Consider the following 57671-nt stretch of genomic DNA (forward strand, 5'->3'; position numbering starts at 1 on the left):
CCCATCTCTGGCCTGCGGGGACGGCAAAGACCAAAACAGGGTGGAGAAAACCCCCGCCTTAACCCCCCACTAAGGTGGGGGGGGCGCCCCCCCGCTTCGGCCCCGCCCCCCCCATCCGTATTTTCAGACTCCGTCGACGAGACTCTTGGGCCTCATGTCCGTCCAGTTGGTCTCGATGTGGTCCAGGCACTCCTGGCGCCCGGCCGGACCGTGCGCGACCGTCCAGCCGGCCGGGACGTCCGCGAACTCGGGCCACAGGCTGTACTGGCCCTCGTCGTTGACCAGGACGGAGTAGACGCCGTCGGGGTTCTCGAACGGGTTGCTCATGTCGGGGGTCCTTGTCTCTCTGGTCTGATCTGAACTCGTGGGTAAGTGCGCGTCGGTCAGAGCTTGTTCGAAGCGGTCGCCCGTCGTACGACCGCTTCCAGCGCCCGGAACCAGGTGCGGGCCAGGTCCCGCACCTGGTCCTCGGTGAGGAGTTCGGCCGCGTACGCCCAGTGGGCGCCGAGCTCCGGTCCTTCGGGGCGGTCCTCGGTGAGGGCGTTGAGGGTCAGGGCGTGGGACATCGGCATGCCCGGGTCGGCGTCGAGGTCGGCGGCGTCGTCCTCGGTGGCATAGGACCAGTCGGCGGCCGCCGGGTGGTCGAAGCGGCCCATGTAGTTGAACTCGATCTGCGGCTCACCGAGTTGGGCGAGCAGCGGGCCGGTCCCGGGGTTGAGGTGGCGCAGCAGGCCGTGGCCGATCCCGGCCGTGGGCAGCGCGGTGAGGTGGTCGCGGATCCGGGCCAGGGCCGCGTCCAGCGCGGGGCCGCCCGCGAAGGCGCCCGCCGGGTCGGCGTCGCCCGGGTCGAGCCGTACCGGGACGACGCTGGTGAACCAGCCGACCGTACGGGACAGGTCGGCGTCGCCCGCGAGGGCCTCCTCACGGCCGTGGCCCTCCACGTCCACCAGGACAGGCCCGCCCGGCCGGTGCGCGCCCAGGGTCCGGGCCCGCCAGTCGCCGACGGCGAGGACGAACGCGGTGAGCAGGACGTCGTTGACGGTGGCGCCGAACGCGGCCGGGACCCGGCTCAGCAGCGGGCCGGTGAGGTCGGCGGGCAGGGTCAGGGAGAGATAGCGGGTGGTGGCGACCGTGTCCCGGGCGGGGTCGAGCGGGCGGGCCAGGGGGAGGTCGGCGCCCTCGGCGAGGGCGGAGGTCCACCACGGCAGTTCGTCTTCGGCGGCGGGGTCGGTGGCGCGGGTCCCGAGGAGACGGGACCAGCGGGCGAACGACAGCTCCACGGGGGCCAGTTCGGTCGTACGCCCGTCTCTGACCGCTACCCAGGCGGTGACCAGGTCGGGCAGCAGGACGCGCCAGGAGACACCGTCGATCACCAGGTGGTGGACGAGGATCAGGAGCCGGCCGGGGTGTCCGGGTCCGGCGTCGAACCAGACCGCCCGCACCATCGCGCCGCTGTCGGGGTCGAGTCCCGTCCGCGCCGTCTCGGCGTGGCGGGAGATGGCGGCGCGCAGTCCGGCCTCGTCCGCGCCGCGTACGTCGGCCCGGGTGAGCCAGGCGCTGACGTCGGTCTCCTGTGCCGGGGGAACCCGCAGGGTCCGCTCCGGGTCGCGGACGAGACGGGCGCGGAGCATGTCGTGCCGGTCGGCGAGCGCCTTGAGCACGGCCAGCAGACCGGGCTCGGTCAGGTCGGCCGGGGTGCGGAGCAGGGCCGCCTGGTGGTAGGCGGCGATGGGGCCACCGCGGTCCAGCAGGGCGTGCATGATCGGGGTGAGCGGGACGGTGCCGGTGCCGTCGTCGTGGACGGCGTGCCGTTCGTCGGTGCCGAGCGGGACGGCGACGGTGGCGAGTGCGGCCACGGTGCGGTGCTGGAAGACCTGGCGGGGGGTGACCCGCAGGCCGCCGGAGCGGGCCCGGGCGACCAGTTGCATCGCGATGATGCTGTCGCCGCCGAAGGAGAAGAAGTCGTCGTCCGTGCCGAGCGTCTCGGCGGGCAGGCCGAGGGCGTCCGCGAACAGGTCACGCAGGGTGCGCTCGGTGTCGTTCTCCGGGGCCCGGCCGCCGCCCGTCGCGGTGAAGTCCGGGGCGGGCAGGGCGGCCCGGTCGAGCTTGCCGTTGGACATCAGCGGCAGCCGGTCCAGGACGACCACGGCGGCCGGGACCATGTACTCGGGCAGTACGGCGGCGGCGTGGGCGCGCAGCGTGGCCCCGTCCCCCGTGCCGCCGTCGCGGACGACCGCGTACGCGATGAGCTGCCGTACGCCGGGGCGGTGTTCGCGGGCCACGACGACCGTCTGCGCGACGGCCGGGTGGGTGTCCAACGCGGCTTCGATCTCGGCGAGTTCGACCCGGTAGCCGCGGATCTTGACCTGATCGTCGGTGCGGCCCGCGAACTCCAGCTGCCCGTCCTCGGTCCAGCGGGCCAGGTCGCCGGTGCGGTACATACGGGCGCCGGGCGCGACGGCGTACGGGTCGGCGACGAAGCGTTCGGCGGTGAGTTCGGGTCGGCCGAGGTAGCCGCGGGCCAGGCCGGGGCCGGACAGGTACAGCTCGCCGGTGACGCCGGGCGGTACCGGGCGCAGGGCGGTGTCCAGCACGTAGGCGCGGGAGCGGTGGACCGGGCGGCCGACGACCGGGCTCGCGCTGTCGCGGACGCGGCCGACGAGCGCGTCGACGGTGACCTCGGTGGGGCCGTACAGGTTGAACGCCTCGGTGTCCGGCAGCGCGGCGAGGCGCGCCCACAGCGCGTCGGGTACGGCCTCGCCGCCGAAGCCGACCACCGCGAGCGGGCATTCGCCCTCGGGGGTGATCAGCCCGCTGTCCGCCATCTGTGCGAGCAGGGACGGGGTGACCTCGATGAAGTCGGTGGACCGGTCACGGATGAAGGTGGCGAGGAGTTCGGGGTCGCGGCGGGTCTCGTCGTCGGCGATGTGCAGGGCGTGCCCGTCCAGCAGCCACAGCTGTGGCTGCCAGGAGGCGTCGAAGGAGAACGACCAGGCGTGGCCGACGCGCAGGTGCCGGCGTCCGGTGCGGCGCCGGGCGACCTCGTGCAGGTCGTGGCGGTGGCTGTGGAAGAGGTTGGCGATACCGCGCTGGGTGACGACGACGCCCTTGGGGCGGCCGGTGGAGCCGGAGGTGTAGATGACGTACGCCGGGTGGTCCGGGCCGGGGGCGGTGGGTTCCGCCTCCGGCAGTCCGTCGGCCGGGGTGTCGAGGCGCAGGACGGGCACGTCGGTGGCGGGCAGTGCGGTGGCGGTCTCCGCCGTGGCGAGGACCAGGACCGGACGGGCGTCGTCGAGCATGGCGGTCAGCCGGGACGCGGGCAGGTCGGTGTCGAGGGGCAGATAGGCGGCGCCCGCCTTCATCACGGCGAGGACGGCGGCGATGTGGTCGGCGGTGCGGGGCAGCGCGAGAGCCACGATCCGCTCGGGTCCGGCGCCGCGTCCGGCGAGGTTCCGGGCCAACTGGTCCGTGTGCGCGTCGAGTTCGGCGAACGTCCAGGTCGTACGGCCGTCGGTGACGGCGACCGCGTCGGGGCTCGCGGCTGCCTGGGCGGCGAACAACGCGGGTACGGTGCCGAGGCGTTCGGTCTCGGACAAGGGCAGCGCGGTGTCGTTCCAGGTCTCCAGGACGGTGTGCAGGTCGGCGGGGCCGAGCAGGTCGAGGTGCCCGACGGGGCGGTCGGGGTCGGCCGCCATGCCGGTGAGGAGGGCGGTCAGGGCGTCCGTGATCCGCCGTACGACAGCCGGTTCGAACAGGTCGGGGCGGAACTCGGCGGTCAGTCGGAGCCGTTCGGCGGGCTCGACCGCCCAGGCGAACGGGTAGTGGGTGGAGTCCTCGTGGTCGAGGACGGTGACGCGCGGCCCTTCGCCCTCTTCCTCGGCGGCGGCCACCGGATACGACTCGAACACCACCAGCGTGTCGAAGAGTTCGCCGAGTCCGGCGGCGCGTTGGATGTCGGCGAGGCCGAGGTGCTGGTGGGCGATGAGCCGGGACTGCTCCTCCTGGAGCCGCTCCAACAGCGCGGCCGTGCTCTCTTCGGGACGGACGCGCACCCGTACCGGCACGGTGTTGATGAACAGGCCGATCATGGACTCGGCTCCGGGCAGCTCGGGAGAGCGCCCGGCGACGGTGGCGCCGAACACCACGTCGTCCCGGCCGGTGAGCCGGCCGAGGAGCACGCCCCAGGCGGCCTGGACGAGGGTGTTGAGGGTGACGCCCCGGTGCCGGGCGAACGCCGCCAGCTCCGCCGTACGGCCGGAGTCCAGTTCCACGGTGTGGGTGTGCGGGACGGCGGCGACGCGGTCGGGGTCGGCGGGTGCGAGCCGGGTGGGCTCGGCGAGGCCGCCGAGGGCCTCGGCCCACGCGGCGGCCGAGGCGGCCGGGTCCTGGGCGGCCAGCAGCCGCAGGTGCTCGCGGTACGGGGCGGGTGCGTCCGGGGTGCGGCCCTCGTAGCGCGCCCACAGTTCGGCGGCGAGCAGGGGCAGTGACCAGCCGTCCAGCAGGAGGTGCTGGTGCGAGAGCACGAGCCGGTGCCGGTCCGGGCCGAGGCGGGCCAGCAACAGCCGTAGCAGCGGCGGGTGTTCGGGGTCGAAACGGCGCCGCTCCTGTGCGAGCAACCGGGTCCAGTCCTGCGGTTCGCCGGTGAGGTCGAGCTGCCGCCAGGGCAGTACGCCGGTGCGCGGTACGACGGCGACGGGCCGTCCGGAGGACAGGTGCCAAAAGCCGCTGCGCAGGTTCTCGTGCGCGTCGAGCACGGCCTGCCCGGCGGCGCGCAGCCGGTCGGCGTCGAGGGGGCCGTCGAGGTCGTACGAGACCTGGACGGTGTAGACGTCCGGTCCCTCGTCGCCGGAGTCGAGAGCGGCGTGGAAGAGCAGGCCGGCCTGGAGCGGGGAGACCGGCAGCACCTCGGTCCCGGCGGGCAGGGCGGCGAGTTCGGCGCGCTCGTCGTCGGTGAGGTCGAGCAGGGTGATGTCGTCCCGGTGCTGGGCGGTGGCCGTGGTGGTCACCGCGGCGAGCCCGGCGGCCGACTTGTGGCGGAACACGTCGCGTGGGCTGAACGCCAGCCCGGCGGCACGGGCCCGGGCAACCAGCTGCATGGCGACGATGCTGTCGCCTCCGAGGGAGAAGAAGTCGTCCTCGGCACCGACACGTTCGAGGCCGAGGACCTCGGCGACGAGGCCGCAGAGGGTCTCCTCCAGCGGGGTGCGCGGCCGGGTGTCGCCCACCTCGGCGGCGAAGTCGGGCGCGGGCAGGGCCCGGCGGTCCAGCTTGCCGTTGGGGGTGAGCGGGAGGGCGTCGAGGGCGACGACGGCGGCGGGGACCATGTGGTCGGGCAGCAACCGGGCAGCGTGGGACCGGAGTTCGGAGGAGTCCGCTCCCGAGCCCGACGGGACGACGTACGCGACGAGCCGTTCGTCCCGCAGGACGACGGTGGCGTGCGTGATGCCCGGGTGGGCGGCGAGCACGGACTCGACCTCGCCGAGCTCGATCCGGAAACCGCGCAACTTGATCTGGTCGTCGGCGCGCCCGAGGTACTCCAGTTCGCCGTCCCGGGTCCAGCGGGCGAGGTCGCCGGTGCGGTACATGCGGGCGCCGGGCGCGTCGGCGTACGGGTCGGCGACGAACCGCTCGGCGGTCAGGGCGAAGCGGCCGAGGTAGCCGCGCGCCAACTGAACGCCCGCCAGATACAGTTCGCCGACCACGCCCGGCGGAACCGGGCGGAGCGCGGCGTCCAGGACGTAGGTGCGGGTGTTCCACACCGGGCGGCCGATCGGCACGGTGGCCGGGTCGGCGGGCACCTCGTGGGCGGTGACGTCGACGGACGCCTCCGTGGGGCCGTACAGGTTGTGCAGTCGGCTGTCCGGGAGGACCTGGTGGAAACGGGCGGCCAGCGGGGCGGGCAACGCCTCACCACTGCACATCACTTGGCGCAGACCGCGGCATCGGGCGGCAGCGGGCTCGTCGAGGAAGGCCCGCAGCATCGACGGCACGAAGTGGGCCGTGGTGATGTGCTGACGCTCGATCATCTCGGCCAGGTAGGCCGGGTCCTGGTGGCCCTCGGGGCGGGCCACGACCAGGGTGGCGCCGGTGATCAGCGGCCAGAAGAACTCCCACACCGACACGTCGAAGCTGGACGGAGTCTTCTGCAGGACACGGTCGTCGGCCGTCAGTCCGTAGGCGTCCTGCATCCACAGCAGCCGATTGGTGATGCCCTGGTGGGGGACCGTGACGCCCTTGGGGCGGCCGGTGGAGCCGGAGGTGTAGATGACGTATGCGGGGTGGCGGGGGTCGTGGGTGGTGGGCAGGGGCGCGTGCGCCGGGCGCTCGGGGGCGCCGTCGGCGTCCACCGTGAGGGTCGCCACCTCGGTGTCGGGGAGCGTGACGCCCTCGGCGGTGACCAGACAGACCGGGCCGGCGTCGGTGAGCGTGTACGCGAGCCGGTCGGCCGGGTAGCCGGTGTCGAGGGGCACGTAGGCGGCGCCCGCGCGGTGGACGGCGAGCAGCGCCACCACGAGGGCGAGGGAGCGCGGCAGGGCGACGGCCACGACGGCCTCGGCTCGTGCCCCGTGCGCGGCGAGGGTGTGGGCGAGCCGCTCCACCCGGAGGTCGAGTTCGGCGTAGGTGAGGGCGGTGTCCTCGAAGACGAGCGCCGTGGCCTCGGGGGTGCGGGCGGCCTGGGCTCGGAACAGTTCGGGCAGTGTGAGGGCGGGGACGGTCCGTGCGGTGTCGTTCCAGTCGGTGAGGACGAGGGCGCGTTCGTCGTCGCGCAGGACGTCGAGCGTGGCGACGCGTCGGCCGGGGTCGGCGGCGATCTGCTCCAGCAGCGACTCCAGTCGCCGGGCGAGGAGTTCGGCGGTGGTGGCGTCGAAGAGGTCGGCGCTGTACTCGATCCAGCCTTGGATGCCGGAGCCGTCGCCCTGCTCGACGAAGTCGAAGCTGAGGTCGAACTTGGCGCTGTCCTGGCCCACGGTCTCCCGGCGGGTGGTCAGTCCGGGCAGGACGGGTCCGTCACTCCGGTCCGCGAGGTGCACGACCATCACTTGGAACAACGGGTGCCGGGCGAGGGAGCGTTCGGGGTTGAGCGCCTCCACCAGCCGTTCGAAGGGCAGGTCCTGGTGCTCGTAGGCGGTCAGGTCGGTCTCGCGGACGCGGGCGAGCAGGTCGGCGAAGGTGGGGTCGTCGGACAGATCGGTGCGCAGGACGAGGGAGTTGACGAAGAAGCCGACCAGGTCGTCGAGGGCCTCGTCGCCACGGCCGGACACCGGGGCGCCGAGGGGGATGTCGTCGCCGGCGCCGAGTCGGTGCAGCAGTGCGGCCACGGACGCCTGGGCGAGCATGAACATGCTGACGCCGTGGTCGCGGGCGAGGGCGCGCAGGGCACCTTCCAGGTGCGGCGGGACGGTGAAGCCGACGGTGCCGCCGCGCCCGCTGGACTCGGCGGGGCGCGGGCGGTCGGCGGGCAGGTTCAGCTCCGCCGGAAGCCCGTCGAGGGCGCCGGTCCAGTGAGCCAGCAGGTCGGCGCCGGTCGCGTCCAGGAGGTCGTGCTGCCAGAGCGTGTAGTCGGCGTAACTCGCGGGCACTGGCGCCCAGTCGGGAGCTCGGCCCGCGAGCCGGGCCGCGTAGGCGGTGCCGAGGTCGGCGAGCAGCGGGCGGTCGGACCACTCGTCGGTGGCGATGTGGTGCAGGACGAGCAGCAGGACGTGTTCGTCCTGGCCCGTGTCGAACAGGACGGCACGCAGCGGGAGTTCGTGTGCGAGGTCGAAGGGGTGGGCGGCGTGCGCGGCGAGGTCCTCGTGGGGTGCGGTGGAGAGCCGGACGCGGGCCTGATCCGGGTCCAGGACGTGCTGGTGGGGCACCCCGTCCACCGCCGGGAACACGGTCCGCAGCGGTGTGTGCCGGGCGACGACGTCGTTCAGGGCGGCTTCGAGGGCGTCGCGGTCCAGGGCGCCGGTGAGCCGCCAGACGGCCGGAATGTTGTACGCCGGGTTGGGGCCCTCCACCTGGTGCAGCAGCCACAGCCGCCGTTGGGCGAAGGACAGGGGCAGCCGCTCGGGGCGCGGGCGTGCGGCGTCGAGCGCGGGGCGGACGACGGCGCGGCCCGCGTCGAGGCGGGCGGCGAGCCGGGCGGGTGTCGGTGCGTCGAAGACCGTGCGCAGCGACACCCCTCCCCCGGCGTCTCCGAGAACCGCGCGGATGCGGCTGACCAGCCGCATGGCGACGAGTGAGTGGCCGCCGAGCGCGAAGAAGTCGTCGTCGGGGCCGACGCGTTCGACGCCCAGGACGGTTGCGAACTGCGCGCAGAGCAGTTCCTCGCGTGGGGTGCGTGGCGCGCGTCCGCCGGTGATCGTGGCGGTCGTGGGGTCGGGGGCGGGCAGGGCGGCGGTGTCGAGCTTGCCGTTCACGGTGCGGGGCAGCGCGTCGACGGCGACGAAGGCCGCGGGCACCATGGGGGCCGGGAGCGCGGCGGCGGTGTGGGCGCGCAGCGCGGCGGGGTCCGGGCTCCGCTCGCTCGCGCGGTCCGGGACGACGTAGGCGACCAGGCGGGGTGGGCCGGGCCGGTCCTCCCGTACGACGGCGGCGGCGGAGACGGCGGGGTGCCCGGTCAGTGCGGCCTCGATCTCGCCGAGTTCGAGGCGGAAGCCGCGCAGCTTGACCTGGTCGTCGGCGCGGCCGAGGAAGACGAGCGTGCCGTCGGCCCGGCGGCGCACCAGGTCCCCGGTGCGGTACATGCGCTCACCGGGCGCCCCGAACGGGTCGGCCACGAAGCGTTCGGCGGTCAGGCCGGGGCGGCCCAGGTAGCCGCGGGCCAGGCCCTCGCCCGCGAGGTACAGCTCGCCCGGCACGCCGACCGGCGCGGGCCGCAGGCGGTCGTCGAGGACGTGGGCGCGGATGTTGTCGAGCGGGGCGGCCCAGTCGCTGCCGACGTGGTGCCATCCGTAGGCGTCGACCGCGCATTCGGTGGGGCCGTACAGGTCGTGCACGGCCGTGCCGGGCAGGGCGGTCAGGCGCTGCCAGAGGGCGGGCGGGGTGGCCTCGCCGCCGACGGCGATGACGGCCGGGACCGGGGCGCCGGGGACGAGGAAGCCGTGGTGGAGCAGTTCGCGCAGGTAGGTGGGGGTGAGGTCGACGAAGTCGATCGCGGACCCGGCGAGGCGGCGCAGCAGGGCGGCCGGGTCCAGCATGGTCGGCTCGTCGACGATGTGCAGTTCGTGGCCGGCGAGGAGCCACAGCAGTGGCTCCCAGGAGCCGTCGAAGCTGAACGAGGCCGCGTGGACGGCGCGCAGCACGTCCCGTCCGGTGTCCCGGACGGCGGGTTCGATCAGGTCGCGCAGGTGGGAGGCGTAGAGGTTGCTCAGACCGCGGTGGGTGCCGATGACGCCCTTGGGGCGGCCGGTGGAGCCGGAGGTGTAGATGGTGTAGGCCGCCTGCCGCGGGTGCGGCGACGTGTCGGCCGGGGTTCGTTCGGCCGCCGGCCACGGGGCGTCGAGCAGCAGGCGCGGTACGGCCGGTACGTCGGGGAGGCGTCCGGTGAGGGCGGTGGTGGTGAGCAGACAGACGGGGGCCGCGTCCGTGAGCATGAACCGCAGCCGGTCGGTGGGGTGTTCGGGGTCGATGGGGAGATAGGCGGCCCCGGCGGCGAGCACGCCGAGGAGGGCGGGCACCATCTCGTGGCGGGGCAGCGCGAGGCCGACGACCGTGCCGGGTCCGGCGCCGTGCGAGCGGAGGCGCGCCGTCAACTCGTCCACGCGGGCTTGGAGTTCGGCGAACGAGGTGCGGTTCGGGACGTCGTCGGGGCCGGTGACCAGCGCCGTGCGATCGGGGTGGCGGCGGGCCGCCTCGGCGAGGATCTCGGGGACGGAGCGGGTCTCGACCGGGTGCGCGGTGTCGTTCCAGGCACCGGTGGCGTTCGCGTACTCGTCCGCGGTCAGGATGTCGAGGTCGGCGAGCGGGGCGTCCGGGGTGCGGGCGGCGCGGTCGAGGAGCAGCACGAGCCGCTCGGCGAGCTGGGCGGCGGTCTCCGGGTCGGCGAGATCGGTGGCGTACTCCAGGAGGAGCGTGATCCGCCCGGAGGCGTCGGACTCGTCGACGAAGGTGAAGTCGAGGTCGAACTTGGCCGTGCCGGTGTCCATGTCGTACCAGTCGGCGGGCAGTCCGAGCAGGGTGTCCGGGTCGCCGTCGGGGCGGTGGTGGTAGCCGAGCATGACCTGGAAGAGGGGGTTGCGGCCGGCCGCGCGGGGCGGGTTGAGGGCCTCGACCACCCGGTCGAAGGGGATGTCCTGGTGCTCGAACGCGGCGAGCGACGACTCCCGTACCCGGCCAAGGAGCTGTCGGAACGTCAGGTCACCGCTCGGGCTGGACAGGTCGGTACGCAGGACGAGGGTGTTGACGAAGAAGCCGACCAGGTCGTCGAGCCCGCTGTCGGTGCGGCCCGCGATGGGGGCGCCGAGCGGGATGTCGTCGCCCGCGCCCAGCCGGTGCAGGAGCGCGGCGGTGGCGGCCTGGAGCAGCATGAACATGCTGGTGCCGGTGGCGGCGGACAGGTCGCGCAGGGCACGGCCGGTCTCCGCGGGCACGGCACGGCGTACGGTGCCACCGCGCCCGGTGGGTTCCGTGGGACGCGACCGGTCCAGGGGCAGGGTCAGCTCCTCGGGCGATCCGCCCAACGCTTCGGTCCAGTAGGCGAGTTGACGGTCGCCGAGCTGGTCGAGGAGGCGTTCCTGCCAGAGGGTGTAGTCGGCGTACTGAACCGGCAGCGGCGCCCAGTCGGGCACTCGTCCCTCGCGGCGGGCCGCGTAGGCGGCGTCGAGGTCGGCGAGGAAGGGGCGGTCGGACCACTCGTCGGTGGTGATGTGGTGCAGGACGACGGCGACCACATGCTCGTCCTGGCCGAGCCGGAACACCTCGCAGCGCAGCGGGAGTGCGGTGGTGAGGTCGAAGGGGCGGCGTTGGGCGGACTCGATCAGCGTGGGCAGTTCCTCCTCCGCGCAGTCGACGACCGTGCAGACGGGGATCGCCTCGTCGGCCGGGACGATCCGCTGGTACGGCTCGCCCTCGTGCGTCGGGAACACGGTCCGCAGCGCCTCGTGCCGGCCGGCCACGTCCCACAGGGCGGCGGCCAGGGCGTCGGTGTCGAGGCCGCCGCGCAGCCGGAGGACCAGCGGGAAGTTGTAGGCGACCCCGCTGCCGGTGATCTGCTCGACCAGCAACAGCCGTCGCTGGGCGGCCGACAGCGGGATGCGGGCAGGCCGGTCGGTGATGGGGGTGACCGCGGGGCGGGCCGGGCTCGCTTGGTCGGCGCGGCCCGCGAGCAGAGCCGGGGTGGGTGCCTCGAAGAGGTCGCGGATGGCGAGTTCGGCGCCCAGTTCGGTGCGGGCGCGGCTGACCAGCCGGGTGGCGAGCAGCGAATGCCCGCCCAGCTCGAAGAAGTTGTCCTCCGCACCGACTTCGGGCAGCCCCAGCACCTCCGCGAACAGGCGGCACAGCACCTCCTCCTGCGGGGTGCGCGGTCCGCGTCCGCCGCCGAGGGCGACGGCGGGCTCGGCGTCGGGCAGGGCGCGCACGTCGAGCTTGCCGTTGGCGTTCATGGGCAGGCCGTCGACGGTGACGAAGGCGGCCGGGACCATGTAGTCGGGCAGTTCGCGGCCCAGATCCTCGCGCAGCCGCCGCACCAGGGCGCTCGCCTCTCGGGCGGCGGTGGGGTCGTTGGCGTAGGGGTGGGTGCCGCCGCCGGGGCGGAACAGGCCGCTGGTGAGGGACGGTTCGGCGGACGTCAGGAACACGGCGTCGTATGTTCCGGCCTCCCCCGACCAGGTCGTCAGCACCGTGTATCCGGCCGCCGCACCGAGGGTGTGCAGGTCCTCGGGGCCGACGCCCGTGTCGGTCGTACGGCCGTCGGGGACTGCGGTGACCCGCAGGGCCTCGGGTCGTTCGGTGCGCAGGAGTTCGCCGATGCCGTCGGTCGAGGTCCAGTCGACGCCCCGTGTGCCGTCCAGCCGGACGCCCGGCTCATGGGCGTACAGGACGACGTCGTAGCGATGGCGGGTCAGCTCGTTGTGGTGGTGTCCGCGCTTGGTGCGCAGGTCGGCCCCGTAGCCGAGGGTGGTGAAGTAGTCGGGGTCGACGAGGAGTTCCTTCTCCAGGCGCAGGCCGCGATCGACGGCCCGCTCCAGGTCGGCGTCGGCGGTGCCGCGGGCGCGCTGGATCTCCGTGTGGAAGGTGCGGGCCAGGCGCAGGTTGCGGACGTCGCCGACGAACAGGGCGCCGCCGGGCGCGAGCAGGTCCATGGCGCCGCGCAGGACGGTGGTGAGGTGGTCGACGCTCGGGAAGTACTGGATGACGGAGTTGATGACGATCGTGTCGAAGTAGCCGGTGGGCAGACCGCTCAGGTCCTCGGCGGGACGGCAGCGCAGTTCGACCTTGGCGGCCAGTGCGGGGTCGCGTCGTACCTCCTCGCCGATCTTGCGGATGACGGGGGCGGCGAAGTCGGTGGCCCAGTACGCCTCCGCGTCCGGGGCTAGCCGCGCCAGCAACAGGCCCGAGCCGACGCCGATCTCGAGGATGCGGCGCGGCTTGAGCGCGCCGATGCGGGCGAGGGTGGCCTCGCGCCACTCGTGCATCTCCTCGAAGGGGATGGGCTGCCCGTCGTAGGAGCTGTCCCAGCCGTCGTACTGCTCGGTGAAGACGGCGGTGCCGATCTCCTCGTACTCGTCGGAGTAGATCTCCTGCCACTCCCCCACCTGCGCGGCCTCTGCGGCGGTGCGCTCCGCCGAGTCGGCGCCGGAGGGCACGACATAGCCGACGAGGCGTTCGTCGCGGACGACCACGGCGGCTTGGGCGACGAGCGGGTGGCGGCTGAGGGCGGTCTCGATCTCGCCGGGTTCGATGCGGTAGCCGCGGATCTTGACCTGGTCGTCGGTGCGGCCGAGGAAGTCGAGGTTGCCGTCGGGGTTGCGTCGTACCAGGTCGCCGGTGCGGTACATGCGTTCGCCGGGCTCACCGAACGGATCGGCGACGAAGCGTTCGGCGGTCAGTGCGGGCCGGTCCAAGTAGCCGCGGGCCAGGCCGATTCCGGCGATGTACAACTCGCCGGGAACCCCGTCGGGCACCGGGCGCAGCCAGGCGTCCAGGATGTGGGCGCGGGTGCCCCGGATGGGGCGGCCGACGGTCGGGGTGTGGCTGTCGAGGGTGCCGCCGCCGAGGGTGTTGATGGTGTACTCGGTCGGCCCGTACAGGTTGTAGCCGTACGTCCCCTCGGTGTCGCGCAGGGCCGCCCACACCGTCTCCGGGACGGCCTCGCCGCCGAGCAGCACCAGCGGCGGGACGTGCCCCTCCAGCAGGCCCTGCTCGATCAGCAGGCGGGCGTAGGTGGGCGTGACGTTGACGACGTCGACACGGTGCCGCTCGCAGTAGGCGACCAGCGCCTCCGCGTCACGCCTCAACTCCTCGTCGCAGACGTGCACTTCGTGCCCCTCGACCAGCCACAGCAGCTCCTCCCACGACATGTCGAAGGCGAAGGACACGGTGTGCGCGATGCGCAGCCGTCGCCCGCCGGCCGAGGCGATGGCCGGGGCGAAGATCTCCTTCTGGTGGTTGAGCTGCATGTTCGTCAGGCCCCGGTAGGGGGTCACGACGCCCTTGGGGCGGCCGGTGGAGCCGGAGGTGTAGATGACGTAGGCGGGGTGTTCGAGGCTGAAGCGGACTTGGACCGGGGAGTCGGACCGCGCGGCCAACTCCCGCTCGGTTTCCGGGTCGTCGAGCAGGACGCGTGACGTCTCGCCGTCCAGCGTGGCGGATACGGCCGTGGTGGTGAGCAGCAGGAGCGGGCGGGCGTCGGCCAGCATCAGGGACAGGCGGTCGGCCGGGTGGTCCAGCTCCAGCGGCAGATAGGCGGCGCCGGTGCGCAGGACCGCGAAGAGGGCGACGACCATGTCGAGGGAGCGCGGCAGTCCGAGGGCGACGACCCGCTCGGGGCCCGCGCCGCGGTCGATCAGCAGCCGGGCCATCCGGTTGACGGCCGCGTCGAGTTCGGCGTACGTCAGGGTGCGCTCGCCGAAGACGAGGGCCCGCTCGTCCGGGGTGCGCCCCGCCTGCGCGGCCAGCAGGTCGGCGATGGTGTCCTCGGGGTCGGGGACGCGGCTCGCCGCCGACTCCGCGCGCATTGCCTCGTGTTCGGCGGGCAGCAGCGGGTCGAGGGAGCCGACGGGCGCCGTGAGGTCGGCGGTGAGCCGGTCGAGAAGCAGCGCGAACCGGTCGAGGAGGGCGCGTGCCCGGTCGGTCGGGACGAGATCGGGGCGGTGGGTGAGGGTGACGGCGATCCGGCGGCCCGGGGTGACGACGAGGTTGGCCGGGTAGTGGGTGGCGTCGACGTTGGCGACGGCCGTGGCGCCGTGCCGGGTGCGCAGGTCCGCCAGCCGCTCCTCGGTGTCGTTGTTGCGCAGTACGAACAGCGTGTCGAAGAGCTTGCGATGTCCGGTCTCGGCCTGGAGCACGCCCAGGCTGAGGTGCTCGTACGGCATGAGGTCGAGGCGTTCGCCCTGGATGCGGCGGAGCAGGCCGAGGACCGGCTCGGCGGGGTCGAGGGCGATCCGAGTGGGGACGGTGTTGAGGAAGAGGCCGATGATGTTCCCGACGTCCGGGACCTCACTGGGCCGGCCGGCGACGGTGCTGCCGAACACGACGTCGGCGCGGCCGGTGGCGGAGGCGAGGGTGAGTCCCCACGCGGCGTTGAGGAGCGTGTTCAGGGTCAGGCCGTGGGCTCGGCCCGTCCGGCGGAGCCGGTCGCCGAGTTCGGCGGACAGGCGTACGTCCAGTTGGTCGGGGATGACCGGTTCGAGGCCGTCGGCGGCGGCCGGGGCCAGCAGGGTGGGTTCGTCGAGACCGGCCAGGGCGGTGCGCCAGGCGGCCGTGGCGGCGGTGTCGTCCTGCTGTTCCAGCCAGGTCAGGTAGTCGCGGTAGCGACCGGGGGCGGGCAGCGCGGTCGCGTCGCCGGCCGCCTCGTAGAGCGCGAACAGCTCGTCCAGGAAGAGCCAGGCCGACCAGCCGTCCCAGAGGATCAGATGGCGGCCGATGACGAGCCGGTCGCCGCGCTCCGCGCCGAGGCGCAGCAGGAGCAGCCGGAACAGCGGGGGCGTCGAGAGGTCGAACCGGCGGTTTCGCTCGGCATCCGTCAACTCCCCGAGGCGTGCGTCCTGTTCGGCGGCGGGGAGGTGGGAGAGGTCGACCTCCTCGAGCGGGATGTCCGGTTCCTCGACGATGAACTGCACGGGCTGATCGAGGCCGTCGCTCGTGAAGCCCGCGCGCAGGCCCGGGTTGCGGGCGAGGAGCGTACGTACGGCGGCGCGCAGCCGGGCGGTGTCGAGCCGCGTGGTGAAGTCGAAGGTCTCGTGGACGGTGTAGACGTCGAGGGCGCCCTCGTCGTACGCCGAGTGGAAGAACAGGCCCTCCTGGAGGGGAGCCAGCGGCCACACGTCGGCGATCGCCGCCGGGGCGGCGAGCGCGCGGACGCGGGCGTGTTCGGCGTCGGTGAGGGTGAAGGGGGCGGCGTTGTCCGTGTCGACGGTGTCCGTGTCGGCGGCGGGGGTGACCGTCGTGGTGCCGGCCGCCGCCGCCAGGGCGGCGGGTGTGCGGTGGGTGAACACGTCGCGCGGGCTCAGGGCCAGTCCGGCCGCGCGGGCCCGGCCCGCGACGCCGATGGAGCTGATGCTGTCGCCGCCGAGCCGGAAGAAGTCGTCGTCGGGGCCCGCGTCCTCGATGCCCAGCACGGCCGCGAAGATCTCGGTGAGCTGTCGCTCCAGCGGGCCCGCGGGCTCCCGGCGGGCGGCGCGCTCGGCCTCGGGGGCGGGCAGCGCGGCCTGATCGAGCTTGCCGCTGGGGGTGAGCGGAAGGTCGGCGAGGACGACGTACGCCTCGGGGACCAGGGGCGCGGGCAGCGCGTCCGCGAGGGCGGCGCGCAGTTCGGCGGGGTCGACGACGGCTCCGGCCACCGGGACCGCGTAGGCGACGAGGCGCTGGTCGCGCACGACGACCGCGCCGCGCGCGACGGCCGGGTGACGGGTCAACGCGGCCTCGATCTCGCCGAGTTCGACACGGTTGCCGCGCAGCTTGACCTGCCGGTCGGTGCGGCCGAGGTAGTCGATCGTGCCGTCGGGGCGGCGGCGCACCAGGTCGCCGGTGCGGTACATACGGGCGCCTGGCTCGGTGGCGTGCGGGTCGGCGACGAACCGGTCGGCGGTGAGCGCGGGGCGTCGGTGGTAGCCGCGGGCCAGCTGGACGCCGGTCAGGTAGAGCTCGCCGGGCACCCCGTCGGGGACGGGGCGCAGGCAGGAGTCCAGCACGCGCAGGCCGGTGTTCCACACGGGCCTTCCGATGGGCACGGTGGTGTCGGACGCGCCGTCGTAGGCGTGGTGCGTGACGTCGACGGCCGCCTCGGTCGGGCCGTAGAGGTTGTGCAGCGGGACGCCGGTCAGCTCGTGCCAGCGGTGGGCGGCGGCCCCGGACAGGGCCTCGCCGCTGCTGAACACGCGACGCAGGCTGCTCGCCCACGCGGGGTCGGCGGTGACCTCCTCGGAGGCGAGGAACGCCTCCAGCATCGACGGCACGAAGTGCATCGTGGTGACGCCCTCGGCCCGGATCAGTCGGGTCAGGTAGGCGGGGTCACGGTGCCCGTCCGGCGCGGCGAGGACGACGGTGGCACCCTCGCACAGCGCCCAGAAGAACTCCCACACGCTCACGTCGAAGCCGGCCGGCGTCTTCTGCAGCACGCGATCGTCGGCCGTCAGGCCGTACGCGCCCTGCATCCAGGCCAGCCGGTTGGCGATGGCGCGGTGGGTGACGACGACGCCCTTGGGGCGGCCGGTGGAGCCGGAGGTGTGGATGAGGTAGGCGGGGTCGTCGGGGCGGGCGGGATCCGGGACCCCGCCGAACAGGGCCTCTCCGCCCTCCGTGTCCACCCGCAGCACATCCAGGCCCTCGACCGACGGCAGCCGGCCCGCGTCCCGCTCCGTCGTGACGACCGTGGTCGCCCCCGAGTCGGTCAACAGGTACGCGAGCCGTTCGGCCGGGTAGTCCAGGTCGAGGGGCAGATAGGCGGCCCCCGACTTCAGGACACCCAGCAGCGCCACCATCAGCTCCGCCGAACGGGGGACGGCGACGGCGACGAACCGTTCCCGGCCCGCGCCCCCGGCCCGCAGCCGCGCGGCCAACTCCTCTGCGCTTGCGTCGAGTTCGGCATAGGTGAGGGTGGTACGCCCCGCGCCCCCACCCGCCGTGCCGTCGAAGACGACGGCGATGGCGCCCGGGGTGCGCGCGGCCTGCGCGGCGAACGCGGCGGCGAGCGTGGTGGCCGGAACCGGCCGGGACTCCCCCGCCGGGTGGGCGCCGGCCAACTCGTCCGGGGTGAGCAGTTCGAGGTCGGCGACCCGGGCGGCGGGGTTGTCGGCCATGGCGTGCAGGACGAGGGTGAGCCGGTCGGCGAGGGACTGCACGACGTCGGCGTCGAGACGCCGCGCATGGTGCTTCAGACGCAGGTCGAGACGGCGGCCGGGCTTGACGATGAGGGCCAGGGGGTAGTGCACGGCGTCGTGGAAGGCGTGCCCGGCGACGGCGATCGTGCCGGTGGGGTCGGTGAGGCCCGGTGCGGCCCCGCCGCCGGGGTAGTTCTCGAACACCACGAGGGTGTCGAAGAGTTCGCCGCCGCCCGTGTGTCCGGCGGCCCGCTGGATGTCGGCGAGGCCGAGGTGCTGGTGGTCGAGCAGCGCACTCTGCTCCTCCTGGAGCCGGTCGAGCAGCCCGCCGAGGGTGTCGCCGGGCGCCCAGCGCAGCCGGGTGGGCAGGGTGTTGATGAACAGGCCGACCATCGACTCGATACCGTCGACGGCGGCGTCACGTCCGGCCACGGTGGTGCCGAACAGGACGTCCTGACGGCCCGTCATGCGTCCGAGGAGCAGTCCCCAGGCACCCTGGACGAGGGTGCCGAGGGTCACTCCGCGTTCCCGGGCGCGGGCGGCGAGCCGGGCGGTGAGCCGCTCGGGCAACTCGACGCGGATCTGGGCGGGTTCGACCGGTCGTCCGGCGGGCGCGGGGGCCTCGACCAGCCGGGTGGGCTCCTCGACCCCGGCGAGCGCGGCGCGCCAGGCGGCTCGGGCGGCCTCGCGGTCGGCGCCGGCGATCCGGCGGAGGTAGCCGCGGTAGGGAGCGACTTCGGGCAGGGGTGTCGGGTCCTCGCCGTAGAGAGCGAGGAGTTCGCGGTGCAGGATCGGCAGGGACCAGCCGTCCGCGACGATGTGATGGAACGTCAGGACCAGTCGGCTGCGCTCCTCCCCGAACCGGATGAGAGCGCAGCGGACCAGCGGGGGCCGGGCGAGGTCGAAACGGTGAGCGCGCTCGTCGGCGGCGACGGCCTCGGCGAGGGCGCGCCGGACCGCGCCGTCGTCCTGAGCGGCCAGGTCGACCTGGCGCCAGGGCAGTTCGAGGCCGGACGCGACGAGCTGGACGGGACGGCCGTCGGGCGTCTGCCGGAAGCAGGCGCGCAGCGGGGCGTGCCGGTCGAGGAGCCGCTGCGCCGCGGTACGCAGCAGGGTGCCGTCGACCGGTCCGGACAGCTCGATGACCTGCTGCACGACATACGTGTCGTGTTCGGCGCCGTCCACCAGGGCGTGGAAGAAGAAGCCCTCCTGGAGCGGGCCGAGCGGGAGCGTCTCCTCGACGGTGACGGGGGAATCCCCCTGGAGAAGGGCGAGTTCCTCCTCGCTCAACGCCTGCCACGGGGTGTCCTCGGTGGCATGGTCCACCGCCCCGGTGCGGGCGACGGCAGCGAGTTCCGCGACCGTGCGATGGCGGAAGACGTCGCGCGGGGTCAGTTCCAGGCCCGCCCGGCGGGCGAGGACGAGGAGCTGGACGGCGACGATGCTGTCGCCGCCGAGCGCGAAGAAGTCGTCGTCGACGCTCACCGAGGGCACCTTGAGCGCCCGTGCGTACAGGTCGCACAGCAGCCGCTCGCGGGCCGTCCCGGGCGGCCGCCCGGCACTGAGCCGGGTGCGGTCCGGCACGGGCAGCGCGGCGGCGTCGAGCTTGCCGCTGGGGGTGACGGGCAACCGGTCCAGCGGGACGAAGGCGGCCGGGACCATGTAGTCGGGCAGGTACTCGGCGGTGTGCGTCCGCAGCGTCGTCAGCAGGGCGGTGACGTTGCGGAAGGGCGCCGGACGGTTGGTGAGCGGGCGCCCCCCTCCGGGGCGGTAGAGGACGACGGCGAGGCTGTCCCCGGCTGGGGCGAACACGGCGTCCAGGCTGCCGTCCTCGGCCTCCCCGTTCCAGGTGAGGGTGGCCTCGTAGCCGTGCCGTGCGGCGGTCTCGTACAGGGTTTCGGGATCCACGCCGTACGGGCCGGTGGCGGGCCTGCTGCTGTCGTCGAGGGCGCCGAGCGCGGCCAGATCGTCGGCGAGGCGGGCGTTGGGGATGCCGGTGAGGCGCAACCGGTGCGGGCGCTCGGTGAGCAGTTCGTCGAGGGCGTGGACCGAACCGTGAGCGGGCCAGGGCGACTCGGGTGCCTCCTCGGGCACACCGGGCCTCGGCCGCAGAACCACGTCGTACCGGTACCGGGTGAGTTCGTTGTGGTGCGTGCCGCGCTTGATCCGGATGTCCGCGGTGAGACCGTCGAGTGCGGCGAAGTAGTCGGGGTCGACGAGGAGTTCACCCTCCCAGGCGACGGCCCGGTCCACGGCGGCGCGCAGGGCCTCCTTGTCGCCGTCCGCGTCCTCCCGTGGCCGTCCGCGCTCGACCGCCGCGCTCAGGGTGCGCAGGAGCCTCAGGTTGCGTACGTCGCCGACGAAGAGGGCACCGCCGGGCGCGAGCAGCGCGGCGGCATCACGGAGCACGCCGGTGAGGTAGTCGCCACCGGGGAAGTACTGGACGACGGAGTTGACGACGATCGTGTCGAAGTGGCCCGCGGGCAGTCCGGCGAGGTCATGGGCGGGCCGGGCCAACAGGGTGACGCGGTCGGCGAGTTCGGGTACGGCGGACACCTGGGCGTCCAGGGCGCGTACGGCCTCCTCGGACAGGTCGGTGCCCCAGTAGGCTTCGCAGTCCGGGGCGAGCCGCGACAGCAGCAGACCGCTGCCGACGCCGATCTCCAGGACGCGCCGGGGCCGCAGCGCGCGGATGCGGTCGAGGGTGGCCTCCCGCCACTCGCGCATGTCGGCGAGGGGGATGGGCAGCCCGTCGTACATGCTGTTCCAGCCCGCGAAGTTCTCCTCGAAGCCCTCCGAACCCGCCGCGGAGTAGAGCAGTTCGTGCAGGTCCTTCCAGTCGGCGACGCCGGCTTCCGGGCCCGTGGGCGCGTCCAGCGAGGGCACGACGTAGGCGGCGAGGCGGCGTTCGCCGGGGCGGTCCTCGCGGACGACGACGGCGGCCTGGTCGACGGCCGGGTGGGAGCGCAGGACGGACTCGATCTCGCCGGGTTCGATGCGGAAGCCGCGGATCTTGACCTGGCTGTCCGCGCGGCCGTGGAACTCCAGTCGTCCGTCGGCCTTCCAGCGCACGAGGTCGCCGGTGCGGTAGAGGCGTTCGCCGGGTGCGCCGAACGGGTCGGCGACGAAGCGTTCGGCGGTCAGGGCGGGGCGGCCGAGGTAGCCGCGGGCGAGTCCGGCGCCGCCGAGGTAGAGCTCTCCCGTGACCCCGGCGGGGACCGGCCGCAGCCGTGTGTCGAGGACGTAGGCGCGGGTGCCGGGGTCGGGCACCCCGATGGGCACGAGGGTGCTGGGCGGGGTGTCCGGATCGCACAGGCCCAGCGTGGAGTTGGTGGTGGCCTCGGTCGGGCCGTAGGCGTTGAACATCATCCGGCCGCGCGCGTACCGTCCGACCAGCTCGGGCGAGACCCGCTCGGTCCCGGCCAGCAGGGTTGCCTCCGGCGGGAGTTGTACGTCTTCGGGCAGGGCGGCGAGCAGCGCGGGCGGCAGGATCATGAAGGTGATGCCATGCTCGTTCGCGTAGTCGGCGAGCGGCGCGCCCGGCACCCGGCGGTCGGCGGGCACGACGACCAGGCGGCCCCCGGACAGCAGGCCGAGGCACAGGTCCCAGAACGCCACGTCGAAGCTGGGCGAGGCGAACTGCAGGACGCGGCTGTGCGGGCCGATCCCGAAGCGCTCCCGCTGGGTGGCGACCAGCTTGGCGACGCCCGCGTGGGAGAGCACCGTGCCCTTGGGGCGGCCGGTGGAGCCGGAGGTGTAGATCACGTAGGCCGTGTGCGCGACCGTCAACCCGTCGGCGGCCGACGGGTCGTGAGCCGGGTACGCGGCCAGCTCGGCCACCGTGTCCGGGGCGTCGAGGACGAGCGGATCGATGTCCGGCGGGAGATCGGGCGCGATCTCGGCGGTGGTGACGAGGCAGACCGGCCGGGCGTCGGCGAGCATGTAGGCGATGCGGTCGGCCGGGTAGTCGGTGTCGACGGGCAGATAGGCCGCGCCCGCCTTCAGGACGGCGACCTCCGCGACGATCATGTCGGCCGAACGCGGTACGGCGAGGGCGACGACCTGCTCCGGACCGGCGCCCCGGGCCACCAGGGCGTGCGCCAACCGGGCCGCGCGGGCGTCGAGTTCGGCGTAGGTGAGGCGGACGTCCTCGTGGACGAGGGCCACCTCGTGCGGGCGCGCCGCGACCTGGTCGGCGAACATCCGCGGCCAGGTGCGCGCGGGGACGTCGTGCGCGGTGTCGTTCCAGTCGTGCAGGATCCGGTGCCGCTCCTCGTCGCCGAGGAGTTCCAGGTCGGCGACCGGGGTGGCCGGGCGGGCGAGGGCGTCGGCGAGGAGCGTGCGGTAGTGGCCGAGGATCCGGTCGACGGTGGCGGGCTCGAAGAGGTCGCTCCGGTAGTCCGCCCACACCTCCCCGTCGGCCGGGGCCAGGGCCAGGTCCAGCGCACCGCCCTCGTCCCAGGGTGCGGTGCCGAAGCCCGTGGCGCACAACAGGCCGCCGCCACGGAAGGGTTCGGGGGCGAGCAGTCGTAGCAGCTCGGCGGTCGGCAGGTGATGGGCCACGGCCTCCGCGCGCGCGGCCGCGACCCGCTCGCGCAGCTCGGCGAACGCGGTGCCGCCGTCGACCGCGACGCGCAGCGGAAGTCCCTCGTGGGCCACCGTCACCTCGGTCGCCGGCGTGCCGCCGTAGCGGTGCAGCAGCGCCACGAAGGCGGCGAGCCGGGTCACCTCGTCGGCCGTCACGTCGAGCACGGCCGCGCGCCGTGCTCGGGACACCGGCCCCTCAGGGTGGGACGGTTGGGGGAAGTCCAGTGGGAGCGAGGTCTCCGGCACCGGGGACGCGAACCGCCGCCGCCAGAAGTCGTCCGCCACCGATGCCCGTGCTGAAGAACGCATGTTGCCCGACACAGCTTCCCGTGCCTCCCCATTGCGGTGTGGAACGGCTCAGCGGAGCCGCGACCGCTCGCATAGTAAGGTAAGGATTGCCTTACTTAATAGTCCCCTTCTGGATCCGTCGGGCCAAGTCACAGCAGCTGAGGTTATGCTCGCCTAACCTGCTGACGGGACGGTCCGCCGGTCCGCCAACAGGGCTTTCCGGAGAGGGAAATGACCCGAAGGCGCCCCGGCCACAACCCGGGCGACGACATGGAGACCGGCAAGTGGCTTCAGGGCAAGTAGCTCCAGGGCGAACGGCTCCAGGGCAAGTGGCTCCAGGCAGAAGGCTTCGCTCCACGGTGCTGGTGACACTGCTCGTCGCCCTCCTCGTCCTGCTGTCCCTGCTGTCCGTGGCACTGGGCGCGCTCAGCGTCCCGCTCGACCAGGTCGTACGCTCGGTCCTCGGTCATCCGCCGAGTCGCCTCGTCGACAACGTCATCTGGTCGGTGCGCGTGCCCCGCACCCTGCTCGGCCTGACGACGGGCGCCGCTCTCGGCATGTCCGGCGCGCTCATGCAGGCCCTCACCCGCAACCCCCTCGCGGACCCGGGGATCCTCGGGGTCAGCGCCGGAGCCTCCTTCGCGATCGTGGTGGCGGTGGCGGTGTTCGGGGTCGGATCGCTCTACGGTTACGTGTGGTTCGCGTTCGCCGGGGCGCTCGTCGCGAGCGTCGTGGTCTTCTTCCTCGGACGGCTGGGCCGTTCCGGCGCCACCCCGGTCAAACTGGCGCTCGCCGGAGTCGCCGTCACCTCACTGCTGTCGTCGCTCACCAGCGCCGTGGTCCTGACCGACCAGGACGCGCTGGACCGCTACCGCTTCTGGTCGGCCGGCACGCTGGCCGACAAGGACTCCGGCGACCTGCTGCGCATCCTGCCCTTCCTCGCCGTCGGCGCCGTCCTCGCTCTGTCCTGCGCGCCCGCCCTCAACAGCATGGCCCTCGGCGACGACGTGGCCGCCTCCCTGGGCCGACGACTCGGTCCGGTACGCCTCCAGGGAGTCACCGCGGTCGTGCTGCTGACCGGCGCGTCGGTCGCCGTCATCGGTCCCGTGGTCTTCCTCGGCCTGGTCGTCCCCCACATCGCCCGGGTCCTCGCCCAGTACGCCGGGATCGGCCCCGACCACCGCTGGCTGCTGCCGCTGTCCGCCGCGCTCGCGCCCGTACTGCTGCTGTCCGCCGACATCCTGGGCCGGATGGTGGCCCGCCCCACGGAGATCCAGGCCGGAGTCCTCGTCGCCTTCCTCGGCGGCCCGTTCTTCATCGCCCTGGTCCGCCGCCGGAAACTCGCGGAGGTGTGAGCGTGCCCGCACGGTCGTCCCCGGTCACCCCGGTCGCCCCAGCCACCGCGACACCTCCCGCCGCCCTGCGTGACCGGCCGTTCCGGCTGACCGTCCCCCCGGTGTCCGGCGTACTGCGCCCGCGCCTGGCGCTGACCGGGGCGGCCGTCGCCCTGGGCGCGTTCCTGCTGTTCTGCTGGGGCCTGACCATCGGCGACTATCCCGTGGCCTTCACCGACGTCATCAGGGCGCTCGGGGGCGCGGGCGACCCCGGCACGGTCACCGTCGTACAGGATCTGCGGCTGCCACGCGCCCTGACGGGACTGCTGGTCGGCATCGCGTTCGGGGTCTCCGGGGCCGTGTTCCAGACGATGACCCGCAACCCGCTGGCCAGCCCCGACATGATCGGGCTGACCGAGGGCGCAGGAACGGCCGTCGTGGCCGCCGTGGTCCTCGGCTGGACCGGCGGCCTCGGCCTGTCGACGCTGGGACTGCTCGGCGCCCTGGCGACCGCGCTGCTCGTGTACGCGCTGGCGTGGAAGGGCGGGGCCACCGGATATCGCATCATCCTCGTCGGCATCGGCGTGTCCTGGATCTGCACCAGCGCCACCGACTTCCTCGTGGCGCGGGGCAACCGGTTCGAGGCGCAGGAGGCCATCGGCTGGCTGGTCGGCAACCTCAACGGCCGCACCTGGGACCAGGTGGACTCGCTGGCCCTCGCCATGGCCGTACTCCTGCCGATCACCCTGGGCATGGGCCGCTGGATGCGCACGCTCATGCTCGGCGACGACGTGGCCGCCGGACTCGGCACGCCCGTCCAGCCCGTCCGGCTGGCGCTGCTGCTGACCGGGGTGGGACTGGTCGCCTTCGGTACGGCGGCGGCCGGTCCGGTGGCCTTCGTCGCCCTGGCATGTCCGCAGATCGCCCAGCGGCTGGCGGGCACCTCGTCGCCGCCCCCGCTCGTCTCCGGTCTCACCGGCGCGTTCGTCGTCCTCGGCTCCGATCTCCTCGCACGCGAGGCGATTGACGGGACGGAACTGCCGGTCGGGATCGTCACCGGCGCCCTCGGCGCGCCGGTCCTGCTGTGGCTGCTCATCCGCGCCAACCGCGCGGGCTCTGGAGGCTGATCGCATGTCGACCACCGACCCGCGTACCCCGCGGAAGGCCCCCTCGGAGGCCGGCACCGGCCTACCGCGCCCGCCCGGCCTCGGCACATCCGGGCCGGACGGATCTGGCGTCCCTCACCCACTCGCCCCGGGGCCGGAGTTGCGGGCCAGGAACCTGCATCTCGCCTACGACGGGCGGGCGGTGGTGGAGGACCTCGACCTCACCGTGCCGACCGGCCGGATCACCGCCATCGTCGGGGCCAACGCCTGTGGCAAGTCGACCCTGTTGCGCGCGCTCGCCCGGCTGCTGGCCCCACGCCAGGGCGTCGTCGAACTGGACGGCGCCGCCCTGCGCTCCCTGCCCACCCGCGAACTCGCGCGCAAACTCGGCATTCTGCCGCAGACGCCGGTGGCGCCGGAGGGGCTGACGGTCGTCGACCTGGTGGGCAGGGGCCGTTCACCGCACCAGACCTGGTGGCGGCAGTGGTCCGCGGCGGACGAGGAGGCCGTGACCGCGGCCCTCGCGGCGACCGGTCTGACCGACCTCGCCGACCGCCCCGTCGACGAACTCTCCGGCGGGCAGCGGCAACGCGCATGGATCGCGATGGCCGTCGCCCAGGGCACCCCCGTCCTGCTCCTGGACGAACCGACGACCTATCTCGACCTCGCCCACCAGATCGACGTACTGGACCTCATCACGGACCTCAACCAGCGCGAGGGGCGCACGGTGGTGATGGTGCTGCACGACCTCAACCAGGCCTGCCGGTACGCCGATCACGTCATCGCCATGAAGGCGGGCCGCATCGTCGCCGAGGGCGCGCCCGCCGAGGTGGTCACCGAGACCACCGTCGAGGACGTCTTCGACCTGCGCTGCCGGATCACCCCCGACCCGGTCAGCGGCACACCCCTGGTCATTCCGCTGGGCCGACACCACCACGACGAGGGCACCCGGACCGAGGGCGCGGTCTCGGCGGCGGTCGTCGACTGACCACGCGGTGACGACGCCCCCGCCGTCGGCGGCGGGGGCCCTACGGTCCCGCTACTCAGGGACGGGACGTCAAGTACCCGCCCATGGTGCGGAAGTAGTCGGCGGCCGCGTACTCGGTCCCGTCGTCGGTGCGCACCCGCCGCACCAGGAGCCCCCGGCAGCGCCCCGTGTACGCCTCGGCGCCCGCCACCACGACCACCCCGTCTCCCTCACGGATGAAGATCCGGCCCGGCGTACCGCCGTAGCACCCCTCCGACACGGCGGCGGAGACGATCCTCAGCCGCTGACCGCGATGGAAGGCGTACGCGTTCGGGTACGGATCCGACTGGGCCCTGACCAGCCGCTCCAGCCGCTCCGCGGGCCAACTCCAGTCGATGCGGCTGTCCTCCGCCGACCGCTTGTGGAAGAAGCTGGCGCGGGCACGGTCCTGCGGCACCCACTGGCCGGCGTCCCGGCCCGCGGCGATCAGGTCGAGCGACTCACGCACGATGGGCGCGATGAGGTCGACGGTCCGGTGGAACAGATCGGTCGCCGTGTCGGTGGGCCCGACCGGCACCGACCGCTGCACCAGGATGTCCCCCGCGTCGAGTTCGGCGTTCATGCGGTGCGCGGTCACGCCGACACGTTCCTCGCCGTTGACGAGCGCCCAGATGATCGGCGAGAACCCCGCGTACGACGGCAGCAGCGAGTCATGGACGTTCAGGGTGCCGTGCGGCGGGAGGTCGAAGAGCTCCGGGGGCAGCCAGGTCCGCCAGTTGTTGGCCACGATGATGTCCGGCCGGGCCTGGCGCACGGCGGCGAGGAGTTCGGAGTCGTCGGGGCGGTTGCGCAGCAGGACGGGGACGTCGTTCTTCTCGGCGAGTTCGGCGACGTTGTCGTCCCAGATCTTCTCGTAGGCGTGCTCGCTCTTCGGATGGGTGACGACGAGAACCACCTCGTGATCGGAGTCCAGCAGCGCCTGAAGCGTGCGGTGACCCCAGGTCTGGTAGCCGAGCATGACGACCCGCATGACGGTCCTTCCCTTCAACGACTCCATTGCAAGGTAAGCCTTACCTTATCTAGCATGAGGCTGCCTGAGGGAGGCGATGCCACGGTGAAGTCACCGCTCTTGGATTCCGAAGTCGTCCACGACGTCCTCGGAATCGGTTTCGGTCCGTCAAATCTCGCTCTGTCCATAGCGGTTGAGGAGCACAACGAGAGCCTTCCGGCAGACCGTCGCCTCAACGCGCTGTTCCTGGAACGCCAGTCACGCTTCGGCTGGCACCGGGGCATGCTGATCGACGACGCCACGATGCAGGTGTCCTTCCTCAAGGACCTCGTCACCCTGCGCAACCCGACGAGCGACTACAGCTTCCTGTGCTTCCTGCGAGAGCGGGGCAGGCTGATCGACTTCCTGAACCAGAAGACCCTCTTCCCCCTGCGGATGGAGTTCCACGAGTACTTCGAGTGGGCCGCGGAGCGGGTCTCCCACCTGGTCTCGTACGGCAGTGAGGTCGTCGCCGTCGACCCGGTGCGCGACGACGACGGCCAGGTGGTGTTCTTCGACGTCACCTGCCGCGACACCGCGCGTCCCGGGCCGACCGTGACGCGCCGGGCCCGCAACATCAGCGTGGCCATGGGGCTGGAACCGCATGTGCCGCCGGGTCTTGACCTGGCCGAACGCGTCTGGCACAACAGCGAGTTGATCCCCCGCGCCGTCCGGCTGGCCGACACGGGTGCTCCGGTACGGCGGGCCGTCGTGCTCGGCGCCGGCCAGAGCGCCGCCGAGGCGGTGGACTACTTGCACCGCACCTTCCCGGACGCCGAGGTGTGCTCGGTCTTCGCGAAGTACGGCTACACGCCCGCCGACGACAGCCCGTTCGCCAACCGGATCTTCGACCCGGAGGCGGTCGACGTCTACTTCTCGGCGCCCTCCGAGGTCAAACAGTCGTTGCTCGACTACCACCGCTCCACCAACTACTCGGTGGTCGACATGGAGTTGATCGAGTCCCTGTATGCCACCGCGTACCAGGAGAAGGTGGCCGGGCGGGAGCGACTGCGCTTCCTCAACGTCTCGCGCGTCCGGGCCGTCGACCCCGCTACCGACGGCGGCCTCGACATCGCCGTCGAGTTCCTGCCCACCGGCGAACGGCAGGTGCTGCCCGCCGACGTGCTCGTGCTCGCCACCGGCTACCGGCCGCGCGACCTCGCGCCCCTGCTCGGCGAGGCGGCCAAGCTCTGCCTCAGGGACGACGGGGACGAGATCCGCGTGGGCCGGGACCACCGGGTCGAGACGGCGCCGGAGGTGACCGCCGGCCTCTACCTCCAGGGCGGGACCGAGCACACCCACGGGCTGACCAGCACCCTGCTGTCGACCGTCGCGGTCCGGGCGGACGAGATCCACCGCTCCGTGCTGGCCGGGCGGACCACGGGCTGACCCCACCGGAACTCTCCGGTCCCGGACGGCACAGTCCGTCCCGGACCGGAGGTTCACATCCGAGCCGTCAGGCGCCCGCCTCAGTACGGCCCATGGGTCCAGCGTCCGCCCGTCATCGTGGCGTGCACGGGCATCGTGCGCAGTGTGCCCGTGTCGGCGTCCAGCGGGTCCACGTCCACGACCACCAGGTCGGCCGGGTCCCCGACCCTGATGAGCCGGCGCCCGCGGGCCGCCGCGACGAGCGCGTCCGGGACGGACAGCCGCTGCTCCGGGTGCCACGGGGGGCGCTCGTCATCGGTACGGCTGACGGCCGACGCGATGGCGAGCCAGGGGTCGAGCGGCGAGACGGGGGCGTCCGAACCGAACTCCAGACGGGCCCCGGCGGCCAGCAGATCGGCGAAGGCGAAGGCCCGCTCGGTGCGCCCGGCCCAGTGCCGGTCCGCCACATCACGGTCGTCCGTCGCGTGCCGGGGCTGCACTCCCGCCGTGACACCCAACCGCGCGAATCTCGGGAGGTCTTCGGGGCTCAGCAGCTGCGCGTGCTCGATCCGGCCGCGGCAGCGCACCGCCTCGAAGGCGTCCAGGGCCACGGTGTTGGCACGGTCGCCGATGGCATGCACCGCCGGTTCGATTCCGTGCGCGGCGGCCCGCCGCATGAGCCGCACCAGCTCCCCCGGTGACGTCTCCTCGATCCCGTGGGAACCGTCCGTGCCCGCCAGCCCCGGATAGGGATCGCGGCACAGGGCGGTACGGGTGTTCAGCGAGCCGTCGGTGAAGAGCTTCAGCGGACCCACCCGCACCAGGCCTCCACCCACGCCGAGTTCGGCTCCCGTGCGCAGTCCGCGTTCCACCGCCGCGTCCAGGCGGCTCGGATAGACGGCGGCCGCCACCCGCACGGCGGGCGGGGACTCGGCCGAGCGCCGCTCCCAGTCCTCGACCGTGTCGCCGTACTGGAAGTCGATGACACCGGTGACCCCGCGCGCGGCGGCGGCCTCGCAGGCGTCCGCGATCCAGCCGTCGACCACGTCGGCCGGCGCCGCGGGGAGGGCGGACAGGACCTCGTGGCACTCGTGTTCCCTGACCAGACCGCTGGGATGGTCGCCCCGGCCGACGAGCGCGAGGCAGGCGGAGTTCAGCCATGCGGCGTGCAGATCGGCGCTGACCAGGGCGACCGGCCGGTCGGGCAGGGCCGCGTCGAGCAGCCGCTTGTGCGGGGCGTCGGGCCACAACCCGTCCCGGAACCCGTAGCCGAAGAGCACCGTGCCGTCGGACGCCCCGCCGCCGCGTGCCCGCACGATGTCGGCCACCGCCCGCGCGGAGGCGGTCCCGGACAGGTCGAGCCGGTGACGGGCGCTCGCCCACTCGGCCATGTGGACGTGGGCGTCCCACAACCCCGGCAGCAGCACCCGCCCCTCCAGATCGAGGACACGCTCACCGCCGGCCGGCCTCGCCCGCCCGCCGGGGCCCTCCTCGACGACGACATGGGTGACTCTGCCGCCCGCCACCCGCAGGCGGACGAGCGGTCCACCCGCGCCGAGCCGCACCCGGTCGAGCGTCAGCGCGGTCGCCGGGGACAGGTCTCCTCCCGGGAGCCTGCGCCGGGTGCTTACGAAGTCCGCCATAAAGCCTCCATCTGCGACGACACGCGATATCGACCGGACCGCGTCGGACGCGACCCCCAACCGAACACCCTCCAAGTAAACTTAGCCTTACCTTACCTTCCTGATCCTCCCCCCGTACCTCTCCGATCCTCCCCCGTCCCGCGTGCTCGGCGGCTGACGTGACCGGTAGGCTTCAACTGCCCGACCGTTGCCAGGAGCAGCAACCCCTCTAGGCCCTGTCGTCACATTCCCGTCCGCCCCGCGCTCGTGGCATCCGCCCCGCCCTGGAGAGCACATGCCCGCTGGTGAACAGATGCCAGGCCGTCTCGACCGTGGTCGAACCCACCGGCTCACGGGCCGTGCGACGGGTTGTCCATGCTGAGGGATCCCCTCGATCGGATCGGCCGCTACCGTCTGGACCGGCGCCTCGGCGCGGGTGGCTTCGGCGTGGTCTGGCTGGCCCACGACGAGGTGCTCGAGGCCGTCGTCGCCCTGAAGGTACTGTCCGACAACTGGGCCGACCACCTCGACGTCCGCGAACGTTTCCTCTCCGAGGCCCGGCTGCTGCGCAAGGCCGACTCGAACCGGGTCGTCCAGGTCTACGACATCGGTGAACTGCCCGACGGCAGGCCCTACTTCGTCATGGAGTACGCCGACGGAGGCACCCTCGACGACCGGATCGAGGCCGGGCCGCTGCCCATCGCCGAGGCACTGCGCCTGACGGCCCTCGCGGCACGGGCCGCGGCCGCGCTGCACGAGGCCGGGATCGTGCACCGCGACATCAAGCCGTCCAACGTACTGCTGCGCACCTCCTCCGGCGGCGCCGACCGCGTCCTGCTCGCCGACCTCGGGCTCGCCAAGAGCCTGGCGCAGGCCTCCGGGCTGACGATGGCGGCCGGTTCCGCGGGCTACACCCCGCCCGAGCAGGCCCAGCCCGGTTCGGGCATCGACGCGCGGGCCGATGTGTACAGCCTCGGCGCCTTGGGCTACCACCTGGTCACGGGGTCGGTCCCCGGGCCGCCCGGCAAGGTCGTACGACCCGAACGGCTGCGTACGGATCTGGCCCCGGGCGTGCAGCGGGCGCTGCTGCGCGCCATGGAACCCGACCGCGACCGGCGCTGGCCCACGGCGCTGAGCCTGGCCGTGGAGTTGGAACGGCTGGCCGAACAGGTGTCGATGGGGGCGGTCCGTGTGCCCCGGCGCCGTCGGCGGACCGCGCTGGTGGCCGTGGCCGCCGCGGTCGCGATCGGCGCGGCCGGTGTGACCACCGCGCTCGTGACCCGACGGTCCGACGCCCCGTCCGTGACGGTCGAGGACGCCTCCGGACAGGTCTCGGTCGAGGTTCCGGGCGGATGGGGCCGCCAACTGCGCGACTCCGGATGGGATCCGCGGACCGTGGGCCTGTCGGACACGCACGAACCGGGTCTCGCCGTCGCGGACGACCTGGCGAAGTGGCAGAACCTGCGCTCGGGTGTGGACGGGGTGTTCGTCGGCCTGAGCGAACACGGCGACGTACGCGGCAGGGTCGGGGCGATCGCCCACACCGCCTGCCACTACGAGGGCAGCCGCACCTATACGGGCACGCGCTGGCACGGGCTGATCCGCACCTGGAGCGCCTGTCCTGGCAGCCATGGCTCCCTCACGGAGGCGGGGCTCACCTCGGCGGGCGGGAGCCGGCAGCCGCAGCTGTACGTCCAGATACGCCAGGCCGCCGGCAGCGCCGCGACGACCGACCGGGTACTCGGCTCCATACGGGCCGGAGACTGACGCCGGGAAACCGACGAGCCGGAGGCCGACCAGCGGGAACCGGACGAGCGGCGCCGAGGCCCGGATCACGGTCCCCGTTCCGGGATCCGCGGAAATCGCGCGTCCGGTCCGCGAACCTTTTCGCGTGCCCGAGCATCGGACACTGGTGACGGAGCACAGAGCGCCGTTCGCACGCCGAGTCAGGGCGCGTGCGGTGAATTCCAAGGAGTGTTGACATGGCGACCTTCCGGCCCGGCGACGCGGTTCCCGTCCGCCGCCCGTCCTCCCCCACCCACCGGGCAGCGCTGGTCGCGGGTGTCGCGCTGCTCGGCCTGCTCACGGCCTGCGGCACCGACCACGGCGCCGCCAGTCCTCCGCAGAAGCTCTCCGGCACGGCCGAGCCGGCCTCCGGCGACAAGACCACCGACACCACCGGTACGGGCGCCGCCCCGACCGGTTCCCCCACACCCTCGGCAGCGGCCTCGAACTCGTCGTCGACCTCGAACTCCTCCTCGACCGGGAGCGGCTCGTCCGGCGGTACCCGATGCCACACCTCGGAGCTGCGCGCGACGGTCGGCGCCAACGATCCGGGCGCCGGTCAGGAGAACTTCCCCGTCGTCCTCACCAACATCTCCCACCGCACCTGCACCGTGCGCGGCTTCCCCGGGGCGGCGTTCGTCGACGCGTCGGGCAAGCAGCTCGGGCCCGACCCGAGGCGCTCCGCCGATACACCGACGACGGTGACGCTGGCGCCGGGGCGGAGCGCGTGGGCCGGGCTGACGTTCTCCAATCCGGGCATCAGCGGGGCGAAGACGGCGACGCCCGCCTCGCTGATCGTCACACCGCCCGACGAGCGGGACCCGCTCAAGGTGGCGTGGAAGGGGGGCGAGGTGCCCGTGTCGGGAAACGCCTCTTCCGTGTCCCTGACCGTCGTCCGCGCCGGCAACGGCGCCTGACCCCAGCCGGCGTCACCCGGCCCCGCCCCGCCGTCCGCCCCGCGGATCGGCGGGGTTTGTCACGGAACAGCAACACGTGCCGATCCCGGCGACCTTTCCCGACGATCCACGCATCACACCGTTTGACGCACCCCGCAGAGCGGCGCGTCACAGGAACGGAAGCTCCCGCCCGCGGGCGGGAGCCGGATCGAGAACATCGGGGGTTCATCATGACCGGCATCTCACGCAGGCGTCTGCTGACCGCGACGGCTTCGGCGGGCGCGCTGGGCGGCCTGGGCGCGCTCACCGCCTGCTCGGCGAACGACTGGTCCGTGGGCAGCAGCGCCAAGGGGGACACGAGCGGCAAGCCCCCCAAGCCGAAGCTGATCGGCGACGGCTCCACCGCCGACACCGGGGCCCAGCCCAAGCAGCCGAAGGCCGAACGGCTGAAGCCGGGCGAGCGCCCGCCGCAGTTCGTGGTCTTCTCCTGGGACGGCGCGGGCGAGCTCAGCAACAAGCTGTTCTCCCGCTTCCGCAAGGTCGCCGCCGACCACGGCGCCTCGATGACGTTCTTCCTCAGCGGCATCTACACACTGCCCGAGTCGAAGAAGCACCTCTACAGCCCGCCGCAGCACCCCGTGGGCGCCTCCGCGATCGGCTACCTCTCCGACCGGCACATCCACTCCACGATCCAGCAGATCCGGTCCGCCTGGCTGGAGGGCCACGAGATCGGCACCCACTTCAACGGCCACTTCTGCGGCGCGGACGGGGTGCGCCGCTGGTCCCCCGCCGAGTGGCGCAGCGAGATCGCGCAGGCGAAGAAGTTCGTCACCGAGTGGAAGACCAACACCGGCTTCACCGACCTCGAACCGTTCCCCTTCGACTACGAGAAGGAACTGATCGGCGGCCGAGCCCCGTGTCTGGAGGGCCAGTCCAACCTGCTGCCGACCGCCGCCGCCCTCGGCTGGAAGTACGACGCCAGCAGCCCCGGCGGCCTGCAGATGTGGCCCGGCAAGGTCCAGGGCGGCAGGATCTGGGACTTCCCGCTGCAGTCCATACCCTTCCCCGGCCACTCCTTCCAGGTCCTGTCGATGGACTACAACCTGATGGCCAACCAGTCCCACGCCAACCCGCTCGGGGACAAGTCCATGTACGACGCCTGGCGCGCCCAGGCCCGCGACAGCTATCTCGCCGGCTTCCGCCGCGCCTACGAGAGCAACCGCGCCCCCTTCTTCATCGGCAACCACTTCGAACGCTGGAACGGGGGGATATACATGGACGCGGTCGAGCAGACCATCAAGCAGATCGCCGGGCACGACGACGTGCGCATGGTCTCCTTCCGCCAGCTCGTCCAGTGGCTGGAGGCCCAGGACCCGGCCGTACTGCGCAAGCTGCGCACCCTCAACCCGGGACAGTCGCCCCTCGGCGGCTGGTCGGAGTTCCTGGGCACGGCGGCCTCGCAGTCGGCCACGGCGAGTTCCTGACGACTCCGACGCCGACCACCCCTACGCACACGACCGCGGCCAGGCGCGCGTGGCCCGGCCGCGGTCGGTGTGACGTCCAGAACGGGTCAGCGAGGGCCGCCCTGGCCGCCGCCGTGTCCGTAGCCGCCGTACCCCCCGTAACCGCCGTACCCATAACCGTCGTAGCCGTCGTAGCCGCCGTAGCCATCTCCGTAGCCGTACCCGGGATCGCCGTACTGTCCGCTCGAAGGCGCGCAGTAGTAGTACGGGGAGCAGCTGTCGGCGGGTGACGAGGGCGCGGGCGTCGAGGGCGCGGCCGAGGGCCGGGGCGACGACTTGGGCACGGTCGCCGACGGTGACTTCGACGGCTCGGGAGAGGCCTGACCCGACGATGTCGTCGTCTGCCCGGCGGAGTCCCAGTTGACCGCCTCCATCTGGAGCGAGGGCGACGAGGTGTCCATCGTCCAGTGCTGGTCGGACTCCTCCCCCCGGACCTTGAGGACCACGGACGCCTCGCCCTTGGTGGAGGCGGGGGTGAGGACCAGGTCCTGGTTCCAGCGGGGCACCACCATGCCCTGGAGGGTGAAGTCGTAGCGCACGTTCTTGGTGCCCGGTTGCGACGCGCCGGTGCAGGGCGCGAGTTGGACCGAGTAGCCGAGGTGCGAGTCGAGGCAGAGGTCGGGGGCGGCGAGGTCGCGCAGCAGTCCGTCGTCCTCGTACGACCATTCCTGGCTCGCCGTCGAGGAGCACGGCGTGAGCGCGGTCTCCACGCCCTTCGCCGGTTTCTTGCCCACGATGCCGATGCACAGCCCGGTCTCGGTGTTGCGCAGCCGGCCGCGCACGCCGCCCTTCGACGTGTCGCCGGTGCCTATCCAGGACGGGTTCGATCCGGGCGCCTTGACCGGGCCCGAACTGGGCGAGCCCGAGGGTCCGGCGCCGTCGGCGATGCCGGGCGCGCCGTCCGAGCTCTGGGTGACCCACAGGACCAGCGGGACCAGGATCATTCCGCTCACGGTCAGCGCGGCCAGCGCGATGTTGTTGCGACGCGGGGCGCGGCGGGAGGAGCGCCGGGGCGCCTTGTGCGTCGGCGGGCGGGAGTCACCGGAAGCGCGGCTGCGGGGCGCGGGGCGCGGGGGCTCGCCCGGAACGAGGGGCGCGTGGCTGGGAAGGGGAGGGATTCTGTGCGCGGCCGGGACGGTGTCCGGGACTTCGGTCACTTCCACGATCGCGTCGAGGCGTCCGGGGCGGGAGTCGAGGTAGGGCGCGGCGCCCCAGCCGAGCAGGGCCTCGGCCAGGGACAGCGCGAGGTCGCCGTTGAACCGGCTCAACTGGTCGGCGGTGTGACGGCAGTGCCGGCACCGGCCCATGTGCCTGCTCAGATCGGCGTCGAGGTCGAGGCCGCCGCGGCGCAGGGACACATCGAGCATCCGGTGGAAGCGGCGGCACTCCTCCTCCGGTGCCAGTTCGCGGTGGATTTCCAGGCAGCCCTCGCGCAGGCGTTCCCGGGCCCGCCGCAGTTCCACCACGGCGTCGTCGTCGCCGATGCCCAACAGCCCGGCGGGTACGGCGAGTTGCTCGGCCTCGACCTCGGTGTGCCACAGCAGACAGCGGGCGGGCTCGGGAAGCCGCTGGAACGCACGGGACAACTGCCGTCTGTTCTCCGGCGGCAGAAGTCGCGCCATGACCCGGTCACGGCTGTCGGAATCGGCCAGCAATTCGGGATGAAGCATCTCCCGCCGTTGGTCCCCGAGCCATTCGGCGGTCATACGCCGTACGGTGACCAGCAACTGCGGCCGCCAGGCGGCCGTCGGTCCGGTCTGCCGCAGCGATTCACCGAACAGCCGGGTGAATGCGGCCGTGGTGAGCATTCCGGCGGGACGCACACCGTTGGTGCACAGGCGCGCGTAGGCGAAGACCGCTTCCCAGTGACGGTCAAGGAGTTCCCCGACGGGATGGTGCGCGGGCGTGTTCCCCGAGCTCTTCTTCAGGTCCGCCGCGAGCCGCTCATCCGAAACCTCGAACAAGCGACCGGGCGTTGGGGAATGAGACACCGCTGCGTCATTCACGTCCGCTTTCCTCCCAAAGGTAACGCAGGAATTAGTCCATACCAATGGGTATGTAGCCCGCCCGGCGAAGCGGAGGGACTACCCATGGGGGGTTTGTTACCGCAATCGCCCTCTCCGACAGCTCTTTTGAAGCGAGGGGCGGCGCGCGGGCACACCGTGCGCGTACAGAAGGAAGCGAATTGTCTGCACGCCAACAGGGCACACCTTTGCACAGTGCGCCGAGCCGAAACAAGAGATCTCGTCACCTTCCCTTTTCCGCCGCGCGCGGACTGTTTGAACAAACGTCAACAGGGTCCCCTACAAAGGAATTTCGGAATCCCCTACAACCATCGGCGAGCGGTCAAACGCAAGCCCCCGACCAGGCCTCCGAAGAGCGGAAAGGCCTTCACCGACCCGTTGACGGTCTGGCATGCCCATGCAATGCTCCCCATTGGGAGCGCTCCCATTCCTCGTCGTCCACCTCGCGTGGCCACGGCACAGGATTCACCTCACCGCTGGGAGCCGCCCATGTCCGCTTTCCCGTTGCCCCGCCGCCGCCAAAGACACCTGCCGGCCGCCTTGCTGGCGGGGGCATTACTCGTCGGCGGCCTCGCGACCGCCCCCTCCGCGGCGGGGCTCGCCAGCGCCGCCACGGCGACAACCGCCGTACGGGTCAACCAAGTCGGCTATCTGCCGGACGGTCCCAAGCGCGCGACCGTGGTCACCTCCGCCGCGGGGCCGCTCACCTGGCGGCTGCGCACCGCCGCGGGCACGGTTGTCGCCTCGGGGTCGACCGTCGGCCGGGGCCCGGACGCCGCGTCCGGGCAACCGACCCAGGTCGCCGACTTCTCCTCGTACGGGCGGACCGGTTCGGGTTACGTCCTGACGGTCGACGGAACGGTCAGCGATCCCTTCGACATTCGCGCGGATCTCTACGACGGGCTGCGCTCCGACACGCTGGCCTTCTTCTACCACCAGCGCAGCGGTATACCGATCGAAGCCTCCCTGGTGGGTTCCGCCTATGCGCGGCCCGCCGGGCATCTCGGAGTCGCACCCAATCAGGGCGACACGAACGTGCCCTGCCAGTCCGGGGTGTGCGACTACACGCAGGACGTCAGGGGTGGTTGGTACGACGCGGGCGACCAGGGCAAATACGTCGTGAACGGCGGCATTTCCACCTGGCTGCTCGTCAATTCCTTCGAACGGGCGAAGAGAGCGGGCACCGCGTCCGCGCTCGGCGACTCGACGCTGCGCGTTCCCGAGCGCGACAATGGCGTCCCCGACGTCCTGGACGAGGCGCGCTGGGAGCTCGACTTCCTGATGCGGATGCAGGTCCCGGACGGCAGACCGTACGCGGGAATGGCGTTCCACAAAGTCCACGACGCCGCCTGGACCGGGCTGCCGACCCGGCCCGAGCAGGACGCCCAGCCGCGTGAGCTCCACCCGCCGTCCACCGCCGCCACCCTCAACCTGGCGGCGACGGCGGCCCAGTGCGCCCGTGTCCTCCGGCCCTACGACACCGCGTTCGCGAACCGTTGCCTCACCGCCGCCCGCAAGGCTTGGACCGCGGCGCGGGCCAACCCGGCGATGTACGCGCCGGATTCGGACAGCACCGGCGGTGGGGCCTATGGCGACACCCAGGTCACCGACGAGTCCTACTGGGCGGCCGCCGAGTTGTACGCCACGACCGGCGAGCGCGCCTACCGGGACGCGGTGACCTCCTCGCCCTGGCACACCGCCGCGAACGCCTTCACGTCCGGCGGCTTCAGCTGGGCCGACACCGCAGCGCTGGGCAGGCTGACGCTGGCGACCGTGCGCACCGGGCTGCCCACGGCCGACCTCCGGCGGCTGCGCGCCTCCGTGACCGCCGCCGCGGACGGCTATCTGTCCACCATGGCCGGGCAGGGATACGCCGTCCCGATCCCCGCCACCGGGTACGTCTGGGGCTCCAACAGCGCGGTCACCGACAACGCGATCGTCATGGCCACCGCCCAGGAGCTGACCGGGGACCCGCGCTACCGCGCCGGAGTGCTGGAGTCGATGGACTACCTGCTGGGCCGCAATGCCCTGGGCCGGTCGTACGTGACCGGATACGGGGAGCGGTACTCCGACAACCAGCACCACCGCTTCTGGGCGCACCAGTACGACCCCTCGCTGCCGCACCCGCCGACGGGCTCCCTCGCGGGCGGGCCCAACAGCGGGCTGCAGGACCCGGTCGCGCAGGAGCGCCTGCCCGGCTGCGCGCCCCAGGCCTGCTACATCGACGACATCGGCTCGTACTCGACGAACGAGGTGGCCATCAACTGGAACGCGCCGCTGGCGTGGCTGGCCGCCTACGCCGCCGAGGACGACTGCGCGGGCGGCGCCGCGCCGCGCGTCAGTGCCCGCTGATCGCGCGAGACGTGTAAGGCTCCTCCAGCTGTTCGATCTCCTTCTCCGAGAGCTCCACGTCGAGGGCGGCCACCGCGTCGTCGACGTGCCCCACCTTGGTGGCGCCGATGATGGGCGCGGTCACGGTGCTCCGGCGCAGCAGCCAGGCGAGGGCGATCCGGGCACGCGGGACGTCACGCTCGGCGGCGAGCCGGGCGACGGCGTCGACGATGTCGCGGTCGCCCGGCTGGTAGAGCCTCTTGCCGTACTCGTCGGTGCGGCTGCGCTCGGTGCTGACGTCCCAGTCACGGGTGAGCCGACCGCGGGCGAGCGGGCTCCAGGGCAGTACGCCGACGCCCTGGTCCGCGCAGAGCGGCAGCATCTCGCGCTCCTCCTCGCGATAGAGGAGGTTGTAGTGGTTCTGCATGGACACGAACCGCGTCCAGCCGTTCAGCCGGGCCGTGTACTGGGCCTTGGAGAACTGCCACGCGTACATCGAACTCGCCCCGATGTAACGGGCCTTGCCCGCCTTCACCACGTCATGGAGGGCCTCCATCGTCTCCTCGACGGGAGTGGCGGGGTCGAAGCGGTGGATCTGGTACAGGTCCACGTAGTCGGTGCCCAGGCGGCGCAGACTGTTGTCGATCTCCGTCATGACGGCCTTGCGGGACAGGCCACGCCCGTTGGGTCCTTCGTGCATCGCGCCGTTCACCTTGGTGGCGATGACGATCTCGTCGCGGCGCGCGAACTCCGCCAGCGCGCGGCCGACGATCTCCTCGCTCGTGCCGTCGGAGTACACGTTCGCCGTGTCGAAGAAGGTGATCCCGGCGTCCAGCGCGCGGCGGATCAGGGGGCGGGCACCCTCGGCGTCGAGCGTCCACTCGTGGGGCCCTCGGTCGGGCAGCCCGAAACTCATGCAGCCCAGGCAGATCCGGGACACGTCCAGGCCCGTCGAACCGAGCTTCACGTACTGCATGTTCACTCCTGCTTTCCGTGGGGTGGAAGGGCTCCCGCCGACCCGGCCGCGGCGAGCCGCCGACAAGAGCTCCGGGAAAGCCATTCCCGATCGCCGTTCGCTTAGTCGCGGGGGCGCGGCGCAGTACTTGCCGCCGAGGAGTACGTACGGCGGTCGGCGGGCGTGGGTGGACGGCGTGGCGGCATGGGTGTGTACCACGGTCTGAGCTGGGGTGATGCCTCGTACGTATCGCCGGATGCGAAACAGGTCTTGGACCCGGAGCACCTCTCGCGCACAGGGTGGCATCACCGCCCCGGTGCCGCACCGGGGTGGACCCTGTTCGTCCTGTCGATGGAATGCACCATGCACGTATTCGTCACCGGGCGTGTCGGCCTTCGTCGGCGACGGATCGAAGCGCTGGCACGCCGTGCACCGGCTCGATGCGGCGCACCCGTTCCGGCTGGCGGTGGAAGCCGCCCCGGCCGGCTCGATCCTGCACGGGGCCGCCGAAGAGGGCGTGTCCCTGCGTGACATCGCCAAGCTCGTCGGCCGCCGGTCGAAGCTGCCGACCGTCGGGATCACCACCGAGGACGCGAGCCGGCACTTCGGCTTTCTCGCCGCCGCCGTGCCCCTCGACAACCCGACCTCGAGCGTCCTGACCCAGAAGCTGCTCGGATGGCGTCCCGTGCACCCCGCACTCGTCCCGGACCTCGAAGCAGGCCACTACTTCACCGACTGAGCGAGCCGCTCGAGCGGCTCGAACCCGGCGACCTCATCACCCTTCCGTGCCGGGCCGGGATGCGCTGCCCGGGACCGTCGTGTCCCATGAAGTCGGGATCTTCCCACCGGTGGAACCCCGTCCCCGGCCATTCCCTCTAGCAGGGCGACGAGGAGGTCGGCATGGAAGACGGCCCCCGGACGGTGAGCGGCAGACCCCCGCGGGAGTTCGTGCCCGCGTCGCCTGCCGCCTCGCCCGAGGTGTGGCGATGGCGGGGCGAACTGAAGCGGGCGCTGCCGGCGCTGTGGGTGTTCGCCGCCGCGCGGCTGTCGGGCGTGGTCATGGTGACCGCCTGGTCGCTGCACCTGGGCCGGCACCCGCGCAACGTGCTCGGTCTGGAATGGGACGGCGGCTGGTACTGGCACATCGCCCGGTACGGCTACGGCACGATCGTCGCCGCCAAGTCCGGCCACGGGGTCATCTACAACGACCTGGCGTTCTTCCCGCTCTTCCCCGGACTGATCCACGGCCTGAACACGGTCCTGCCGATCGGCCCGGTCAACGCGGCGCTCGTCATCTCCTGGATCGCCGCCGCCGTGGCGGCCTGGGGCGTGTACGCGGTCGGCGAGCTGCTGCACGGACGGCGGGTCGGGCTGGCGCTCGCGGCACTGTGGGCGCTGCTTCCGCACGCCGTCGTACTGACCATGGCGTACACCGAGTCCCTCATGACGGCCTTCGCCGCCTGGGCGCTCTACGCGGCGCTGACCCACCGCTGGCTGACCGCCGGGACGCTGGCCGCGCTGGCCGGGCTGTGCCGCCCCAACGGTTTCACCGTGGCCGCCGCCGTCGTCACGGCCGCCGCCGCCCACCTCTGGCAGCGCCGCCGCGACGGGAGACCCACCGTCCCGCGCGCCTGGGTGGCCATGCTCCTGGCGCCCGTCGGGTGGCTCGGCTACGTCGCCTGGGTGGGGCTGCGCACCCACGACCCGACCGGCTACTTCCGGGTGCAGAGTCTGTGGGGCTCACGGTTCGACTTCGGTCACTACACCGCGCACATGTTCAAACACCTGGTCGTCGGGCACGACACCCTGGTCGTCTATCTCTCCGCCGCGATCGTCCTCGGCTGCGTCCTGCTGTTCGTCCTCGGCGTCCTGGACCGACAGCCGCTGCCGCTTCTCGTGTACTCGGGGATTCTCCTCGTCATCGCCCTCGGCGACGCCCACTTCTTCACGAGCAGACCCCGACTGCTGCTGCCCGCCTTCCCCCTGCTGCTGCCGTTCGCCCTCTCCGTGGCCCGCGCCCAGCGGCGCACGGTCGTCGTCCTGCTCATCGGCCTGACCGGTTTCTCCCTCTTCTACGGCACCTATCTGCTTACCGTCTCCCACGAGGCCCTGTGACCGCAGGTGCGGCGAGGTCCGTATCATCCGAAGAGTGACGCGTTTCTCCGTCCTCGACCGCTCGCGCACCCGCGAGGGGCACGACGCCGCCGAGGCCCTGCGGGACACCGTGCGTCTGGCCCAGGAGCTGGAAGGGCTCGGATACCACCGGATCTGGGTCTCGGAGCACCATGGCGTGCCCGGGGTCGCCGGGTCCGCGCCCACCGTGCTGGCCGCCGCGGTCGCCGCCGCCACCCGGACGATCCGGGTCGGTACCGGCGGGGTGATGCTGCCCAACCACCAGCCCCTGATCGTGGCCGAGCAGTTCGGTGTGCTCGAGTCCCTGTTCCCCGGCCGGATCGACATGGGGCTCGGGCGTTCGGTCGGCTTCACGGACGGGGTGCGCAGGGCGCTGGGGCGGGACAAGGACGTCGCCGACGACTTCGCGGGGCAGCTCGACGAGCTGCTCGGCTGGTTCCGCGGCCCGTCGTCGACGGGGGTGCACGCGCGCCCCTCGGAGGGACTGACCGTGCCGCCCTTCGTACTCGCCCTGAACGAGGGCGCCACGATCGCGGCGCGCGCGGGCCTGCCCCTGGTCATCGGGGACTTCAGGAACCGGGAGAAGATGCGGCGCGGGATCGACCACTACCGCGCGACGTTCCGCCCCTCCGTGTGGGCGGCGGAGCCGTACGTCGTCGTCTCCGGCGCCGTCGCGGTCGCCGAGACCCCGGACGAGGCGATGCGGTTGCTGCTCCCCGAGGCGTGGTCGATGGCGTACGCCCGCACGCACGGCACCTTCCCGCCGCTGCCGCCCGCCGAGCGGGTCGAGGATCTCCCGATGAACGGCAAGGAGCGGCATTTCTACGAGTCGGCGCTCGCGGGGCAGATCGCGGGCACCGAGAAACAGGTCGAGCACGAGCTGGAGATGTTGATCGGGGAGACCGGCGCGCAGGAGCTGCTGGTCACGACCAGTACGTACGACCGCGAAGCCCTGCTGGACTCCTTCCGGAGACTCGCCCGGGTCGCGGGACTGACCGCGGCCTAGAATCGTGGGGTTTGCCCCGAGCCCCACGCCAGGAGTCCCGTCGATGTCCGACCCGCACCGCCGCCACGACGCGTACGTCCGTGTGCGGGGCGCCCGCGAGCACAATCTCCAGGGTGTGGACGTCGACATCCCGCGCGATGTCCTCGTGGTCTTCACCGGGGTCTCGGGCTCGGGCAAGTCCTCGCTGGCGTTCGGCACGATCTACGCGGAGGCCCAGCGCCGCTACTTCGAGTCGGTGGCGCCGTACGCGCGACGGCTGATCCACCAGGTCGGGGCGCCGAAGGTCGGGGACATCACCGGGCTGCCGCCCGCGGTCTCGCTCCAGCAGCGCCGCTCGGCGCCCACCTCGCGCTCGTCCGTGGGCACGGTCACCAACCTCTCCAACTCCCTGCGGATGCTGTTCTCACGCGCGGGCGACTATCCGCAGGGCGCCGAACGCCTCGACTCGGACGCCTTCTCGCCGAACACGGCCGCCGGCGCCTGCCCGGAGTGTCACGGTCTCGGCCAGGTCCACCGTACGACCGAGGAGTCACTGGTCCCGGACCCGTCGCTGTCGATCCGCGCGGGCGCGATCGCCGCGTGGCCCGGCGCCTGGCAGGGCAAGAACCTGCGCGACGTCCTCGACGCGCTGGGGTACGACGTGGACCGGCCGTGGCGCGAGCTGCCGGCCGAGCAGCGGGAGTGGATCCTGTTCACGGACGAGCAGCCGGTCGTCACCGTGCATCCGGTACGGGACGCGGACCGGATCCAACGTCCCTACCAGGGCACGTACATGAGCGCCCGGCGCTACGTCATGAAGACGTTCTCCGATTCGAAGAGCACGACGCTGCGGGCCAGGGCCGAACGGTTCCTGACCAGCGCCCCGTGTCCGGTGTGCGGCGGCAGCCGGCTGCGTCCCGAGGCGCTGGCGGTGACCGTCGCGGGCCGCACGATCGCCGAACTGGCGGCTCTGCCGCTGTCGGAGCTGGCCGGGACCCTGGAGCCCCGGGGAGAGGCGGCCCGCGTCCTCACCGACGACCTGAGGGCACGGATCGCCCCCGTCGTCGAACTCGGCCTCGGTTACCTCAGCCTCGACCGGCCCACCCCGACCCTCTCCGCGGGCGAGCTGCAACGACTGCGGCTGGCCACGCAGTTGCGCTCCGGTCTGTTCGGTGTCGTGTACGTCCTCGACGAACCGTCCGCGGGTCTGCACCCGGCGGACACGGAGGCCCTGCTCACGGTCCTGGACCGATTGAAGGCGGCGGGCAACTCGGTGTTCGTGGTCGAGCACCATCTGGATGTCGTGCGGGGTGCCGACTGGCTCGTCGACGTCGGCCCGCGGGCGGGTGAGCACGGCGGGCGGGTGCTGCACAGCGGTCCGGTGGCGGAGCTGGCCGGGGTGGAGGAGTCGGCCACGGCCCGCTTCCTCTTCGACCGCTCCCCCGCGCCGCAACGTGAAGTCCGTTCCCCGCAAGGGCAGTTGAAGGTGGGGCCGGTGAGCCGCCACAACCTGTGCGGGGTGAGCGCCGCGTTCCCGCTCGGTGTGCTCACCGCCGTCACGGGTGTCTCCGGCTCGGGCAAGTCCACCCTCATCGGCGAGGTGACCGAGGAGCTGGCGGGCGTGGGACGGCTCGTCTCCGTCGACCAGAGGCCCATCGGCCGTACCCCACGCTCGAATCTCGCCACCTACACCGGCCTCTTCGATGTCGTGCGCAAGGTCTTCGCCGGGGCGAAGGAGGCGCGAAGGCGCGGCTACGGGGTGGGGCGCTTCTCCTTCAACGTCGCGGGCGGGCGCTGCGAGACCTGCCAGGGTGAGGGGTTCGTGAGCCTGGAGCTGCTGTTCCTGCCGAGCACCTACGCTCCCTGCCCGGACTGCGACGGGGCGCGCTACAACCCCGAGACGCTCGAGGTGACGTACCGCGGACGGAACATCGCGCAGGTCCTGGACATGACGGTGGAGGCCGCGGCGGAGTTCTTCGCCGACACCGCGCCCGTCGCCCGCAGCCTCGCCACGCTCCTCGACGTGGGTCTGGGCTATCTGCGACTCGGCCAGCCCGCGACGGAGTTGTCCGGCGGCGAGGCCCAACGCATCAAGCTGGCCGGCGAGTTGCAGCGGGTCCGCCGGGGGCACACCCTCTATCTCCTCGACGAGCCGACGACCGGGCTGCATCCCGCCGATGTCGAGGTGCTGATGCGCCAGCTGCACGGCCTGGTCGACGCGGGACACACCGTCGTGGTCGTCGAGCACGACATGTCGGTGGTCGCGGGCGCCGACTGGGTGATCGACCTGGGTCCTGGCGGCGGGGACGCGGGCGGCCGGATCGTGGCCGCGGGCCCCCCGGCCGAGGTGGCGCGGGCGGAAGGCAGCACGACGGCTCCGTACCTCACCCGGGCACTCGCTCGGGGCCGGTAGGCCCGTACCGCCGGCCACCGGCCCCTGTCCCTTCAGGTCGCCTCGTCCTGATACGTCAGCGATGGCCGAGGGCCGACGCGCGTGCCCCCTGGGAATGCAACCCTCCTTGCGCCGCGTGGGCCAGTTCCCGTCGGTCCGGGTGGCTGCCCGGGGCGAGCGTGGGCCGTATCTCGACCTCCGCCACCAGTCCGCGTGCCGAGGCCACCCGCCACAGGGAGGCGAGCAGCGAGTCGTTCCCGACGAAGGCGGCCGCGGTGCTCGCCACTCCCCCGGCGAGCCGGTAGTGGATGTGCACCGGCTGGACCGGCACCCCCGCGTCGAGCGCGGCCTGGAAGACCGCCCGCCGGAAGTGGCCCTGCGCCCTGCCGCACCAGGTGCTGCCCTCCGGGAAGGCCACGACGGCCGCCCCGTCACGCAGCAGCCCGGCGATCCGCGCCACCGTGTCCGGCAGCGCGCGCAGCCGGTCGCGTTCGATGAACAGGACGCCGCCGCGCGCGGCCAGCGGTCCCGCGACCGGCCACTGCCGGATCTCGGACTTGGCGAGCATCCTGGCCGGCCGGACGGCGGCGAGGAGCGGGATGTCCAGCCAGGAGATGTGGTTGGCGACGATCAGCAGCCCGCCGGTGGGGACGGCGGGGCCGGTGATCCGGACGCGGACGCCCGCGGCCCGCACGATCGCCCGGCACCAGCGCCGTACCGGCTCGGCGGGAATCCGCCCGCCGAGCGGCAACAGCACGACCCCGGTGGCGACCACGACCAGGACCGCCGCGAGCCGTAGCACGGCACGCGGTACGGCCGTGGCGGACCCCGTCGCCTCGACGCACGCCCTGGGGGTGCAGGGCGCGCTGGGCAGCCAGACGCTCATCAGGCCGGGACGAGCGAGAGGAAGTGCCGCAGATAGCGCGGGTTGACCCGGCGCATCGACAGCAGCACGAACAGGTCCGCGACCCCGAAGTCCGGGTCGTGCGCCGGTGCGGCGCAGACCCAGGCGCCCAGCCGGAGATAGCCGCGCAGGAGCGGAGGCAGTTCGGTGCGGGGCTGAGGGGTGACACCCTCCCCGGTCCAGGGCAGCAGCGGTCGTACCCGGTACTCCTCGGGTGCCAGGTGCTTGGCCTGCACCCGGTCCCAGGTTCCGGCCGCGAGCTCGCCGCCGTCGGCGAGCGGGATCGAGCAGCAGCCCGCGAGCCACTCGTGGCCGCCCTCGACCATGTAACGGGCTATCCCGGCCCAGATGAGGCCGATGACGGCGCCGTCGCGGTGGTCGGGGTGCACGCAGGAGCGCCCGACCTCGACGAGTCCCGGGCGGATCGCGTCGAGCGGGCTCACGTCGAACTCGCCCTCCGAGTAGAGCCGGCCGGCGATCGCGGCGCGCTCCGGGGGCAACAGGCGGTAGGTGCCGACGACCTGGTCGGTCAGCGTGTCACGGACCAGCAGGTGATCGCAGTAGGCGTCGAAGGCGTCGATGTCGAGCCCCGGCTGCGGCGTGGTCAGCAGGGCGCCCATCTCCCCGGCGAAGACGTCGTGCCGCAGCCGCTGCGCGGCGCGGACGTCGGCCTCGGAACGAGCGAGGGAGACGGTATAACGGGTGGGGGCCAGGGGCTGCGGGGGGCTGTCGAGGGTGGAAACGCCGGTCATGGCACTCTCCTGGTCACGGGCCGGTTCGGCACAGCGGCGGCAGACCGGTTCGGTACGGCCCGCGCGCTCCTGTTCTTCCGATGCCGGTTGGCCGGCGCGTGACGTGTGCCAGGAGCCAGGATGTGGGGATGTTGAATGCCAGGAGATTCCCCCGAATGCGAGACGGGACCGGGAATGAGCACCACTCCCGGCCCCGCCCGTCCGCACAGATCCGGCGAACGTTTTCTTAACAACGGGCCTCGGCCGGAGCGCCCCGCCAGGGGCGCGGGGAACTGCGCGATCAGCCCCCACCGACCCGCAGTCGAACCGCCGCCTCAGCGACGCCCTGATTTACGAGCGGCCCGCAGCCATTCCTTGTTCATCCCGGTGATGGAAACCAACGGAATCCCCTTCGGGCAGGCGGTCGCGCACTCCCCGGCCAGCGTGCACCCCCCGAACCCCTCCTCGTCCATCTGCGCCACCATGTCCAGCACCCGCGTCTCCCGTTCGGGCGCCCCCTGCGGCAGCACGTTCAGATGGTTGATCTTGGCCGAGGTGAAGAGCATCGCGGCCCCGTTGGGGCAGGCGGCCACACACGCTCCGCAGCCGATGCACTCGGCGTGCTCGAACGCGAAGTCGGCGTCCGGCTTCGGTACGGGCGTCGCGTGGGCCTCGGGCGCGGCGCCGGTGGGGGCGGTGACGTACCCGCCGGCCTGGATGATCCGGTCGAAGGCCGAGCGGTCCACGACGAGGTCCTTGACGACCGGGAAGGCGGAGGCTCGCCAGGGCTCGACGTCGATGGTGTCGCCGTCCTGGAAGGACCGCATGTGCAGCTGGCAGGTGGTGGTGCGCTCGGGTCCGTGGGCGTCCCCGTTGATGACCAGGCTGCAGGCGCCACAGATGCCCTCGCGGCAGTCGTGGTCGAAGGCGACGGGGTCCTCGCCCTTGAGGATGAGTTCCTCGTTGAGGGTGTCGAGCATCTCCAGGAAGGACATGTCGGCCGAGATGTCGTCCACCTCGTACGTGGACATCGCTCCGTCGGCGTCGGCGTTCTTCTGGCGCCAGACGCGCAGGTTGAGCTTCATGCGTAGCTCCGCTGGGTGGGGTGGACGTACTCGAAGACGAGGTCTTCCTTGTGCAGGACGGGCGCGGTGCCGGTGTCGGTGAACTCCCAGGCGGCCGCGTACGAGAACTCCTCGTCCCGGCGTTCCGCCTCGCCGTCCGGGGTCTGGGACTCCTCGCGGAAGTGGCCGCCGCAGGACTCGGACCGGTGCAGCGCGTCGAGGCACATCAGCTCGGCGAGCTCCAGGTAGTCGACGACGCGGTTGGCCTTCTCCAGGGACTGGTTGAACTCCTCGCCGGTGCCGGGGACCTTGATGCGCCGCCAGAACTCCTCGCGGATCTGCGGGATGCGCTCCAGGGCCTTGCGCAGACCCGTCTCGGTGCGGGCCATGCCGCAGAACTCCCACATGAGTTCGCCGAGTTCGCGGTGGAAGGAGTCGGGGGTGCGGTCGCCGTCGACGGCCAGCAGCAGCCGCAGCCGGTCCTCGGTCTCGGCCAGCACCTCCTGGACGGCGGGGTGTTCGTCGGTGACGTCATCGTCGACGGAGCGGTGCGGGTTGCGGGCGAGGTAGTCGTTGATGGTCGACGGCAGCACGAAATAGCCGTCGGCGAGGCCCTGCATGAGGGCCGAGGCACCCAGGCGGTTGGCGCCGTGGTCGGAGAAGTTGGCCTCGCCGATCGCGAACAGGCCGGGGATCGTGGTCTGGAGGTCGTAGTCGACCCACAGTCCGCCCATCGTGTAGTGCACGGCCGGGTAGATCCGCATCGGCACGGTGTACGGGTCCTCGGCGGTGATCCGGGCGTACATGTCGAAGAGGTTGCCGTACTTCTCCTCGACCTTCGCCCTGCCCATCCGCCCGATCGCGTCGGCGAAGTCCAGATAGACGCCCTGTCCGCCCGGGCCCACCCCGCGGCCCTCGTCGCAGACGTTCTTCGCGGCGCGGGAGGCGATGTCGCGCGGGACCAGGTTGCCGAAGGACGGGTAGATCCGCTCCAGGTAGTAGTCGCGCTCGTCCTCGGGGATCTCGTTCGGCGGACGGGTGTCACCCAGAGCCTTCGGGACCCAGATACGGCCGTCGTTGCGCAGCGACTCGCTCATCAGGGTGAGCTTGGACTGGTGGTCACCGGTGCGCGGAATGCAGGTGGGGTGGATCTGGGTGAAGCAGGGGTTGGCGAAGTAGGCGCCGCGCCGGTGCGCCCGCCAGATCGCGGTGGCGTTTGAGTTCATGGCGTTCGTCGAGAGGTAGAAGACGTTGCCGTAGCCACCGCTGGCCAGGACGACCGCGTCCGCGTAGTACGTGTCGATCCGGCCGGTGATGAGATCCCGTGCCACGATGCCGCGCGCCCGTCCGTCGACCATGATCAGGTCGAGCATCTCGGTGCGCGGATGCATCTCGATGTTGCCGGCCGCGATCTGCCGCGACAGGGCCTGGTAGGCGCCGAGCAGGAGCTGCTGGCCGGTCTGGCCGCGGGCGTAGAAGGTGCGGGACACCTGGACGCCGCCGAAGGAACGGGTGTCGAGCAGACCCCCGTACTCCCGCGCGAAGGGCACGCCCTGGGCGACGCACTGGTCGATGATCTCGACCGAGATCTGCGCGAGACGGTGGACGTTGGACTCGCGAGCCCGGAAGTCGCCGCCCTTGACGGTGTCGTAGAACAGCCGGTGGACGGAATCGCCGTCGTTGCGGTAGTTCTTCGCCGCGTTGATGCCGCCCTGGGCGGCGATCGAGTGGGCGCGGCGGGGCGAGTCCTGGTAGCAGAACTGGACGACGTGGTAGCCCTGCTCGGCGAGCGTGGCACCCGCCGAGCCGCCCGCGAGGCCGGTACCGACCACGATCACCGTGTGCTTGCGGCGGTTGGCGGGGTTGACGAGCTTGGCCTCGAAGCGACGGGTGTCCCAGCGCTCGTTGACCGGGCCCTCTGGGGCCTTGCTGTCGACGACGGGCGTACCGGTCGAGTACGCGGCGTATTCAGAGGCTGCGGTCATGTCAGCTCACCAATCCGGTCATGACACCGACGGGTACGGAGATGAAGCCCACCGTCAGCACCAGCGCGAGGACGTCGGCGATGGTCTTGAGGGCGCGGTCGCGGGTGCGGCTGCCGGCGCCCAGGGTCTGTGCGGCGCTCCAGAAGCCGTGCCGGATGTGCAGGCCGAGCGCGAGCATCGCGACGATGTAGATCACGTCGCCGTACCAGGTCGAGAAGGTGTCGATCACGTTCTGGTACGGGTGTCCGGACTGGAAGCCGCCGGGGTGCGCGGTGCCGGTCGTCAGGTCGAGGATGTGCCAGACGATGAACAGGCCGAGGATGATCCCGCCCCAGCGCATCGTGCGGGTCGCGTAGCTGGACCCGGGCTTCTTGTGGACGTACTTGCTCGGGCGCGCCTTGATGTCGCGCCGGCTGAGCTGGTACGCGGCGGTGGCGTGGGCGACGACGGCGACGACGAGGACCACGCGGATGATCCACAGGGCCCACTCGTAGTGCAGGAAGGGCTCACCGAGGGTGCGCAGCCAGTGGGCGTAGTGGTTGAAGTCGCCCGAACCGAAGAAGATCTTCAGGTTGCCGAGCATGTGTACGACCAGGTACATCAGCATGATCAGGCCGCTGACCGCCATCACGGTCTTCTTCCCGACGGAGCTGTCCCACACGGTGCGCGTCATCGACGGTCGTCGGTCCGTCCGCGTTGCCAGAGCCATGTCTCAGAAGCTAGGGCCATGGGTGCCGATCGGTCCAAGACATGGTACGGCTCGTTTCAATAGCTGGAGCCTATGATGGGTGGATGCAGTTCCAGCAGCTCCAGTACTTCGTGGCGGTCGCCGAGACCCGGCACTTCACCCGGGCCGCCGATCTGGTCCATGTCGCCCAGCCGTCCCTGTCCCAGCAGATCAAGGCGCTGGAACGGGAGTTGGGGGCGGACCTCTTTCTCCGCGCGCGCGGCAACATCACGCTGACGGACGCGGGCAAGGCGCTGCTGCCCCTGGCCCGGCGCATCCTGGCCGACGCGGACACGGCCCGGCACGAGGTGCAGGAACTGGCCCAGCTGCGCAGCGGCCGGGTCCGCCTGGGCGCGACGCCGAGCCTGTGCACCGGCCTGCTTCCGGACGTCCTGCGTGCCTTCCACGACCGCTATCCCGGTATCCGGCTGCTGATCGAGGAGAGCGGCTCCCACGATCTCGTACGGGAACTCGCACGCGGCGCGTTGGATCTCGCCCTGGTCGTCCTCCCGCTGCCCACCCCCTCGCCCGCGCTGACGACGGTGGAGCTGCTGCGCGAGGACCTGGTCGTGGTGTCGTCACCGGACGCGCCCGCGCCGGGGACCGGGCGCACTGTGCGCATCCCCGACCTGGAGGGCGAACGCCTCGTGATGTTCCGGCACGGCTACGACCTGCGCGAACTGACCGTCGCCGCGTGCCGTGCCGAGGGCTTCGAGCCGGACTTCGCCGTCGAGGGCGGCGAGATGGACGCGGTGCTGGGTTTCGTCAGGGCGGGGCTCGGCGTGGCCGTCGTCCCGCGCATGGTCGCGACGCGCTCGGGACGGGGCCTGCGGGTGACACCGCTCGCACGCCCCGGACTCCACCGCGTCATCGCCCTGGCCCACCGCAGCGATGTGGCTCCGCCTCGCGCGGCCCGCGAACTCCAGCGGATGCTGCTGGAACGCTGACCGGCGCGGCGGGCTCAGGAGCCGGGTCGGTACGTCACCAGGTCGGGATGAAGCCGCCGTCGATGACGAAGTCGCTGCCGGTGATGTTGCGGGACTGGTCGCCGGCGAGGAAGAGGACCAGGTCGGCGACCTCGGACGGCTGGGAGAAGCGGCCGGTGACCGTGGCACTGGACGCCTGGGCGACCACGTCGTCCGGGGTGATCCCGGCGGCTGCCGAGACCGTGGCCGCCACCCCGTCGCCGCCGAGCCACAGCTCGGTCTCCACCGGGCCCGGACTGACGGTGTTGACCCGGATGCCCTGGGGGCCGACCTCCTTGGACAGCGCCTTGGAGAAGGCGACCAGCGCGGCCTTGCCCGCGCTGTAGTCGATCACCATCGGGTCGGGCAGGGTGGCGTTGACCGAGGCGACCGTCACGACCGAGCCCTGCCCGGCGGACAGCATCAGGGGCAGGGCGGCGCGGGTGACCCGTACGGCCGTGAGGAGGTTCAGATCGACCGTGCGCTGCCAGTCCTCGTCGGTCACCGACAGGAATCCGCCCATGCGGGCGGGGGCCGCGCCGACGTTGTTGACCAGGATGTCCACCCGGCCGTCCGCCGCCGCCACGAGGCGCTCGGCGGCACCGGGTTCGGCCAGGTCCACCGGTACCCAGGAGACACCGCCCTGCTTGACCAGCGCGTCGAGACCCGCCGTCGTGGTGCGCGACCCGGCGATTACCGTCGCCCCCGCCCCGGTCAGCGCCTCGGCGACGGCCAGTCCGATGCCCTTGCTCGCGCCGGTGACGACGGCGGTCCTGCCCCGGAGTTCCGTGCCCATGCTTCTCAGCTCCTTCCATTGCTGCGCTACGGTCACGGATGCGCGGACAGCGGCACAGCCTCCGTTCCAGGAGACCACGCCGCGCCCGAAGCCTCAGCCTGTGGCGTCCACCAGGGCCAGTTCGTGCAGCCGCTCGGGTGGGCCCGGGCGGGCGTAGTACCAGCCCTGGGCCGTGTCGCAGCCCAGGATCCGCAACTGCTCGGCCTGTGCGCCCGTTTCGACGCCCTCCACGGTGACCGCGAGATCGAGGCTGTGGGCGAGCGAAACGATCCCCTCGACGATCTTGAGGTCGACGGGGTCGGCCGGGAACTGCTGCATGCCCTGGGTGAAGGAGCGGTCCAGCTTGAGGATGCTCACGGGCAGGCGGCGGAGATTGGCGAGGTTGGAGTAGCCGGTGCCGAAGTCGTCGAGGGCGATGTCGACGCCCATCTCGGCCAGGCGCCGCAGCGGCTTCAGCAGATCGTCGTCGGCGCCGATCAGCGCGGACTCGGTGACCTCCAGACACAGCGCCTCGGCGTCGAGACCTTCACGCTCCAGGATGTCGACCGTGTCCTGAACCAGACCCGGGTGGGTCAGCTGGCAGGGCGACAGGTTGACGTTGATCCGCAGCGGGCCCGAGTCGGCGTGCCGCTCCTGCCACTGGCGGGCCTGGCGGACCGACTGCTCCAGGACCCACCGGCCCAGCGGCACGATCAGCCCGGTGTGCTCGGCGAGCGGGATGAACCGGTCGGGGCCGAGGACGCCGTGCTGCGGGTGCAGCCAGCGCACCAGCGCCTCCGCGCCGTGCACGCTGCCGTCACCGAGGTGCACGAGCGGCTGGTACTCGATGAAGAACTCGCCCCGGTCCAGGGCCGCGGGCAGCGCCGTGGTGAGCCCGTGCCGGGTGATGGCGCGGGCGTCGGCCTCGGGATCGGCGAGCTCGAAGCGGTTGCCGCCCGCGGACTTGGCGCGGTACATCGTGATGTCGGCGCTGCGCAGCACCTCCGCCGGGCCGCGCTCACCCGCCGGACCCTCGACGATGCCGATGCTGCCGCGGACCGTCAGTTCCCGGCCGTCGATACGGACCGGGGTGACGAGGGCGTTCATGATGCGGTCGGCGAGCGCGTCCACCTCGCGCTCGGTGTCCGGTCCGGTGGTGAGGGCCACGAACTCGTCGCCGCCGAGCCGGGCGACCATCTCGCCGGGTGCGGTCGCGCAGGACTGCAACCGGTCGGCGACCTCGACGAGCAGCCGGTCGCCCGCCGCGTGCCCGAGGCTGTCGTTGATGGTCTTGAAACCGTCGAGGTCGAGGTAGCACAGGCCGAAGCGCTGGTCGTTGCCCCCGGACACCGCCTTCTCCAGGCGTTCGAAGAAGAGGGTCCGGTTGGGCAGACCGGTGAGCGCGTCGTGGGTGGCCTCGTAGCGCAGCCGCAGGTTGAGCAGCCGGCGCTCGGTGGTGTCCTCCATCAGCGCGAGCTGGTACTGCGGCCGGCCGTCCGCGTCACGCAGCAGGGACACCGTCAGGTTGGTCCACAGGGCGGTGCCGTCGGGCCGGTAGAAGGCTTTTTCGACGTGGTAGTGCTCGCGCTCGCCGCGTACCAACTCCTCGTACAGCCGCCAGACTTGGGGCGCGTCCTCGGGATGCGTCCACTCGGGGACCTTGCGGCCGCGCACGCCCTGCTCGGAACCGCCGAACATACGCAGCAGGGCTCCATTGACCTGCAGTATGTTGCCTTCGAGGTCGGCGATGCCGATTCCTATGGCCGCACCCTCGAAGACCGCGCGGAACCGGGCCTCGCTCGCGTGCAGCTCCTCGGCCACCGTGCTGCGCGCGTTCAACGCCGCCTGGGAGATGGCCTCCTGCTCGGCGAGCGTCCGCTCCCGCAGTGCCCCCGCGAAGCCCGCCGCCATGGCGTGCTGCAGGCGCGCCGAGCGGGTCCGCAGAGCCTCCTGGTGGCCGTCCTCGCCGCAGTAGAGCACCAGATAGGCGTCGACGCAGTCGAGACTGCGGCTGAGCGCCTCGGGGTCGGTGCAGTGCGCGGCGACCAGCGCGGCGCCGACCGTCTGACCCGCGGCCGCGTCGAAGGTCCTCGCCTTCAGCGCGTCACTCAACCCCCGGGCCAACGGCAGGAGTTGCTGCTCGAGCTCCGGCCGGGTCAGCGACGTGGAGGTGACCGGGAAGACCGCCCGGCTCCAGATCGTCGCGAACCTGCGCAGTCTGTCCTCCGGCCCGTCCGGTTCGCCCGTCACGCCGTGCGCCCCACACCTGCGAACCCCGAGAAGGAATAGGGATCCTCGTCCTCGGGTGCCGTGTCGGGCCGCCAGATCGGCATCGGCACCAGACCGGGTTCCACCATGTCGTACCCCTCGAAGAACCGCGCGATCTCCTCGCGCGAGCGCATGATCAGCGGGTTGCGGATGTCCTTGTACACGTCGACCGCGCCCTCGGCCCGCTCCGGCGGGAGCGGGATTCCCTCGTACGACGCATGCGTGAGCACGAGCAGACTGCCCGGCGCCAGCGCGTCGCGCAGCTCGGCCACCGCACTGTACGGGTCGTCCGCGTCCTCCACGAAGTGCAGTATGGCAACGAGGAGGAGGGCCACCGGACGGTTCAGGTCGATCAACCGCTGCACCTGGGGAGTCGCCAGGATCTCCTGGGGCTTGAGCAGATCGGCCGCGACCACGTCCGCGTCCTCGTTGTCCCGCAGGACGGCCTGGCTGTGCGCGACGGCCACCGGGTCGTGGTCCACGTACACGACGTGCGCGCCGGGCCTGGCCGTCTGGGCGATCTCGTGGACGTTGCCGAAGGTCGGGATGCCGGAGCCGATGTCGAGGAACTGGTCGATGCCCTCGTCGGCCGCGAAACGCACGGCACGGCGCATGAACGCCCTGTTCGCCTGCATCACCTTGGGCAGTCCCGGCATGAACTCCATCGCCTTGCGCGCGGCTTCCCGGTCGACCTCGAAGTTGTGCGAACCGCCCAGGTAGTAGTCATAGATACGGGACACGCTCGGCACCGAGATGTCAATGCTCCGGGGGGCCCAGGCGGGACGCTCCATCTATCTCTCCAAGGCGTAGTCGACGACGTAGGCGATCCGGTGTTCGAGCTGAGGCTACTGATCGTCCGCCAAAGGGGCGAGTCAAAACGGAAATTGACCGTCCGTTCACCGTCACTGCCTCGGGCATGTGCCGAATTGGCGGCCGGTGCAGGTCAGTCGAACACGCCGTCCGCTGTCACCGCGAAATCGATGCGAAGCATTCCAAAAAGTTCGCGGGAGTTACGAAGCGTCGCGACGGTATCGAGGGGTCGGGTATCCCCGGTGTGGAAAACTCCCGGGCGTTCGTGCGGCAAGTGAACCGCGCCGTGATCCGCACGCCTCACGTCGTCCGGTCCGCGCGCCCCGCGCGTTCCGGGTACGCCAAGAGGTCCGCCCCCTCCGTGCGGTGCGGAGGGGGCGGACCCGGGTCGTACGCGTTGTTCCGAGCGAGATCGATCAACCCTGGGGAGGTGATCCTCTACTTCGGCGCGCCGACCGGCTTTCCGTCGGGGGCGACGGCGTACCAGGTGCCGCCCACGCCCTGACCGTTGGTGTCCCCGGCCGCCTTGTCACCGGAGAAGGTGTAGATGGGCCAGCAGTTGACGGTCATCTGCTTGGCGCCGTCCGGGCGGGTGAAGCCCATCAGGCCCTTCTTCTGCACGCCCTTGGTGTCACTGGCGGAGACCGGGGCCACGACGGGCCACTTCTCCAGGCAGGCACCGATGCAGGCGGACTTCGGGACGGGCCAGGCCTGGTCCTTCAGGAAGCGGTAGACCGTCCGGCCGTTCTTGTCGACGACGATCTCGCCGAGCTTGGGGTCGTTGCGGGTCGACAGGCCCGGCAGGGAGGCCAGGGTGGCCTTCTTGCCGTCGGGGGCGGAGGCGTACCAAGTGCCGCCGACACCCTGGCCGTTGGTGTCGCCGGCCTTGGTGTCCTTGGCGTACCGGTACATCGGCCAGCCGCCGATCGTCAGCTGCTTGGTGCCGTCCGCGCGGGTGACCTCGCCGAGCAGGGCCTTGTCCACACCGGTGGCGGCCACGGCGCCGTCGGCGGGAACGGGCGGCCAAGCGGTCGCGCAGTCGCCGTCACAGTTCGACTTCGGCGGCTCGGCGGTGTCCTTCTCGAAGCGGTACAGGGTGAATCCGGCGCTGTCGGCCAGCACCTTGCCGAGCGTCGTGCTTTCCGCGACGGCCAGCTGACCTGCGGATTCCGCCTTGGGGGCGGCACTCTGCTGGTCGGCGCCGTAGCCGTTGGGAGAAGTGGTGCTGCTACTGGTGGCCTGACCGTAACCGTTGGCAGCGGCGGCGGCGCCCACGTTCTGGCTCCCCGTCGACTGGGTGCCCGATTCCTGACCGCACGCCGTCGTGAGCGCCAGCACGGCCGCAGCTGTCGCTACGAGTGAGGCGCTCCGCCAGGAGGTCTTCATTGGGTAACTCCCACTGTTCGCGTTAAGGGTTGCAGCGCCCTGCTGCGCCGCGCATGGCCCTAGGTACGGGCGGGAGTGGCGGATGTGTTCAACGGCCGCACAAAAAACTTTCGGAACGCTGTGACACACCCCGCGCCGGCATGTATCTCGCGCATCTGTTCCCACCCCGGTGGCCGTGCCCCGAGGGGGCGTCAAACCGGTGCGAGCCGGACGTCCTTCGTTCGGGGGCAATACCCGTCGGCTCCGGCGTGCGCGAGCGCGATACGCCTCATGATCTCCGTCGTGCATGGACCACAGCGGACCCGGTCCGCCCTCGTCATACGGGTGTTGGCGCTGCTGACGCTGACCTGGATCATCGGCGGCGCGCCGGCCTCGGCGGCGGTCGCCGACTCCTGCGCGTACGCCTCCATCGGCCCGGACGGCACGGACGCGGTGGCGGTGGCCGGCGGCGACCTCTGCACCATCAGCCCACCGCCCCCGTCGCCCACGCCCCCACCCACTCCGAAACCGCCGCCCCCACCACCCCCGGCGCCTCCGCCCAAGCCCAGGCCGAAGCCCCCACCACCGGCTCCCCCGCCACCGCCTCCGCCCGCCTCGCCGACCCCGCGACCCCCCGCCGTGGCGGCCCCGCCGAGGCCGGCACCTCCGCCGGCGCCGAAGCCGAAGCCCACACCGACACCGACGCCCTCGCCCACGCCCAAGGCGCGGCCCAGACCGTCGGCGACCCCGGTGAGTTATCCGGCCTACCACGCCCCGACGCGCAAGCACTCGCCCCGCAGCGGACCGTCCCTGGTCTCGCTCACCCTGCTCGTCACCGTGCCCGCGTTGCTCGCCGTCGCGGCGCTGCGTCCGCGCTGACCCCTGGAGGCATCCTTGTCGGAATGGCTTGTTCTCGTCCTCGCGATGGCGGCGGCGTGTGTCGTCGTCCTCGTCGTGTCCCTCGTACGCACCCGCCGGGCCCCCGACGACGAGGATCCGTCCGAGACCCCGGACGTGATCGAATACATGACCATGATGATCGGCGTGGTGTACGCCATCGTCCTGGGACTGGCCATCGCCGGGGTCTGGGAGGCCCGCAGCGGCGCCCAGGACCATGTACAGGCGGAGGCCCAGGCCCTGCACGAGATCTCGGAGCGGGTCCGCGTCTACCCGCCGGACGTGCGCGACCGTATTCGCGGCGACGTCGACGCGTACGTCGGATACGTCGTCAAAACCGAGTGGAAGACCATGGCCGACCACGGCCGTGTCAC

General features: G+C 72.2%; 30 protein-coding genes (1 of these 30 running past the window's edge). 15 read left to right on the forward strand and 15 right to left on the reverse strand.

Annotated elements, in window-relative coordinates; translation table 11 throughout:
• Positions 1 to 123: 123 nt before the first annotated feature.
• A complete protein-coding gene (locus tag ACZ7M3_RS11570; RefSeq protein ID WP_472062599.1) occupies positions 124 to 327 on the reverse strand; it encodes an MbtH family protein in 204 nt (67 codons plus the stop codon).
• A 56-nt stretch (positions 328 to 383) separates the two neighbouring features.
• A complete protein-coding gene (locus ACZ7M3_RS11575) occupies positions 384 to 22358 on the reverse strand; it encodes a non-ribosomal peptide synthase/polyketide synthase (protein WP_472062601.1) in 21975 nt (7324 codons plus the stop codon).
• A gap of 338 nt (positions 22359 to 22696) precedes the next feature.
• Between ACZ7M3_RS11575 and ACZ7M3_RS11580 the strand changes: the two genes are divergently transcribed.
• Genes ACZ7M3_RS11580 through ACZ7M3_RS11590 form a run of 3 tightly spaced genes read left to right on the forward strand, consistent with a single transcriptional unit; the run spans position 22697 to position 25765 of the window.
• Positions 22697 to 23692 carry a FecCD family ABC transporter permease gene (locus ACZ7M3_RS11580; RefSeq protein WP_472062603.1) on the forward strand — a complete coding sequence of 332 codons (996 nt, stop codon included), beginning with the start codon at positions 22697 to 22699 and terminating at the stop codon, positions 23690 to 23692.
• Between the two features lie 2 nt (positions 23693 to 23694).
• On the forward strand, positions 23695 to 24798 hold the full coding sequence (locus ACZ7M3_RS11585; RefSeq protein ID WP_472062605.1) for a FecCD family ABC transporter permease: 1104 nt from the start codon (positions 23695 to 23697) through the stop codon (positions 24796 to 24798).
• A 4-nt stretch (positions 24799 to 24802) separates the two neighbouring features.
• Positions 24803 to 25765, forward strand: a complete 963-nt coding sequence (locus ACZ7M3_RS11590) for an ABC transporter ATP-binding protein (protein ID WP_472062607.1) — start codon at positions 24803 to 24805, stop codon at positions 25763 to 25765.
• 55 nt (positions 25766 to 25820) lie between these two features.
• Here the strand turns inward: ACZ7M3_RS11590 and ACZ7M3_RS11595 are convergent, their stop codons facing one another.
• Positions 25821 to 26774, reverse strand: a complete 954-nt coding sequence (locus ACZ7M3_RS11595) for a methionyl-tRNA formyltransferase (protein WP_388394103.1) — start codon at positions 26772 to 26774, stop codon at positions 25821 to 25823.
• A gap of 54 nt (positions 26775 to 26828) precedes the next feature.
• On the opposite strand from ACZ7M3_RS11595, the gene ACZ7M3_RS11600 reads away from it, so the two are divergent.
• On the forward strand, positions 26829 to 28181 hold the full coding sequence (locus ACZ7M3_RS11600; RefSeq protein WP_472062609.1) for a lysine N(6)-hydroxylase/L-ornithine N(5)-oxygenase family protein: 1353 nt from the start codon (positions 26829 to 26831) through the stop codon (positions 28179 to 28181).
• 80 nt (positions 28182 to 28261) lie between these two features.
• Here ACZ7M3_RS11600 and ACZ7M3_RS11605 read toward each other — a convergent pair whose 3' ends face one another.
• On the reverse strand, positions 28262 to 29803 hold the full coding sequence (locus ACZ7M3_RS11605) for an amidohydrolase (protein ID WP_472062611.1): 1542 nt from the start codon (positions 29801 to 29803) through the stop codon (positions 28262 to 28264).
• Between the two features lie 354 nt (positions 29804 to 30157).
• Here ACZ7M3_RS11605 and ACZ7M3_RS11610 point away from each other — a divergent pair, with 354 nt between their 5' ends.
• The 3 genes from ACZ7M3_RS11610 to ACZ7M3_RS11620 all read left to right on the forward strand — a co-directional run bounded on the left by ACZ7M3_RS11610 (position 30158) and on the right by ACZ7M3_RS11620 (position 33947).
• Complete coding sequence (locus ACZ7M3_RS11610; RefSeq protein ID WP_472062613.1) at positions 30158 to 31549, forward strand: serine/threonine-protein kinase; 1392 nt, start codon at positions 30158 to 30160, stop codon at positions 31547 to 31549.
• A gap of 215 nt (positions 31550 to 31764) precedes the next feature.
• A complete protein-coding gene (locus tag ACZ7M3_RS11615; protein ID WP_472062615.1) occupies positions 31765 to 32484 on the forward strand; it encodes a DUF4232 domain-containing protein in 720 nt (239 codons plus the stop codon).
• Positions 32485 to 32693: 209 nt separating this feature from the next.
• The gene (locus ACZ7M3_RS11620) at positions 32694 to 33947 is read left to right on the forward strand and encodes a polysaccharide deacetylase family protein (protein ID WP_472062617.1); all 1254 of its coding nucleotides are present in this window, start codon (positions 32694 to 32696) and stop codon (positions 33945 to 33947) included.
• An 86-nt stretch (positions 33948 to 34033) separates the two neighbouring features.
• Here the strand turns inward: ACZ7M3_RS11620 and ACZ7M3_RS11625 are convergent, their stop codons facing one another.
• A complete protein-coding gene (locus tag ACZ7M3_RS11625) occupies positions 34034 to 35950 on the reverse strand; it encodes a ricin-type beta-trefoil lectin domain protein (RefSeq protein WP_472062619.1) in 1917 nt (638 codons plus the stop codon).
• Between the two features lie 549 nt (positions 35951 to 36499).
• Between ACZ7M3_RS11625 and ACZ7M3_RS11630 the strand changes: the two genes are divergently transcribed.
• Entirely contained in the window at positions 36500 to 38362 is a 1863-nt protein-coding gene (locus tag ACZ7M3_RS11630; protein WP_472062621.1) for a glycoside hydrolase family 9 protein, read from the forward strand.
• Here ACZ7M3_RS11630 and ACZ7M3_RS11635 read toward each other — a convergent pair.
• Positions 38349 to 39317 (reverse strand): aldo/keto reductase, encoded by a 969-nt coding sequence (locus ACZ7M3_RS11635; RefSeq protein WP_472062623.1) that lies wholly within the window; start codon positions 39315 to 39317, stop codon positions 38349 to 38351. The two genes, ACZ7M3_RS11630 and ACZ7M3_RS11635, sit on opposite strands and share 14 nt — an antisense overlap.
• Positions 39318 to 39681: 364 nt before the next feature.
• Between ACZ7M3_RS11635 and ACZ7M3_RS11640 the strand changes: the two genes are divergently transcribed.
• From ACZ7M3_RS11640 to ACZ7M3_RS11655, 4 genes are all read left to right on the forward strand, one after another.
• Positions 39682 to 40035, forward strand: a complete 354-nt coding sequence (locus ACZ7M3_RS11640) for a Rossmann-fold NAD(P)-binding domain-containing protein (RefSeq protein ID WP_472062625.1) — start codon at positions 39682 to 39684, stop codon at positions 40033 to 40035.
• 161 nt (positions 40036 to 40196) lie between these two features.
• Positions 40197 to 41411, forward strand: a complete 1215-nt coding sequence (locus ACZ7M3_RS11645) for a glycosyltransferase family 39 protein (RefSeq protein ID WP_472062627.1) — start codon at positions 40197 to 40199, stop codon at positions 41409 to 41411.
• A gap of 34 nt (positions 41412 to 41445) precedes the next feature.
• Entirely contained in the window at positions 41446 to 42435 is a 990-nt protein-coding gene (locus tag ACZ7M3_RS11650) for an LLM class flavin-dependent oxidoreductase (RefSeq protein WP_472062629.1), read from the forward strand.
• Positions 42436 to 42478: 43 nt separating this feature from the next.
• Positions 42479 to 44827 carry an ATP-binding cassette domain-containing protein gene (locus tag ACZ7M3_RS11655; RefSeq protein WP_472062631.1) on the forward strand — a complete coding sequence of 783 codons (2349 nt, stop codon included), beginning with the start codon at positions 42479 to 42481 and terminating at the stop codon, positions 44825 to 44827.
• A 55-nt stretch (positions 44828 to 44882) separates the two neighbouring features.
• Here ACZ7M3_RS11655 and ACZ7M3_RS11660 read toward each other — a convergent pair whose 3' ends face one another.
• The 5 genes from ACZ7M3_RS11660 to ACZ7M3_RS11680 all read right to left on the reverse strand — a co-directional run bounded on the left by ACZ7M3_RS11660 (position 44883) and on the right by ACZ7M3_RS11680 (position 50163).
• The gene (locus ACZ7M3_RS11660; RefSeq protein ID WP_472062632.1) at positions 44883 to 45692 is read right to left on the reverse strand and encodes a lysophospholipid acyltransferase family protein; all 810 of its coding nucleotides are present in this window, start codon (positions 45690 to 45692) and stop codon (positions 44883 to 44885) included.
• Positions 45692 to 46462 carry a GNAT family N-acetyltransferase gene (locus tag ACZ7M3_RS11665; protein ID WP_351305276.1) on the reverse strand — a complete coding sequence of 257 codons (771 nt, stop codon included), beginning with the start codon at positions 46460 to 46462 and terminating at the stop codon, positions 45692 to 45694. The genes ACZ7M3_RS11660 and ACZ7M3_RS11665 overlap by 1 nt, the downstream gene beginning before the upstream one ends.
• A gap of 314 nt (positions 46463 to 46776) precedes the next feature.
• Complete coding sequence (locus ACZ7M3_RS11670) at positions 46777 to 47526, reverse strand: succinate dehydrogenase/fumarate reductase iron-sulfur subunit (RefSeq protein WP_472062634.1); 750 nt, start codon at positions 47524 to 47526, stop codon at positions 46777 to 46779.
• Complete coding sequence (locus ACZ7M3_RS11675) at positions 47523 to 49490, reverse strand: fumarate reductase/succinate dehydrogenase flavoprotein subunit (RefSeq protein ID WP_472062635.1); 1968 nt, start codon at positions 49488 to 49490, stop codon at positions 47523 to 47525. The genes ACZ7M3_RS11670 and ACZ7M3_RS11675 overlap by 4 nt, the downstream gene beginning before the upstream one ends.
• Position 49491: 1 nt before the next feature.
• The gene (locus ACZ7M3_RS11680) at positions 49492 to 50163 is read right to left on the reverse strand and encodes a succinate dehydrogenase (RefSeq protein WP_472063108.1); all 672 of its coding nucleotides are present in this window, start codon (positions 50161 to 50163) and stop codon (positions 49492 to 49494) included.
• Positions 50164 to 50282: 119 nt separating this feature from the next.
• Between ACZ7M3_RS11680 and ACZ7M3_RS11685 the strand changes: the two genes are divergently transcribed.
• Positions 50283 to 51164, forward strand: a complete 882-nt coding sequence (locus ACZ7M3_RS11685; RefSeq protein ID WP_472062637.1) for a LysR family transcriptional regulator — start codon at positions 50283 to 50285, stop codon at positions 51162 to 51164.
• 34 nt (positions 51165 to 51198) lie between these two features.
• Here ACZ7M3_RS11685 and ACZ7M3_RS11690 read toward each other — a convergent pair whose 3' ends face one another.
• The 4 genes from ACZ7M3_RS11690 to ACZ7M3_RS11705 all read right to left on the reverse strand — a co-directional run bounded on the left by ACZ7M3_RS11690 (position 51199) and on the right by ACZ7M3_RS11705 (position 56421).
• Entirely contained in the window at positions 51199 to 51978 is a 780-nt protein-coding gene (locus ACZ7M3_RS11690) for an oxidoreductase (RefSeq protein WP_472062639.1), read from the reverse strand.
• A 93-nt stretch (positions 51979 to 52071) separates the two neighbouring features.
• Entirely contained in the window at positions 52072 to 54207 is a 2136-nt protein-coding gene (locus ACZ7M3_RS11695; protein ID WP_472062641.1) for a putative bifunctional diguanylate cyclase/phosphodiesterase, read from the reverse strand.
• Entirely contained in the window at positions 54204 to 55016 is an 813-nt protein-coding gene (locus tag ACZ7M3_RS11700) for an SAM-dependent methyltransferase (RefSeq protein WP_067360827.1), read from the reverse strand. Before ACZ7M3_RS11700 ends, ACZ7M3_RS11695 begins: the two co-directional genes overlap by 4 nt.
• Positions 55017 to 55473: 457 nt before the next feature.
• The gene (locus ACZ7M3_RS11705; RefSeq protein WP_472062643.1) at positions 55474 to 56421 is read right to left on the reverse strand and encodes an SCO0930 family lipoprotein; all 948 of its coding nucleotides are present in this window, start codon (positions 56419 to 56421) and stop codon (positions 55474 to 55476) included.
• A gap of 282 nt (positions 56422 to 56703) precedes the next feature.
• Here ACZ7M3_RS11705 and ACZ7M3_RS11710 point away from each other — a divergent pair, with 282 nt between their 5' ends.
• Both ACZ7M3_RS11710 and ACZ7M3_RS11715 read left to right on the forward strand, forming a co-directional pair.
• The gene (locus ACZ7M3_RS11710) at positions 56704 to 57279 is read left to right on the forward strand and encodes a hypothetical protein (protein ID WP_472062645.1); all 576 of its coding nucleotides are present in this window, start codon (positions 56704 to 56706) and stop codon (positions 57277 to 57279) included.
• A 15-nt stretch (positions 57280 to 57294) separates the two neighbouring features.
• Positions 57295 to 57671 carry the beginning of a bestrophin-like domain gene (locus ACZ7M3_RS11715; protein ID WP_355301237.1) on the forward strand. The gene runs 388 nt beyond the window's last position, so 377 of the gene's 765 nt are visible here — the first part of the coding sequence; the start codon lies at positions 57295 to 57297; its stop codon lies off the right edge, out of view.

Source organism: Streptomyces sp. NPDC111656 (assembly GCF_055656965.1).

Coding starts and splice junctions, on each gene's coding strand:
- ACZ7M3_RS11570 (WP_472062599.1), bottom strand. CDS start 327: ATGAGCAACCCGTTCGAGAACCCCGACGGCGTCTACTCCGTCCTGGTC.
- ACZ7M3_RS11575 (WP_472062601.1), bottom strand. CDS start 22,358: ATGCGTTCTTCAGCACGGGCATCGGTGGCGGACGACTTCTGGCGGCGG.
- ACZ7M3_RS11590 (WP_472062607.1), top strand. CDS start 24,803: ATGTCGACCACCGACCCGCGTACCCCGCGGAAGGCCCCCTCGGAGGCC.
- ACZ7M3_RS11595 (WP_388394103.1), bottom strand. CDS start 26,774: ATGCGGGTCGTCATGCTCGGCTACCAGACCTGGGGTCACCGCACGCTT.
- ACZ7M3_RS11600 (WP_472062609.1), top strand. CDS start 26,829: ATGAGGCTGCCTGAGGGAGGCGATGCCACGGTGAAGTCACCGCTCTTG.
- ACZ7M3_RS11605 (WP_472062611.1), bottom strand. CDS start 29,803: ATGGCGGACTTCGTAAGCACCCGGCGCAGGCTCCCGGGAGGAGACCTG.
- ACZ7M3_RS11610 (WP_472062613.1), top strand. CDS start 30,158: ATGCTGAGGGATCCCCTCGATCGGATCGGCCGCTACCGTCTGGACCGG.
- ACZ7M3_RS11615 (WP_472062615.1), top strand. CDS start 31,765: ATGGCGACCTTCCGGCCCGGCGACGCGGTTCCCGTCCGCCGCCCGTCC.
- ACZ7M3_RS11620 (WP_472062617.1), top strand. CDS start 32,694: ATGACCGGCATCTCACGCAGGCGTCTGCTGACCGCGACGGCTTCGGCG.
- ACZ7M3_RS11630 (WP_472062621.1), top strand. CDS start 36,500: ATGTCCGCTTTCCCGTTGCCCCGCCGCCGCCAAAGACACCTGCCGGCC.
- ACZ7M3_RS11635 (WP_472062623.1), bottom strand. CDS start 39,317: ATGCAGTACGTGAAGCTCGGTTCGACGGGCCTGGACGTGTCCCGGATC.
- ACZ7M3_RS11645 (WP_472062627.1), top strand. CDS start 40,197: ATGGAAGACGGCCCCCGGACGGTGAGCGGCAGACCCCCGCGGGAGTTC.
- ACZ7M3_RS11655 (WP_472062631.1), top strand. CDS start 42,479: ATGTCCGACCCGCACCGCCGCCACGACGCGTACGTCCGTGTGCGGGGC.
- ACZ7M3_RS11660 (WP_472062632.1), bottom strand. CDS start 45,692: ATGAGCGTCTGGCTGCCCAGCGCGCCCTGCACCCCCAGGGCGTGCGTC.
- ACZ7M3_RS11665 (WP_351305276.1), bottom strand. CDS start 46,462: ATGACCGGCGTTTCCACCCTCGACAGCCCCCCGCAGCCCCTGGCCCCC.
- ACZ7M3_RS11670 (WP_472062634.1), bottom strand. CDS start 47,526: ATGAAGCTCAACCTGCGCGTCTGGCGCCAGAAGAACGCCGACGCCGAC.
- ACZ7M3_RS11675 (WP_472062635.1), bottom strand. CDS start 49,490: ATGACCGCAGCCTCTGAATACGCCGCGTACTCGACCGGTACGCCCGTC.
- ACZ7M3_RS11680 (WP_472063108.1), bottom strand. CDS start 50,163: ATGACGCGCACCGTGTGGGACAGCTCCGTCGGGAAGAAGACCGTGATG.
- ACZ7M3_RS11685 (WP_472062637.1), top strand. CDS start 50,283: ATGCAGTTCCAGCAGCTCCAGTACTTCGTGGCGGTCGCCGAGACCCGG.
- ACZ7M3_RS11690 (WP_472062639.1), bottom strand. CDS start 51,978: ATGGGCACGGAACTCCGGGGCAGGACCGCCGTCGTCACCGGCGCGAGC.
- ACZ7M3_RS11700 (WP_067360827.1), bottom strand. CDS start 55,016: ATGGAGCGTCCCGCCTGGGCCCCCCGGAGCATTGACATCTCGGTGCCG.
- ACZ7M3_RS11705 (WP_472062643.1), bottom strand. CDS start 56,421: ATGAAGACCTCCTGGCGGAGCGCCTCACTCGTAGCGACAGCTGCGGCC.